Source organism: Labrenzia sp. VG12, assembly GCF_002237595.1.
Taxonomy (GTDB): domain Bacteria; phylum Pseudomonadota; class Alphaproteobacteria; order Rhizobiales; family Stappiaceae; genus Roseibium.
The window spans coordinates 4,714,528-4,771,730 of record NZ_CP022529.1 but is presented as its reverse complement, the minus strand read 5'-3'; the positions used below and the strand labels follow the sequence as shown (position 1 = coordinate 4,771,730).

The window sequence follows — 57,203 nt, the reverse complement described above, 5'->3', positions numbered from 1 at the left end:
TAACGGTCTTCAGTCCGGGACGGCGCAGCAGGCGCGTCAAAGCCGTTCTGGAAAAGGCCAGGCGCAGGCCGTCGGCAGGCGCCTGCGCCGGGATCAGGGTGCCATCCCAGAGTTCAAACGCGAAATCGAGTTCTATCGCTTCGTGAATATGGGTCAGAGCCGCGTGGGCAGCAGATCTCAGTCGGTCCTCGGATTGGCTCGTCATGGTGTTCCCCTGAAATCGCTAATGGAAAGGGCCGGCACTTCAACTGGAAACAGACCTGTTGCCGATGCGGACGCCCGATTGCAGAGGCGCCCTTAAAAACATCAGTCCTCTTCGCCGAAGCCGCTCTCAACCAGCTCGGTAATTGCGGCAAGAGCCGCGTCGGCGTCAGTCCCGGTAACGCTCACCTTGATGCAACAGCCAGGGCTGGCGGCCAGCATCATCAGGCCCATGATTGAGGTGCCGCCAACGGTCTGGCCATCCTTCGAGACGATGACGTCGGCCTCGAAGGTTTCCACCAGCTTGACCAGCTTGGCAGAAGCACGCGCATGAAGCCCGCGGCGGTTGATGATCGTGAGGTCTTTTTCCAGGTCGCTCTGTGTTGTCATAAGTTCTTTTAGTTCTGTCCCGACAACACCTGGCTGGCGACGGAAATGTATTTCTGGCCGGCCTGACGGGCCTCGTCGACCGCGTCGGCCAGTTCCCGGTCCGTGCGAACGCTGGCCAGCTTGATCAGCATGGGCAGGTTGACACCTGCAACCACTTCCACGGATTTGCTGTCCATGACCGAAATCGCAAGATTGGAAGGTGTGCCACCGAACATGTCGGTCAGCAGGACAACACCCTTGCCGGAATTGGCCGCTTCGACGGCGGCAAGTATGTCCTGGCGCCGCTGTTCCATATCGTCATCGGGGCCGATGGAGATGGTCTCGACTTGCTCCTGGGGACCGACAACATGTTCGAGCGCCGCCTTGAATTCTTCGGCGAGGCGTCCGTGCGTCACAAGTACAAGTCCAATCATGCGTCGTATTGCCTGACTATCGGGTTTCTATGGCTCAGGACCCGAAATGGGATCCGAATGGAGCCGGGCGTTTACCAGTCTGTTGCACTCTCTTCAACCGCTTCACCAGTTGCAAGCAAAAAACACCCGCTGTGCTCTAAATATAGTCGGTGCTGTGCGGTGTCAGGCGGCGCAGGGCCCAGCGGATCAGCCGCACCGCAAGCACGGGGTCATTTTCCGGGCAATCGAGCTGTGGCAATTGCACAGTTTCCAGGCGCACGGTACCGAGCGGAACTTCCGGTAGCCGCTCCATGTCCTCGACCGGCACCAGGTCGACGACCAGATCAATGTGCGCTTCAGGGGCAAAGGCAGCCTCTGCCAACCCAAATCCGCGCACTTCCATCTTTCCCGAAATCGTTTCAGGTGCACACGCAATCAATGACCCGTCTCGACGTGTCAGATGCACATAGTCATCTGAAACCAGCAGACCCAGATTGCCTCTGGCCCTTGCCGCCTCGACCAGAAAGTCGGTCAGCACCGTTTTGCCGCTGCCGCTTTCTCCACGCAGGAGCAGACCGGCAGTTCCAACGATCAGGCAATTGGCGTGCGTGGCGGGCTGGCTCACTTGCCCTGTCCAAGCGGCAGGTGGATGAGGAACCGCGCTCCGGCAATTTTCTGGCCGCCGTCAGCCTGCAGCTCAAGACGATTGGTTGCGGAGATTGTGCCGCCATGGGCTTCAATGATCTGACGCGAGATCGACAATCCGAGACCGGAATTGTTGCCGAAGCCTTCGCCATCCGGGCGGTCCGTGTAGAACCGTTCAAAGATGCGTTCGGTGTTCTCGGCTCGAATACCCGGTCCGTCATCATCCACGGTGATCTTGATCCACCGGCCTTCCCGGCTGAGATCCACATGAACAATTCCATCGGCTGGCGAGAAGGAGCGGGCATTGTCCAAAAGGTTGCTGATCACCTGGCCGAGACGAATGTCGTGCCCCTGTATCAGGTAGGGCCTGGTCCCTTGCGCGTCTGCCACTGTCAGCTTGACGCCGGCCTCCTCCGTTCCGGAGCGCTGGTTGGCAGCATCGGCCATGTTACGCAGAAGTTCGGCAATATCGATCGTCTCGGACTGAATGCGCGCCAGCTCCGCGTCGAGCCGCGAGGCATCGGAGATGTCACTGATCAGGCGGTCCAGACGTCGCACATCATGCTGGATCACCTCCATCAGCCGGTCCTGGGACTCCTTGTTGCGGGCCAGGGGCAGTGTCTCAACGGCACTGCGCAGCGACGTCAGCGGGTTTTTGAGTTCATGCGCCACATCGGCCGCGAACTGCTCGATCGCGTCGATCTTGTTGTAGAGCGCGTTGGTCATTTCGCGGAACGCACGGGCGAGGTGGCCGATTTCATCCTGGCGATCCGAAAAGTCCGGGATTTCCTCACGCGAGTTCGAGCCCCTGCGCACCCTGTCGGCCGCAGCCGCCAGCCGCCTGACAGGGCCGGCAATGGTCCCGGCCAGCAGGATCGACAACAAGATGGTCACCGTTGCGGCAAACAGGAACACACGAATGATCGCGATGCGTTCCGCGCGCACGATGGCGTCGATGTCACCGCCCTGTGTTGACAGCAACAGGGACCCCAGCACGGCCCGGAAGCGCTGGATCGGCACGGCAACAGAAACAATCAGCTCTCCCCGCTGGGAGATCCGTGTCACGCTCGCAGGTGATCCGGCCAGTGCCGCCTCGACTTCCGGATAGGCGCGTCCGTCGCCGCCGCCAACTTCCTGGTAGATCGGCAGGTCACCCTGACGCAGCCAGCGTTTGGTCCATTGCCAGAGCGCGTCCCAGAAGCCTTCCTCCTCCGCATTCGGCGGTGGCAGATCGAACCGCAGGATCTGGGCACTGGTGTAAAGATGTCGGCTGTCCAGGATCAGGATGCCTTCCGGGTCATAGATCCGGGCGCGGGTCTTGGTCGGCGAGATCAGGCGACGCAGCACCGGCCCGACACGCTCCGGATTGATCGGAAAGTCGAGGCTTTCCAGGTCTTCCTGGGTCGGCGTGATGCTTTCGCCCGCCTGCAGTTCCAGAAGCCGTTCGGGATCGACGGTGATCGTGCCGGTGTCGACGGTCGCGGACGCCGCGATTGCGCCGGCAATGATCTCGCCCTGGGTCAGCAGACTTTGGACACGTGCGTCGATCAGACCGGCGCGAAACTGGTTCAGGTAGAGAATGCCGATGACCAGCGCGAGCAGGCCAACAAGGTTGATCGCAATGATCCGCCGGGTCAGGGACGACAGCACATAGGTGCCGAAGATGCGGCCGAGCTGGCTCAGAAGACGGCGTCGGATCCGCTTGTTGCCAAGCCGGCGCAGCCGGGAGCGCTCCGAACCGTTCTGCGGTTCGGAGGCGGCAACCTCGTCTGCGTGCTCACTGTCGACCGCCATCTATCGTCCGTGCGCGTCTTCCGGTCAGACCTCTCGGAACCGGTACCCGACCCCGTAAAGGGTTTCGATCATGTCGAAGTCGTCGTCAACCACCTTGAACTTCTTGCGCAGGCGCTTGATGTGGCTGTCGATGGTGCGGTCGTCAACATAGACCTGATCGTCATAGGCCGCATCCATGAGCGCGTTCCGGCTCTTGACCACGCCCGGGCGATGCGCCAGGGCGGACAGGATCAGGAACTCTGTCACGGTCAGCGTCACCGGCTTGTTGTTCCAGGTGCAGGTGTGCCGCTCCTGGTCCATGACCAGTTGCCCGCGTTCCAGCAGTTTGTCCGCGTCGTCGCGCGGTGCCGACGCATCCCGCGGCTGTGCACGGCGCAGAACCGCACGCACGCGCTCCACAAGAAGGCGCTGCGAGAACGGTTTCCGGATAAAGTCGTCCGCCCCCATCTTGAGGCCGAACAACTCATCGATCTCGTCGTCTTTCGACGTCAGGAAAATCACCGGCAGATCCGAATTCTGACGCAAGCGGCGCAGCAGCTCCATCCCGTCCATGCGTGGCATCTTGATGTCGAAGATCGCCAGTTCCGGTGGATCGCTTTGAAGACCGTCCAGTGCAGACGTTCCGTCGGTATAGGTCTGGACGCGATAGCCTTCTGCTTCCAGCGCAATCGAAACGGACGTCAGGATGTTGCGGTCATCATCGACCAGAGCAATTGTTGGCATGCTTTGTTTTTCCATTTCCGGCAGCGCCATGAGGCGCGCGTCGGTTATTCAGCATAAATGTAACACACAGCCTTTGGCCTGCTAAATGCGCATAAATTAAGGCAAACCCTCATGAGAAACGCGCGAGGACCGCAAAGACCTTCCGGGCGGCAGAATTGGTGGGGATTGGACGACTTGATTTCAAGAGAACATCTTTCTGTCACCTTTGGGCAAGGAATGTCCAGCCTGGTTTTGCACACCTGCCCCGCAAGCGCGATATTAACGCGTTTTCTTTCGCTTCATTCAGCAAAATGAACATATCGAAGGTTTCGTTTATTAGTTTGCCCTCCAAATTAATCATCCAAAATTTAATGTAGATTTTTAATCGATTAAACAATGACATAGCTCCTTTGGTAGTCTTGCTGCCCCATGGGCATTCCACTACGTTCGCAGCCCTTAACGCCGGATTCAGCTTTTCTTAACTTTTCCGGCGACGACAAAAGCCCACATCACGAGGACTGCGGGAAGATGCAAGAAGTAGGTGTCAGGAATCCCTCCATTGGCTGCGAAACCTTTGGCTTCAAGGGGCTGAAGGCGCTCTATTGGAACCAGAACGAGCCTGCGCTTTACGAGTATTCCCTGTCCCGCGGCGAAACGAAGCTGGCTGCCGGCGGCGCGATTGTCGCGGAAACCGGCATTCACACCGGCCGCTCCCCCAAGGACAAGTTCGTTGTCTTCGACGAGGAAACCCGGGACACGGTCTGGTGGGACAACAATGCGCAGATGCCGAAGGACAAGTTCGATCTGCTGCTTGCCGATTTCCTGGCTCATGCGGAAGGCATGGAACTGTTCGCACAGGATCTTTACGGCGGTGCGGACGCCACGCACCGGCTGCCGGTCCGGGTCTATACCGAATTCGCCTGGCATTCGCTTTTCATCCGCAATCTTCTGCTGCGGCCTGAGGTGAGCGAACTTGAAGCGTTTGCCCCGGACATGACGATCATCGATCTGCCGAGCTTCAAGGCCGATCCGGCGCGGCACGGTTGCCGCACCGAAACGGTGATCGCCGTCGACCTGACCCGCAAGATCGTGTTGATCGGCGGCACGTCCTATGCCGGCGAGATGAAGAAGTCCGTCTTCACCATGCTCAATCACCTGTTGCCGGCCAAAGGCGTGATGTCGATGCACTGCTCGGCCAATGTGGGCGATGAAGGCGACACGGCTGTCTTCTTCGGTCTCTCCGGCACCGGCAAGACCACACTGTCGGCAGACCCGGCCCGCACGCTGATCGGCGACGACGAGCATGGCTGGTCGGAAAGCGGCGTCTTCAATTTCGAGGGCGGCTGTTACGCCAAGACCATCAAGCTCAGCGCCGAGGCCGAACCGGAAATCCATTCCACGACCCAGCGTTTCGGCACGGTCCTGGAAAATGTTGTTCTCGACGACCAGCGTGTTCCGGATTTCAACGACGGTTCGAAGACCGAAAATACGCGCGCCGCTTATCCGATCCACTTCATTTCCAATGCCAGCGACACCGGCTGTGCGCCGATGCCGAAGACGATCATCATGCTGACCGCCGATGCCTTTGGCGTGATGCCGCCGATTGCGCGGCTGACGCCGGCCCAGGCCATGTACCACTTCCTGTCCGGTTACACGGCAAAGGTGGCCGGCACCGAAAAGGGTGTCACCGAGCCGCAGGCGACCTTTTCCACCTGCTTCGGCGCACCGTTCCTGCCGCGGCACCCGTCGGAATACGGGAACCTGCTGAAGGACCTGATCGCCAGGCACAATGTCGATTGCTGGCTGGTAAATACCGGCTGGACCGGCGGCGCCTATGGCACCGGCAACCGCATGCCGATCAAGGCAACCCGCACACTCCTGACCGCCGCTCTCAACGGCAGCCTGAAGGATGCGGACTTCCGCACCGACGCCAATTTCGGCTTTGAGGTCCCGGTCTCCGTGGACGGGGTCGACGACACGATCCTGACACCGCGCGACACCTGGGACGACAAGGCAGCCTATGACGTTCAGGCCGCCAAGCTGGTCGACATGTTCGTCAGCAATTTCGAGGCATTCGAGGATCATGTCGACGGCGCTGTCAAAAGCGCGGCTCCGGCCTGCCGGATGGCTGCGGAATAACAGATAGCACAAGCCATCTGATCCGGAACGGCACCTGGCCTCTGCGCCAGGTGCCGTTTCTGCGTTCTGCCGTCTTTCTTCGCCTGCGGAAAGTCCTATATTGAAGGCTTGTTCCAAGGGGATGCCCATGCCTGCCACCGACACCTCACCCGTCGCCGATGTGTTAAAAACCGCCGAAGACTGGCGCGGCGCCGGCCGTTCCGTCGCACTTGCCACCGTGGTTGAAACCTGGGGCTCCGCACCGCGTCCGGTCGGCTCCCACCTGGTGATCGATTCCGACGGCAATTTCGAAGGCTCGGTTTCCGGCGGCTGTGTCGAGGGCGCGGTGGTTGCCGAAGCGGTCGATGTGATTGATAGTGGGGTTCCAACCACCCTTGAATTCGGTGTGGCCGACGAGACCGCCTGGCGGGTTGGTCTGTCCTGCGGCGGCCGGATCAGGGTCTACGTCGAACCCGTTGCCTGATCCGGACGTCCCTTCATGAGCACTGAAACCCTCCTCGCCTTTCTGGCCGCCACCGCCCTCTTTGCCTATATGCCGGGCCCTGCGCTTCTCTACACCGCAGCCCAAACCATCTCGCGCGGCCGGCGCGCCGGTCTTCTGGCAACAGCCGGAATTCACGTGGGCTGCTATGCCCACGTTTTTGCGGCGGCGTTTGGCCTGTCGGCCATTTTCAGTGCCGTGCCGACCCTTTACATGGTGTTGAAACTGGTCGGTGGCGCTTATCTGGTGTTTCTCGGTGTACAGATGATCCGCACGCGCGTTGCCGCCGGCCCGATGCCGGACCTGCCGCAAAAATCCACGCGGCGCGCCTTTGTCGACAGTGTTCTTGTGGAAGTGCTCAACCCGAAGGTGGCTGTCTTCTTCATCGCCTTCCTGCCGCAATTCGTCAGCCCGGACGCCGGATTGCCGATCTGGATGCAGTTCCTGATCCTCGGTACCATCGTCAACTGCGCCTTTACATCCGCTGATCTTGTGACCGTTTTCTTCGCCTCCGAAGTGAAGAAGCGGCTGACCAGGTCGTCCAGGGCCCAGGATCTGACCCGCTGGCTGGGCGGCTCCCTGCTGGTCGGGCTCGGTTTCAAACTTGCCACGGACCGTGCCTGATCCATGGATCTGTCCCTTTTAAAGGCTCTGAATGCCGATCGCTCCGCGCGCCGGGCCGCCATTCTGGTCACCGATATGACCAATGGCAGCCAGCGGCTGATCCGTGGACAGGAGGATTATTCCGCTGATCCGTTGGCGGAAGAACTCGGCAAGCGGTTTCGCTCGGGAAAATCCGGGATGGTGACGCTTGAGGCCGGCGAGCATTTCCTGAATGTGTCGCTGCCGTCGCCGCGCTTGGTGATAATCGGTGCGGTTCACATAAGCCAGGCGCTTGTGCCGATGGCCCGGATTGCCGGTCTCGATGTAACGGTCATCGACCCGCGTACCGCCTTTGCAACGGAAGACCGTTTCCCAGGTGGAAGCCTCAAGGCGGAGTGGCCAGAAGATGTTCTGAAAGATGCGCCCCTCGATGCCTTCACGGCGGTTGCAGCTGTCACGCATGACCCGAAAATCGACGATCTTCCGCTGATCGAAGCCCTGAAGAGCGGTTGTTTCTATGTCGGTGCACTGGGCAGCCGCAAGACGCATGGGAAACGGCTTGAGCGGTTTGCCGAGGCCGGCCTGGACCCCGCCTTGTTCGACCGTATCGACGCACCGATCGGGCTCGATATCGGTGCAGCCTCACCGGAGGAAATTGCCGTTGCAGTCCTTGGCTCGGTCATCCAGGCCATGCGCAAGGCGCCGGGAGCCGGGTTGTGAAGTTCGGCCCCTTTCCGGTCGCGCAAGCAGCGGGCTGCATTCTGGCGCACAAGACCAAACTGCCCGGCCGCGTCCTGAAAAAGGGGCACCACCTCACGCAGGAAGATTGTGACGAGCTGGCCGCGCAGGGCATCGACAGCCTGGTGGTTGCCAGGCTGGATACACGGGACATCGGTGAAGATACGGCGGCAGAAAGACTCGCGCGGTCCGCAATGGGGCCGGGTGTCAGCCCGGATGAGGCCTTTACCGGTCGCATGAACCTTTACGCAGACCGTGATGGCGTGCTGGTGGTGGACGCCGCCGCGATCACCGCCGCCAACCGCATCGATCCCGCCATCACGTTTGCCACCTTGCCCAATCACAGCAAGGTCGGCGCCGGGCGCATGGTCGCCACGGCAAAGGTCATCTCTTTTGCCCTTCCGGAGGACAAGGTATCCGCGGCCGAAGCAGCACTGGCGAACACGGTCAGGATTGCCTCCTTTGCACCGCGGAAAGTCGGACTTGTCGCGACACGTCTGCCTCATCTGAAAGAGGCGACGATGGACAAGACCCGCAGGGTTCTGGAGGACCGCCTGCGCCCCTCGGGCAGCTCGGTTGCCGGTGAACTTCGTGTTGCTCACGAGGAACATGCCGTTGCCGCAGCCATGCGGGAGTTGCTCGAGCAGAGTGCGGAGTTCCTGATCCTGTTTGGCGCCTCTGCCGTTGTGGATCGGCAGGACGTCCTGCCCGCCGCACTGGACCTCGCTGGCGGTACCGTGCACCATCTCGGCATGCCGGTCGACCCCGGCAATCTGCTCATGCTCGGAGACCTGGCCGGGCGTCCGGTACTTGGCGCACCGGGCTGTGCCCGCAGTCCAAAGGAAAACGGCTTTGACTGGGTACTCGACCGCCTGCTCGCCGGACTGGACGTTCGTCCGGATGACATCACCGCGATGGGTGTTGGAGGCCTGTTGATGGAAATCGGAACCCGGCCTCAGCCGAGAGAACAGAAGCGCCAGGGCAAGGATCCGAAGGTCGCGGCGATCATCCTTGCGGCCGGAAAATCCTCACGCATGGGGGGCCGAACAAGCTTCTCGCGCGTCTGGAGGGCAAGGCATTGATCCGCCACGCCGCGGAGGCAGCCAGCGGAGCGCCGCTCGCGCAAACCATCGTGGTCACCGGCCACCTCAATGAGGCCGTTGCAGCGGAAGTCGAGGGACTGGACATCACGCTGGTACATAACCCGGACTTTGCAGACGGTATGGCCGGGTCCATTCGCACCGGAATGAATGCACTCTCCCAGGACACCGATGCGGTTATTATCATGCTTGGAGATATGCCGCGCATCGATGTCGCAGCGATCGGCAAGCTGCTGGCTTCCTATCGTCAGGACGAAACCAGCCTGATCGTTACGGCGACGGCCGACGGCAAGCGCGGCAACCCGGTGCTCTGGGACCGGCGCTATTTTGGTGCCCTGAAGGCCTTGAGCGGTGATGTCGGCGCACGGCATATCATTGCCGAAAACTCCGGTTTTGTGGCGGAGGTCGAATTGGGAGCGGCTGCGCGGCTGGATCTCGATACGCCGGAGGCCCTGCATGCGGCCGGTGGCACGTTACCTGAAGACTCTTCTTAACCAATGGCTTGAATACAATTGTCTGGTAAGAGCCCGTAAAGTGTAAAGCTACATTAACCCGGTATGCGCCCAGTGCAGCCCGGAAATGCCAGCTATTCTATTGCATTTTTGTGACATGCCGCTTATGTAATGCCTGCGCTTGCTGCAGGGCACCCTTCGGGTTGGACAACGCATGATGTCCCGAGCGCCGATAAAATCCGATTACTGACAAAAGCTGTTCGGATCCTCTCCTCCCGAGGATGCTCGAGCGCTTTTGCCGCTTGGTTAGAAGAATAAAGGAAATCAACATGGCTGACTTGTCTCTTCCGCGTCCGGGCTGCTGCAAATGGGCAGAAGGCGATGCCGGCAACTACGTCTTCCCGTGCAACAACCGCGTTGAGCCGGGCGTTTCTTATTGCACCGAGCACAGCGCCATCGTCTACATTCCGCCGGAAGAGCGTCGTCGCAACCGGTCCGGTGGCGGCATGAGCCTGTCCTTCCGCCGCGCGGCCTAACTGTTTCAAGCTGCTTAGAACAAGAGCAGTTCTCCGCGGGGCATCCCGCGTACCTTCGAACCCGGTCTCAGGACCGGGTTTTTTGTTGTCCGCATTTCCGACTGCGCCCGCCCCGTCCCCCGGACGTCCATTGGCCAAGTAATTTGCCCTACAAATAAAATAAAGGGTTATCCCTGCGCGCGTAGACTCGCGCTTTGTTTCCAGGCCGGCGCCGAAATTGGCCATCCATTTTCAATTGCCTTGTGTTTTCACTACTGAGTACACCAGCCGCTACGGCAACAACCCTGTATTTATGGACAATTTATCACAAATTACGGAGATTAATCCTTTATTGCGGTTCTCTAACTAAGCTTGAAGACTATTATGGCAAAAATGCCAAGGTTTTTTCCTTCGGGAGACGCGGCACACGATGGAAATTGTGCGGAGGCATACTGAAGAAGAACGCCTGAGCGCGCTGCATGACCTTCGGATTCTCGAGGCCGAGAGCCTGCCTGAAATCGAAGCGCTTGTTGCTGCGCTCGCAGCGATTTTCGAAGCCCCGATGGCGTTTCTGTCATTTGTCGGCAAGGAAGACCTTCTGTTCAGGGCAGGTTTCGGTGTCACAACCAGGAGCACGCCGCGGGAGGGGTCATTTTGCGAACAGGCCATTCAGTTAGACGACCTGACCATCGTCCGGGATGCGCTGGAAGATGAACGCTTTCGAAACAGCAGGCTCGTCACCACGGGTTCGAAAACCCGCTTCTATGCCGGATATCCCCTGTCTCTGGACGGCGTGAACACGGTCGGAACCCTGTGTGTCGTCGACACAAGACCCAGAGAGCCAAGCACGGAACAGCTTGAGCAGCTGCGAAGACTGGGCACGGTCGTTCTTGGGCTGTTGAAGTCCCATGTCGCTCAAAACCAGGCCGAACTAGCCCGCAGCGACGCGGAAAAGGAGCACCTCCTGGTGGAGCGCAAGAGCGATCTGCTGGAAGAAATCACGCAAGCCTCAGGTGTTGGTGGATGGGAATATGATGTCGACAGCGACACCGTAACCTGGACCGACAAGACGCGTGAAATTCATGAGGTTGAGGCAGACTTCAAGCCAACCGTTCAGATGGCCCTGTCCTTTTATGCGTCAGACTGCCGGCGGCAGATCTCCGAAGCCATTGCCAAGGCGATCAAGAAAGGCGAAGCCTGGGACCTTGAGCTGCCTTTCATAACGGCCAAGGGTCGCGACATCTGGGTGCGCAGCGCAGGTCGCGCTATCATGGAAGATGGCCGCACGACCCGGCTGGTCGGCGCTTTTCAGGACATCACCGAACGCAAACGGTCGGAACAACTGGTCCGTCAGGCCGAAGCTGTCCAGCGCACAACACTGGAGACATTACGCGAGGGCATCCTTGTTCTCAGCCGTTCCGGCCGGATCCAGTCGTTTAACTCCGCCGCTGCTTCGCTGCTTGGCTATGCCGGAGAAAAGCTGAAGGGACGCAAGGTTCAGGACCTGGACGTCCGGTGTTACACCGAAGATGGTGATCTGGACCCGGACCTGCTGCACCGGGCCGCGAGAGCCCCGGAGACAGTCAACAATCACACTGCCAGATTTCTCCTGAGTGATCAGGAACACCCGGTCTGGCTGCGCATTGATGCAAATGCCACAGACGGCGCCAGCGCGATGGGGCTGGATGCATCCATTATCTCCCTGGCGGATATTTCCGAAACCAAGCGCCAGGCCGAGACGTTGCAAGCTGTTCTGGATAATCTGCCGGGCGGTCTGGTCTATTACGATGAAGAACGCCATCTCTCCGTCTGCAACGACGAATATATCGACCTGATGCAGCTGCCTCGGGAGCTGGTCGAGAAACGCCCCCATATTCGTGACATGTTCACCTATCTCGCCAATCGTGGCGACTACGGACCTGGCGATGCCGAAGAACAGGTTTCACAACGTCTCAGCAACTTCGAGAACCCCGAACCTCATAGCTATGAACGCACAGCACCGGACGGACGCATCATTGAGGTGCGCGGTGTGCCACTACCCAACGGCGCTCTCGTCGCAAGTTTTCTCGATATTTCGGAGCGAAAGCAGTCCGAGTTGATCATCCAGCACTCGGAAGCCGTGCACCGGACCACGCTGGCCTCGCTCAGCGAAGGCATCCTGCTGCTGACGCGATCGGGCGAAATCAAGTCGGCCAACCCGGCGGCCGTCGGCCTGCTGGGCATGTCAGACCGCGAGCTGGTTGGTAACAACGTCGCGGATATCGAGTTTGGAATCGCCTGTGAAATCGAGGGCATCGGCGCCTGCAATGAGCCTCTGGTTCGCGCAACGCGAGATCCTGCGAGCCTGGAAAACATCATAGCCAGGATGGTCCCGACCGACGGACGCCCTGCACGCTGGCTCCGCCTCAGGGCCCGCCAGATCGACGAAGATCAGGAACTCGGCATAGACGGCGTCGTGGTCTCGCTGACCGATGTCACCGAGACCAAGCAGCAGGCAGACAAGCTGCAGTCCATCTTTGACAATTTCCCGGGCGGCATCGTGCACTACGACGAGACCTTGCGGCTAGCCTCCTGCAACGAGGAATTCAAGCGGTTGCTGGATTTCCCGGATGAGCTCATCGACACCAAGCCCTATCTCTTTGACTTCTTTCGCTACAATGCCCAACGTGGCGACTATGGCCCTGGTGATCCTGATACGCTTGCCCTTGAGCGCTACCGGAAATACGACCTGAACAAACCCCAGGTCTTCGAGCGGCAGGATGCAAACGGCAAGTATATCGAAACGCGGAGCACGCCACTTCCCGACGGCGGATTGATCCATAATTTCTACGATATCTCCGAACGCAAACAGACCGAACAGGCGATCCATGTCGCCGAGCTGGTTCAAAGGACGACGCTCGAGGCATTGAACGAAGGCGTGCTCCTTCTGGATCGCGATGGCAAGATCCTGTCATGCAATCCGGCCGCTGCAAATATGCTTGGGTATGCGCCTGATGCGCTGGTTGGAACCAGCGCTACCGAACTTCAGGTCCAGACGAACCATGAAATTGACCACAGGCAGGTCGACCCGTTCCTGTTGACAGTCCAGGACCCGGAACTGGTGACGGATCTGTCGGTCAAGCTGACACCAAACGGCCAGACAACCGAGCGCTGGCTCCGATTCAATGCCCGTCTGGTCGATCAGGACGGGGACCAGCAGCTGAACACTGTCGTCCTGTCTCTCGTCGATGTCACCGAAACCAAGAACCAGTCCGACCGGCTTCGTATCATTTTTGAGAATGTGCCCGGCGGCTTCGTCTATTTCGATTCCAGCCTTCAACTGTCCTTCTACAATGACGAAACCGTCGACATCATCAAGGTTCCGAGGGATGTCCTGGATCAGAAACTTCATCTGCTGGACTACCTGAAATACAATGCCGAGCGAGGCGACTACGGGCCTGGAGACCCCGAGAAACTCGCTCTCGAACGAATAAGACAATTCCCTCCCGATCAACCGCATGCCTTCGTGCGCGCCACGGCCGATGGACGGTATCTGGATTTCAGGAGCACACCACTGCCCGGTGGTGGTTTCATCTACAATTTCTTTGATGTCACTGAGAGCAAGCAGATGGAAGAACAGCTTGCCGAAAACGAACGGCAGGCCCGCTACCGTACGGCGGAACTTGAGACCATTCTGGCCAACATGCGCCAGGGCGTCAGCGTGTTCGACAAACGCGGTCGCCTGACGCTGTGGAACAAGCAATATATCGAAATCTTCGGCAAACCGGATGGGGATGTCCGGGAAGGTGTCACCCTGATCGATTTGATCGAAGCCGAGAAGCAGCGGGGCGAATTCGAGGGCGACGTCCAGGAACACGTCATGGATCTGATGATCCGCCTGTCCTCCGGTGAGGTCGTCCGCTCCAAGTTCAGGCATCCGAACGGCAGGATCATCAGCGCGGTTCACGCGCCAATGCCAGATGGGGGCTGGATCGGCACCCATGAAGACGTCACGCAGCGCGAGGAAGCCGCCGAGAAAATTCAGTATGCCGCCCACCACGATACGCTCACCGGTCTCGGCAACAGAACATTGTTCAACACCAAGCTTGAAGAGGCGGTAGCCAAGGCCGATACCGATGGCACCTTTGCGGATCTGTTGCTGCTTGACCTGGACAAGTTCAAGCCCGTCAACGACACCTATGGTCACGACGCGGGCGATGAACTCTTGAAGATGGTTGCCGACAGACTGCGCGACTGCGTCAGGTCCTCCGACCTGATTGCCCGTCTGGGCGGGGATGAATTCGGCATCATTCTCGGCGGTACCGGCCCTTCAAACGAACGGACCGCGGAAATCGCTGACCGCATTGTGCGAAAGCTCCAGGCGCCGTTTCCGGTCTTCGATCACCTGGTCTCGATCGGGGTCAGCGTCGGCATTTCACCGATCACAGGCGACATCCAGGATCCGAGCGCGATTATCAAGCGGGCCGATCTGGCTCTTTATGCGGTCAAGCACAGCGGCCGCAACGCCTTCCGGTTTTATGAAGAGGACACCATGCCTCCGGCTGCTGCCAGAGGCTAAAGGTCCGATACTTCGCACAATTTGCTCCTGGCCCGAAAACAAAAACGCGGCCCGTTTCCGGACCGCGCTAATCTCTTGCGAAGCTGACTTGAACGATCAGGCCTTGTTCAGCGCCTCGACAACGTCTTTCAGCTGAGCCAGCGTCATTTCCGCTTTCTGCTTGGCATCGTCGTCCTTGGCGTCAGCGACGTCTTCCTCGGCGTTCTTGATCGCCTGATCAAGCTGCTCACGGCTGATCTCACCAACCGGCACCGCCTGCTCGGCCAGAACGGTCAGACCGCCCGCCGCAACATCGGCAAAACCGCCACGGACGAAATACTCGTCAAAGCCGTTCGCATCATTGCGGACCTTCAGGATGCCCGACATGATCGTGCTGATGAACGGAGAATGGTCTTTCAGAACGCCAAACTCGCCTTCAGAACCGGGTACAACAACCTCGGAAACCTGTTTGGAGAGCAGCTGGCGCTCCGGCGAGACCAACTCAAACTGGAAAAGTTCAGCCATTTGGCGTCTTCCTTGTCAGTCTAAAACTCTGATGGCAGAGCCATCATACCTGGAGGAACCGGGCGCCCCTGCGGGCGCCCGATCTGATCCAACCTTAAGCGGCTTCTGCAGCCAGCTTCTGGGCTTTCTCGATGGCTTCCTCGATGGAACCGACCATGTAGAAAGCAGCTTCCGGCAGGTGGTCGTACTCGCCGTCGACCAGGCCTTTGAAGCCCTTGATGGTGTCTTCGAGAGCAACCAGCTTGCCCGGGGAACCGGTGAAGACCTCAGCCACGAAGAACGGCTGGGACAGGAAGCGCTCGATCTTACGGGCACGTGCCACGGTGAGCTTGTCTTCTTCAGACAGTTCGTCCATGCCCAGGATGGCGATGATGTCCTGCAGAGCCTTGTAGCGCTGCAGCGTCACTTGAACGGCATAGGCCGTGTTGTAGTGCTCATCACCGATGATGCGGGCATCAAGCATACGAGACGAGGAATCCAGCGGATCCACAGCCGGGTAGATGCCTTTTTCAGCGATGGAGCGGTTCAGAACCGTGGTCGCGTCCAAGTGAGCAAAGGTCGAAGCCGGCGCCGGGTCGGTCAAGTCATCGGCCGGAACGTAAACGGCCTGCACCGAGGTGATCGAACCCTTGGTCGTCGTGGTGATGCGCTCCTGCATGGAGCCCATGTCGGTTGCAAGCGTCGGCTGGTAACCCACAGCAGACGGGATACGGCCGAGAAGCGCGGACACTTCGGAACCGGCCTGGGTGAAGCGGAAGATGTTGTCGACGAAGAACAGAACGTCCTGGCCTTCATCACGGAAATGTTCCGCAACCGTCAGACCGGTCAGAGCAACACGTGCGCGGGCTCCGGGAGGTTCGTTCATCTGACCGTAAACGAGGGCCGCTTTGGAGCCTTCTCCGCCGCCTTCCTTGTTCACGCCGGATTCGATCATTTCCCAGTAAAGGTCGTTGCCTTCACGGGTCCGCTCGCCAACACCGGCGAACACGGAGTAACCGCCGTGCGCCTTAGCGATGTTGTTGATCAGTTCCATGATGAGAACGGTTTTACCAACGCCGGCGCCGCCGAACAGGCCGATCTTACCACCCTTTGCGTACGGTGCGAGAAGGTCAACAACCTTGATGCCCGTCACAAGGATTTCAGCTTCGGTGGACTGTTCGATGAATTCCGGAGCGTCCTGGTGAATGGCGCGCTTTGCTTCGTGCGCGATGTCACCGGCTTCGTCCACCGGTTCACCGATCACGTTCATGATGCGGCCGAGTGTGCCGTCGCCAACCGGAACAGCAATCGCGCTTCCGGTATCGACCACTTCCTGGCCACGCACCAGCCCCTCGGTGGAGTCCATCGCGATGGTGCGTACAGTGTTCTCGCCAAGGTGCTGAGCAACCTCAAGCACCAGACGCGTGCCCTGGTTGTCAACTTCAAGAGCGTTCAGGATCAACGGCAGGTGGTCATCGAACTTGACGTCGACAACGGCGCCGATGACCTGGGTAATCCGTCCGACCTGTTTGTCAGCCATATCCCTAATCCTCGTCTTAATCCCGTTAGAGCGCTTCCGCGCCCGAGATAATTTCAATCAGTTCCGTCGTAATCTGTGCCTGGCGCTGGCGGTTGTAGCTGATCGTCAGTTTGTCGATCATCTCGCCGGCGTTGCGGGTCGCGTTGTCCATGGCGGACATACGTGCACCCTGCTCAGATGCAGCGTTCTCCAGGAGTGCCCGGAAAATCTGAACGGAGATGTTTCTTGGCAGCAGATCCGCAAGGATCTCTGTTTCTTCCGGCTCGTATTCGTAGACCGCGTTGGCGCCGGCACCGGCGTCTTCTTCCGAGGTCTCGAACTTGGCCGGGATCAGCTGCTGTTCGGTCGGCTCCTGCGCGATTACCGACTTGAAGGTCGAGTAAAACAGGGTGCAAACATCGAACTCGCCATCATCGAACATCGACATGATCTTGCGTCCGATTTCGTCCGCATTCCCAAAGCCGACACTCTTGACGCTCCGCAGGTCAACCGTCTCGATCACGTGTTGGCCGAGCTCGCGCTTGAGCGCGTCATAACCCTTTTTGCCGACACAGATGATCTTGACCGTCTTGCCCTGCTTGATCAGGCTGCGAGCCTTATCACGCGCCAGTTTGGCAATATTGGTGTTGAAGCCCCCGCAAAGCCCGCGTTCGGCGGTCGCAACGAGCAGGAGATGAACCTGATCGTTGCCCGTACCGGACATGAGCTTCGGCGCGTCGTCGCGCCCTTCGAAGGCGACCGCGAGATTGGCCAGCACCGCGCCCATGCGTTCCGCATAGGGACGTGCAGCCTCCGCAGCTTCCTGAGCACGACGCAGTTTCGCCGCGGCCACCATCTGCATGGCCTTGGTGATTTTCTGCGTCGCCTTCACGGAAGCGATGCGGTTTCGTAAGTCCTTCAGGCTCGGCATGGCCGCCCCTGCTCCTTATCCCAGCGTGACGTCTTAAGCGAAGTTCTTGGCGAACGCGTCGACAGCAGCTTTCAGCTTGCCGGTCAGCTCGTCGTCCAGAGCCTTCTTCTCCCAGATCGCATTCAGCAGATCCTGGTGCTCACCACGCAGGAACAGCAGCAGGCCTTCTTCGAAGTCCTTCACGCGGTCGACCGGGTGCGTATCGAGATAGCCGTTCACGCCGGCATAGATGACGGCAACCTGCTCTTCGGTTTTCAGCGGCGAGAACTGCGGCTGCTTCAGCAGCTCGGTCAGACGCGCGCCGCGGTTCAGAAGACGCTGGGTGGTGGCATCGAGGTCGGAGCCGAACTGGGCAAAGGCCGCCATTTCGCGGTACTGAGCCAGTTCACCCTTAATCGGGCCGGCAACCTGTTTCATCGCCTTGATCTGAGCCGAAGAGCCCACGCGAGACACCGACAGACCGACGTTCACGGCCGGGCGGATACCCTGGTAGAAAAGGTCCGTTTCCAGGAAGATCTGACCGTCGGTGATCGAAATCACGTTGGTCGGAATAAACGCGGACACGTCGTTGCCCTGGGTTTCGATGACCGGAAGAGCAGTCAGGGAACCGCTGCCGTGGTCTTCGTTCAGCTTCGCCGAACGCTCGAGCAGACGGGAGTGCAGGTAGAAGACGTCGCCCGGGAATGCTTCACGTCCCGGCGGGCGGCGCAGAAGCAGGGACATCTGACGATAGGCAACAGCCTGTTTGGTCAGATCGTCGTAACCGATCACGGCGTGCATGGAGTTGTCGCGGAAGAACTCGCCCATGGCGCAGCCGGCGAAAGGCGCCAGGAACTGCAGCGGCGCAGCGTCGGAAGCCGTTGCGGCGATCACGATGGAATATTCCATCGCGCCGGAGTCTTCCAGGGTCTTCACGAACTGGGCAACGGTGGAGCGCTTCTGACCGACCGCAACGTAGATGCAGTACAGCTTGGCGTCTTCATCATCGCCAGAATGAAGCGGCTTCTGGTTCAGGAAGGTGTCGAGAATGATCGCGGTCTTACCGGTCTGACGGTCACCAATGACGAGCTCGCGCTGACCACGGCCAACCGGGATCAGGGCGTCAATGGCCTTGAGGCCGGTCGACATCGGCTCGTGAACCGACTTACGCGGCAGAATGCCAGGCGCCTTGACGTCCACACGGCGCTTTTCGGTCGCCTCGATCGGGCCCTTGCCGTCGAGCGGGTTGCCGAGCGGATCGACAACGCGGCCCAGCAGGCCCTTGCCAACCGGCACTTCCACGATGGCGCCGGTCCGCTTGACGGTGTCGCCTTCTTTAATGTCGCGGTCGGAACCGAACAGAACGACACCGACGTTGTCGCTTTCCAGGTTCAGGGCCATGCCCTTAATTCCACCCGGGAATTCAACCATTTCACCAGCCTGAACCTTGTCCAGACCATACACACGGGCGATACCGTCACCGACGGAGAGCACCTGACCGACTTCAGAAACTTCGGCTTCCTCGCCGAAGCTCTTAATCTGGTCCTTGAGGATTGCGGAGATTTCCGCGGCCCGAATATCCATCAGCCGACCTCTTTCATCGCGAACTTGAGTGAATTGAGCTTGGTACGCAGCGACGTGTCGATCATGCGGGAGCCGACCTTGACCACAAGGCCACCGATCAGTGCAGGATCAACATTTGCCACGATGTTTACGGATTTGCCCGTGGAAGCGGCCAGCGCCTCTTTCAGGGCAGCGACATGTTCGTCGGACAGAGCGGCTGCGGATGTCACCTCAGCCGTTTCCTCGCCCCGCTTGTCAGCAAGCAGGGCCCGGAATGCCTTGATCATGTCGGGAAGGACGAAGAGGCGCCGGTTGCGGGCGGCCAGCTTCACGAAGTTTGCGGCAAGGCCTTTGATGCCAGCCTTGTCGAGAAGTGCGGTAAGCGCTGCAAGCTGCTCCTCCACACTGAATACCGGGCTTTTCACCAGGCGGACGAGATCGTCGCTTTCGGCAATCATGCCTTCGAAAGCGGTCAGATCCCGTTCCACGTCCGCAGTTGCACCTTCGGCCTCTGCGAGGTCGAGAAGGGCGGCCGCATAACGCTGTGCCACGCCGGATACGAGAGATACGTTGTCAGTCACCAGGTCCGTGCTCTCTGACGTTTTTCATGCCCGCAAGACGGCTAGCGTCCGCAAGGCATTGAAAAAATGAATGATTTCAAGGTCAGAAGGTATGACGGTTAAACCGCTGCCCCCAAAGCCGCGCCTCAATTAGCACAGGGTTTCCCGCTGTGCAACTTCACCTAAAGACTGTTCGTGCGGATTCCTTGGTGTTTTTTGCGGGGCGGCCGCAAAAAGCCTTTCCAATCAAGGCTTCGGTGGCTCTCTAAACCTTTAGACGGTTTTGTGCGGCACTGCCGAATTCGGGCCTTGGGGCTGTTTTCTGCCCACTTCCACGGCCCTTTGCCTGGCAAAGGCGCCCTCAGCGCTCGATCAAAGGCTCAAAGCCGCCAAAAATCATGCGCTTCAAACTGAAGACCTCCGAGGCATTCGGCATGGCCTCCTCCCAGCGTGGATCGCTTTCCATCGTTGCGACGCAGGCATCGGCCGTGGCCTTGTCCGGCCACAGGATCCAGGAAAAGACCACCGTCTCGTCCGCTTCCTTCCTGACCGCCAGCGGGAAGGACGTCACTTCCCCGTCCGGCACATCCGTGCCCCATCCCTCGCAACAGCCGATCGCACCGTATTCCTGGAACAGCGCCCAGGATTTTTCGGCTATTTCTGCATATTCCGCCTTCCTTGCCGTTTTCACCGGCGCCAGAAACCCTTGAACGTATGTCATCGGCAATCCCTCCCGGGTAAGTAACAGTGAAGGGTGCCACGACGTGGGAGAACGGGCAATCGCGGGCCGCAATCGAACACGCTGGATGCGGACAACAACAGGCGACCTTGAAGCGGCAGAACGATCGCGTCTTTTCGTCATTCGTCATCCGATGGCTCGACCATGGGATCCATGCCGTTTCCCATCCCGAATTGGAGGACGCGCACCGGCATGGATTGCAGGGGCAGACCCACTGCTGTCCGGTTTAAGTCGACCCAGTTTCAACAGATCATTGATTCATCGTCGATATTTACGCTTGTTCCAATCCTGGATACGCAGCGCCTTGCCGCTTGTTCCAGTCTCCCCCCTGGAGGGGGAGACTGGAACAAGCAGCGAAGCCTATATACGGTCAGATGCATCTGCTTAACCGGACAGCAGTGGGTCAGGCCCTGCAATGACGAAGGTGGTTGGTATAAAGCTCAGGCGACTTGCCCCACCCCTCACAGAAAATGCTGCGGGTCGATGTCCACCTGCAGGCGCAGCCCCTTCGTGGGTCTGGGGCCAGCATCAAGCCATTGACGCAGATAGGATTGCAGGTCGAATTGGCGCGGGGCCATCGCCAGGAGACGGAATCTGTAGCGCCCGCGAACCATCGCCAGTGCCGCCTCCGCCGGACCGAGCAGGGTCACGGCCGTGTCTTCGGGCGCCGCACGGGCGAGCGCGCGGGCATACCCTTCGGCAAAGGTGCGGTCCGGCCCGGAAATGATGACAGCGGCCAATCGGCCAAAAGGCGGCAGGCCGGCAGCCCGGCGGGAGTCGATCTCGGCCTGGTAGAAGGCCGTCTTGTCGCTGGCCAGCAACGCCCGGATCACTGGATGATCGGCGTTGTAGGTCTGCAGGATGCCCTTGCCGCCACCGGTCACGCGCCCCGCGCGGCCCGTCACCTGGGCGAGCAGCTGAAAGGTTTTCTCTGCCGCGCGCGGGTCGCCATGGGCCAGGCCCAGATCCGCATCGACCACGCCGACCAGCTTCATCTTCGGAAAATTATGGCCCTTGGCGACCAGCTGCGTGCCAATGACAATGTCGGCGCCGCCTTCCTCGACGATTTTCATTTCCCGCTTGAGGCGTTCCGGCCCGCCCGCCATGTCGGATGACAGAACCAGCGTGCGGGCGTCCGGGAAAAGATCGGAGACTTCCTCGGCGATTCGCTCCACGCCGGGCCCACAGGCAACCAGGCTGTCGGTGCTCTGGCAGGACGGGCAGGCTTGCGGCACCGGCTCGGTGTGACCGCAATGGTGACAGACCAGCTTTTTCTGGAACCGGTGTTCCACCAGCCAGGTGCTGCAATGGGCGCACTGAAACCGGTGGCCGCAGGTCCGGCACAGGGTGAGCGGTGCATAGCCGCGGCGGTTCAGGAACAGAAGCGACTGACCGCCGTCGTTGAAGGTGTCCTTGATGGCATGAACCAGTTCGGGCGCCAGCCAGCGTCCCCGTTCCGGGCCGTCCTGGCGCATGTCGACCGCGCTGAGATCCGGCAGGGCCGCACCGGATGCCCGTTCCGGCAACTCGAACAGGCGGTAGCGGCCAAGATCCGCATTGACCATGCTTTCGACCGAAGGCGTCGCCGAGGCGAGCACAACCGGAAAGCCGGAGAGATGCCCGCGGACGACGGCCATGTCGCGGGCACTGTAGGGCACCCGGTCATCCTGCTTGAAGGCCGCGTCGTGTTCCTCGTCGACAATGATCAGGCCGAGTTCCCTGAAGGGCAGGAAGAGCGACGAGCGGGCGCCGATGACAACGCGAACATCGCCACTGGAAACCCCACGCCAGACCCGGGACCTGTTCTTCACCGTGATCTGCGAATGCCACTCGGCCGGATAGACGCCAAATCTTTGCTCGAAGCGGCGCAGGAACTGCTCGGTGAGCGCGATTTCCGGCAGCAGCACCAGGGCCTGCTTGCCGCGCCGAAGTGCCTCGGCAATTGCCTCGAAATAGACTTCGGTCTTGCCGGACCCGGTGACACCGTCGATCAGAGCAACACTGCCCCCCTTGTCGAAACAGGACACCAGCCCTTCCGCCGCGGCCTGCTGTGCCTTGGTCAGGTCCTTTTGCGCATAGTCGAGCTGAGGTTTCGGTGATGGGGGTGCGGCCGGCATCATCACCGTTTCCAGCACTTCCTGTTTCAGCAGTCCGTCAATGACTGAAGAAGACACACCCGCCGCATGGGCCAGACCGCTCCTGGTCCAGGCAAAACCATCCTCCAGCGTTGCCAGCACCCGGCCGCGTGCCGGCGTCATGCGATCGGGTTCCGCGCCCTCGATCCGGCGCACGCCCGGAACCGGGGCTTCCGGTTCCAATGCCTCTTCGGAACGCAGAACCATGCGCAGCACCATGCCCGGCGCGCCCAGGGTCCAGCCGGCGACCCAGTCGACAAACCGGCGCAGGTCGGCATCGAGCGGCGGCGTCTCCTCATAGACATGCGTGATGGATTTCAGTTTCTTCGGATTGATCGCGGCGTCCGGCTCTCCGTCCCAGACGGCGCCGACAACCTCACGCGGGCCGAGCGGCACCCGCACAATGGTGCCCGGCACCACCGTCTTGCCTGGCGGAACCTTGTAGGTATAGGCCCTGGGCACGGCGACCGGCACCAGCACGCTGGCAATCGTCTCCTGGAAGTCCGGATCGTCAAACAGCACGGAGAATCAGGTCCTCGCCCTCGTTGCACAATGCCGAAGCGGATGGGGTCCCGCGCCACTCGGCCAGCGCAGGACTTTGCCGGATATCAGCCACGGTTCAAGGCCTGCAATTTCTGAGGTACGTACCACAAAAATTTCCTCCACCGGAGAATCAGGGGTTCTTCTTGTCATCATCCTAGGGTAAAGAGAGCGCGGCTGACCATTCAATCGTTTAGCCCCGATCGCCGACGACAAGGTCCGGCGACCGGCTGAAGCCGGGAAACGGGGCCCCCACAGGGAGACAATCGCATGAAATTCTTCGTCGACACGGCCGACACCGCCGAAATCAAGGAACTGGAATCCACCGGTCTTCTGGACGGTGTCACCACCAACCCGTCCCTGATCGCCAAGTCCGGCCGCGACTTCAAGGAAGTCATCGCCGAGATCTGCGCCATCACCGAAGGCGATGTGTCCGCCGAGGTCGCTGCGACCGACTTCGACACCATGATCAAGGAAGCCCATGTCCTGCGCGCCATTGCAGACAATGTGGTCATCAAGCTGCCGCTGACCTTTGACGGCCTGAAAGCCTGCAAACAGCTGACCGAAGAAGGCACGAAGACCAACGTCACGCTGTGCTTTTCCGCCAACCAGGCGCTGCTCGCCGCCAAGGCCGGCGCGACCTATATCTCGCCGTTCATCGGTCGTCTCGACGACATCCATGCCGATGGTCTGGAGCTGATCCGCGAGATCCGCGTGATCTACGACAATTACGGCTTCGAGACGGAAATCCTGGCTGCTTCGATCCGCACCGCAAACCACGTTAAGGACTGCGCCATCATCGGTGCCGACGTCGCCACCGTGCCGCCGGCAACGCTTAAGGCACTGGTCAAGCATCCGCTGACGGACAAGGGTCTGGATGCCTTCCTGGCCGATTGGCAGAAGACCGGTCAGAGCATCCTCTGACAATTGAAATCTGCTAACTGATATGAAGCGGCCCGGTTTTTCCGGGCCGTTTTTGGTTTTGCACTGGACTTGGCGGATTTTCAGCCAGAAAGTTCGGTTCGTTCCTAGCCACAGAACCCAGGCAGCTATAGTCTCATGTCTCTTTAAACCCGATCCGAATTCGATTTTTCAAAGCAAATGTACTCCAAAAAAGAACTCGCTGACGCCCTTGAAAGATTGCTCTGTTCGAAGCTGACTGAAGAAGAGTCCGACGAGTTGTTTTGCCAAATATCCAAAAACACCTTGGATCCGGATTGGTCTGACTACATCTTTCACTCAACCGAGTTCGTGCGGGCAGACGAGACTACAGACGTTGAAGCCGTCGCGAACAAAATCCTGGCTTATCGCCCGATACGCCTGTGAACGTCGGAATCAAGACAAAGATCAAAATTTCCAACACGCACAATGCTCTTTATTGCGCGCCGTTTCACAAGCCCGGATTTCCGATTTTTCTCCTATTGCAATCGATCTGAACTGAGACTAGCGTGCCGCAAGGCCCTGGGCGGGGCCTCCGGTCCGCGGAAAGGTTTCCACGCCCTGATACCTGAGCGCCGAGGCGCTCCCTTTATCCGACACCCGCTCGATCCGGAGATGCGGACGCTGGACAGAACCGAGTCCGGGAGTCCTCATGACTGACCAAATGCGCGACGCGCAAACCCTTCCCCTGTTGAGTTCCAACGATCTGGCACTGGATCTTGAGCGCCAGAAGCGCCTGGCAAAAAGCTTGCGCGATACGGCACGCGCCGGCGACACGGACGCCGTTTCCAGATTGAAGGCGCATCATCCGAGATTCGCATCCCTGGACCTGGCCGCACTCAAGCTGACCGACGCCCAACTGACCATTGCCCGGGAAGCCGGATTGTCCAGCTGGCCCGCGCTGAAGCGGCACGTTGATCAGATGACCGCCGCCAGAAGCGCCATTGAATCCGGCGGAGCTGCCCCTGATGCCGACCTGCCGACCCTGCATATCCGATGCGGCAACGATATCGAAGCTCCCCTCAAGCGGGCAGGCTTTGATGGCGATTTCCTGATGTTCGCCGATCCTGTCTGTCAGGGCCCCATTACCAGCAGCGCACAAGCGCTGGAAACACGGGCGCAGTTCATCGCCACTGAGTATCCCGGTGAAACCTATGCCGATACGATTGACGTCTTGCGACAAGCCGAAGAGCGACTTGCAAAAGCAGGCGACTATGGCCGGATCGTGCTTTGGTTCGAACATGACCCCTACGACCAGTGCCTTCTGGTGAAGCTGCTTTGCGCCCTCTACGCTTCCGGTGCCTACAAGCGGAAAGTCGAGCTGATCAGTCTCGACAGGTTTCCGGGCATCTCGAAGTTTATCGGGATCGGACAGCTGTCCCCCACGGCGCTCCGGCACATGTTTGACCAGCGCCGGCCCGTGCCGACAGCTGCCTATCCCCTTGCGGTCGATGCCTGGCAGGCTTTTGGCGAAACCTCGCCTCAACCACTGTTCGAGCTTGCGGGGCGAAGTGGCGCGCTGCCTTATCTGAGAGGCTCCATCCTGCGCTATCTGGCTGAACTGCCCTCCGCCAGCAACGGACTTGCCTGCACCGAGCAGATCATTCTGGAAATACTTGAAGGCGGGCCCAGGCCATGGGGAAAGATCTTCCGGGAATTCCTGATGGAACGCGATCGCCTCCCCTATCACGGCGATCTGATGTTCCTCGGCACGATGCTGCGCTTGCGGGACGCCGGCGAACCGGCTGTTGAAAGCGACACGACCGGCTTTGACGAGAGCAACTGGGGCAAGTCCGTTTTCAGTCTGACGGCTGTGGGCCGATCGCTTCTTGAGGGCCGGAGGGACTGGAAGACCTGCGCGCCCCGGCACCGTGTTCATGGTGGTGTGACCTGTTTTGCGGATCCGGACTGGCGGTGGGATACCGCGGCCGAGCGACCGGTCATGCTGTAAACGCGGGTCGACCTTCTGTCCGGTCACGAAAAAAAGAACCGCCCGGCGTGTGGTCCGGGCGGTTCCAGCCGGCGGGAGGGGCATCCTTCCGGCTGTCATGAGCCACGTTGCAGGTCGTGGCTCATTGGCGGCTTTTCGTCTTAGGTGACCTGTTAGGTGACTGGGGCGCGGTAGTCGTCGGACGCGCTGGTGCCGGCCTTTTCGTGGGTCCAGTCGCACTTGCGGTAGGTGAAGGACCACTTGTCGGTGTCGCCGCGGGACGCGTTGGCTTCGTCATTGACGTCCGGCAGGATCGTCTTGCCTTCCACCAGAACCGCGTCTTCGAACTTGATCGTGTAGTAGTGTTCCTGAACACCTGAGGTCGAGGTGCGCCAGAACTGGACTTCGATTTCCAGGCTCTCGCCGGTGGCCAGGGCCTGCCACAGCAACGGCGTTGCCTTGTCGACCGGCTTCATGAAGGTGGTCGGCATGTGGCGGCGGGTGGCGATGATCGAACCGGATTGCGGATCGCGGGGCACGATGGCGTTCTGTTCGAAGGCATAGACGAGGGATTCGCCTTCATGGCCTTCCTGCCACAGGTTGCCGATGCTGTCGGCGGTGGTTGCGTCGGACGTCATGTCGCCCTGGGTTGCGCCCTTGATGGTGATGTAAGCGATGTTGGACATTTTGAAATCTCCTGGCTGGCTGTGCGTTCAGTGCGTGTCTGTTCTTGTTGTTGACTTCCGGGGCTCGTTGTCTGGAGCCGATGGGGAGAGAATTGCAACGGGTGTGCCAACTTGCGTAACTTTCGTGATGTGATTGTTTTCGCTGCGGAAATTCTCTCACCAGCGAAAGTGTTAAAATATGGAACTGTGCAGTTTTCTGCACAGTCGCCTCCGGACTGCGAAGAAACACGCGCAGGCAAAGTGTGACGCACATCACAAAATGCCATTCCGAAGAGGGAACGGAGGAGATTGGCAGTAAAATTTTGGAGGATTGTGCCCGTCGTTTGACGGTCTCCGGCTCCTGTGTTGTGACGATGTGTGCAGGAAATTTCTGTCCAGGCGCCTCAAAAGCGAACTTTGTGAGGGCTCAGGAATAACCCCAGTGTCACCCCGGCCGCAGCGCAGCGAAGAGCCGGGGCCTACTCGCAGACCCGCTTGCTGAAGCGCAAGGCATTCAAATTTTTGCGGATTCGCTGTGCGAGAGGATCAGGCTCTCAGGATTTGAGTAGGCCCCGGGTCTCGCGAAGCTCGCCCGGGGTGACACCAGGATATGCGGAGGATCAAGGAAAGCAGTCGGCACGGCCTGATTTCTTACCTTGCAGGTTCTGGAGCCCGCCGGCATAGCGAAATGTGCGGTGTGTTGCACAATCTGCCCAGCGTTAACGGAACCGTTGCAGCCTGACAGGCAAAGTGGCGCAATGAGTGCCGCATCGCCCCAGACCGACCACCTTCTCGTAACCGCCCAGCCGGATCTCAACCGGCGTGTGGATCAGTGGCTCGATCATCTGGCCGACGAACGCCGTCTCGCCGACAAGACACTGGTCGCCTATGAGCGGGACCTGCGCCAGTTCCTGCGCTTCCTTACAGATCATCTTGGCGGTGCCCCCTGTATCAGGGATGTTGCAGGTTTGAAGCCCGCCGACTTCCGCGGCTTCCTGGCCAATCGCCGCCGCCAGGGCGTGCAAAGCCGTTCGCTGGCCCGCGGCCTTGCCGGCATCAGGTCCTTCCTCAAGTTCCTGGAACGCCGCGGCGAGGTCAATGCGGCCGCTTCCTCTGCCATCAGGCCGCCGCGCCAGGCCCGATCCCTGCCGAAACCCGTGTCGTCCCGGGATGCCATGGACATCACCAGCGGTGACCTTGCCATGGAAACCGACGCCTGGATCGAGGCCCGCAACGCCGCGGTGCTGACCCTGCTTTATGGTTGCGGCCTCCGGATCTCGGAAGCCTTATCCTTGACGGGGACCATGGCGCCCAAAACGGGCACCCGGACCCTTCGCATCGTGGGCAAGGGCGGCAAGGAGCGGATCGTACCGATCCTGCCGGCCGTCTGCGAGGCAACGGAACTCTATCTGAAACTTTGCCCCTATGCGGTTGCCCCGGACGGGCCGCTGTTTCTGGGCGCCAGAGGCGGGCCGCTCAACCCGCGCATGATCCAGCTGGCCATGGCGAAACTGCGCGGCGCCCTGGGCCTGCCGGACAGCGCCACACCGCATGCTTTGCGCCATTCCTTCGCCACGCATTTGCTGGCCGGCGGCGGGGACCTTCGAACCATCCAGGAACTGCTCGGCCATGCCAGCCTGGCCTCGACGCAGATCTATACGGAAATCGACAGCGCCCATTTGCTGGCCGCCTACGACAAGGCACATCCCCGGCGCTAGGTGCAGGGCAAGCTGTAGACCGTCCGCTCCAGACCGTCGGGAAACATTTCACGGGCAATCGGTTCACCGCCCAGTTTGCGCACCAGGCCCTTTGCTGGCCTGTTGTCGTCATTCATGTGGGTCTCCACCAGCGGCCATCCATTGGTTTCATAGGCTTGCCGGATCGCAGCTTTCGAGACCTCCATCGCCGCGCCCGTGCCGCGCGCGGCGGGCATCAGCCACCAGGTCAGTTCCCGACGTGGCCAGCCTTCCGGCCAGACAAAGCCGCAGCCGCCGATGATCGCACCGCCCTCAAGCGGCTCGATAGCCCAGACCCCGTATTCCCGCAATTGCCAATGACCGAGATGACCGGCCAGGACACGCCAGGCCTGGTCCTGCCGCAAAGGACCACCATAGAAGCGGGAGGCCTCGCCATCCTCAAAGAATGCCCGATAGACCGGGAAATCCCGTTCTTCAGGCAGGCGCAGCAGAAACCGGTCGGTCTTCAGAGAAGTCATGAGATCATTCTTTTGAGTGAGGGACCTTGCGCGAATCGCGCAGGAGCAGCAACCCGTTGTGGCAGCTCGCGCATCAATCGGCTAGGCTGACGAAGCATGATCGGTCGTGACCGGCCGTCATCCGGACCAAGTCCCTTCTGGAGAACACGAATGCGCCTGCTCCTCATTGCAGCCGGTTTCCTTCTTGCCTCCGCCGCGCCTTCGCTGGCACAGCGCATTTATTGCCCGATCCCCGAAGACGGGGTCTGGGTCAATCCGGACGCAAAGCCCAAGGAGATCTCGCGGATTGAGGTGGAAAGCCGCTGCGAGAACGACCAGGTTCATGTCCGTGTCCGGGCCTTTACCTCCTGCATTCCGCGGGACTGCAAGTGGGGCTGGACCAAGGCCGAGATGCGATCCGACGGTGTGATCCAGGTTCTGCTGATCGGGTTCCTGAGCAGCAAGCAGATTTCGCTGAAGGCCTTCGGCGACCTGCTGGACACACGGGTGATCAACATCGTCAACGACTTGTCGGAACCGCGCACGGACAGAACCTATAACCTGCAAAGAAAGTAGGTCGCCGTCCGATCTTAACGCTGACAACAATCGGCACCCGGTTTTTCCTTGCCTGCGAGAGCAATTGCCTTACCCTACGAGATACGCGGCGTTTCGCCGCATCTAACGGATGGAGGGATAGCATGCGTTACCTGAGCACCGGCGTTGCCGCCCTTGCCCTCACCGCTTTCGCCATTGTACCGGCACAGGCCTGTTCCTGGAACAAAACCGCGAAGGCTGAAGACAAGATGACCGTCGCAGAAACCCTGACGGCGCCGCAGATCGATGCGGATGTCGCGGTTGCTACCAACGACATGAGCGACCAGGTCCTGAGCGAACAGCTCATTCTGCCCCAACTGGAGGAGAAACCGACGGACTAGAGGGATTGGCAGAATTGCTCCAGGTTTTGCCCGTTGCCTCGCAACGGGCTTTTTTTGTCTGCACAAAATCTCCTGAAACCTGCCTTGTTCGGGCCGTAGCCATGGTTCATGAAGCGGTTTTGACGCCACGACCAGACCGATCAGGACACCAGGCTTGATGATTTCCAGACGCAGATTTTTGCAGGGATTGGGGCTTGCCACCCTTGGGGCAATTTCAGCTCCGGCCTATGCGGTGGGCATCGAACCGTTCCGGTTACGCGTTCAGCGTTACCATTTGACACCTCCGCGCTGGCCGAAAGACCTGAAATTGCGCGCGGCTTTGATTGCCGATCCGCATATCTGCGACCCCTGGATGGGGCTTGATCGTGTCCGTTCGATCGTGGCCCAGACAAATGCGCTCAAGCCCGATATCATTTTGATGCTCGGAGATTATGTGGCCAGCCACAAATGGCAATATGCCCCGATTGCGCCGCAGGCCTGGGCGGATCTCTTCGCGGAATTCTCAGCCCCGCTCGGCACCCACGCAATCCTCGGCAATCACGACTGGTGGGACGACCACGAGGCCCAGAAGGCAGGTGGCGGTGAAACCAGATATGGCCGCGCCCTGATCCGGGCCGGCATTCCGCTTTACCAGAACCGCGCGGTCCGTCTGGAAAAAGACGGCAAGGCCTTCTGGCTGGCCGGGCTTGAGGACCAGATTGCACTCGCGCCGTTCCGCAAATACAAGCGGCAGCGCTGGCAGGGGCTTGATGATCTTCCTGCAACCCTTGCCCAGGTGACGGATGATGCCCCGATCCTCTTGATGGCACATGAACCTGACATTATCGGCGAGGTACCGCCGCGGGTCAGTCTGACGGTGAGCGGCCACACGCATGGCGGTCAGATCAACGTTTTCGGCTACAAACCTGCCTATTCGAAGAAGCACCACAGAACCCCGGTTTATGGGCATGTCATCGAAACGGAGGGGACGACGCTGATGCGTCACGTGGGTTTGAGCACGGACCCCAGGCACATGATCGTGTCCGGCGGTCTCGGCTGTTCGATCCTGCCAGTGCGGTTTGGCGTGCCGCCGGAAATCACGATGGTGCATCTGGGCGAAACAGGCGGTTCGACCACCGCCTGATTCTGGAGAGACCGTCCCTGGACGGAAGGGTTATTCGCCTGCGACGGCATGTTCCGTCTTGTGCCGGTATTCGCGAATGGCCTGGCTGAGGATCTGGACCGCGGAACTGACAAAGAGGCTCGCCATCAGGCCCGCCACAATCAGGTCCGGCCAGGCGGTTGCCGTGCCCCAGACACCCAGGGCTGCCAGCATCACGGCGACATTGCCGATGGCATCATTGCGCGAGCACAGCCAGACGGAACGCACATTGGCGTCCCCATCCTTGTAGCGCACAAGCAGCATCACGCTGGCCAGGTTGACCGCCAGCGCCAGAAACCCGACCGACCCCATGACGGCCGCCTGCGGCACGCCGAGCACAAACACCTGATAGAGCGTCGAGCCAGCGACCCAGATCCCCATCAACAAGAGGCTGGTGCCCTTGGCCAGCGCCGCCAGCGCCCGGGTTTTCAGGGAGGCACCGATCACCGCCAGCGAAATGCCATAGGTGACGGCATCGCCGAAAAAGTCCAGCGCATCCGCCTGCAGCGCCTTGGAACCGGCGGCCTGACCGGCCGCCATCTCGACCACGAACATGCCGGCATTCAGCGCAATCACCAGCCACAGCCGGCGCCGGTAGTCTTGTGACATGCCATCAAAGGCGGAATTGGACTGGCCACAACAGGCACCCATGGAAAACTCCGTATCTCGGATCTTGATTTTCGTGTTGATGCCCTTTGTAATTGCTATAGCGACTAGAGCTTCAAGAGGGGTTTGATGGATTTTTCAATCGGCGAGTTGTCCAGGCGCACGGGCGTCAAGGTGCCGACCATCCGCTACTATGAAAAAGAGGGGCTGCTGAACGCGCCGATCCGCACGGAAGGCAATCAGCGGCGCTTTCTGCAAGCAGACCTGGAACGGCTCGGTTTCATCAAGCACTGCCGGGACCTCGGCCTGCCCATGCCCGCCATCCGCGACCTGATTGACCTCAGTCAGCATCCCGACAGACCGTGCCAGCAGGCCGACAGGATCGCGGCGGACCAGCTGAAAGCCGTGCGTCAGCGCATTGCCCACCTGAAGAAGCTGGAAACCGAATTGAAACGCATTGCGTCCTGCTGCGGAGACGATCACACGGTCGCGGACTGCAACGTGCTCAAGGCCTTTGGCGATCATAGCCTTTGCCGCGATGAACACTGAACACGGTCGCCCGGCCTTGCCGGTTTGCCCGGATCGACTGCGGAGGAACCGATGCTGACATTCAACGCGCGTACCGCGAAAATCCTGGAAGATGCCTATCTCGGGGCTGATTTCACCCGGCGCCGCCGCGCCTCCTTTGATGCGCTGGCGCCAGGGCCCGGTGACCATATTGCCGATTTTGGCTGTGGCAACGGACTGCTGACACTGGAACTGGCACGTACGCTTGGCGAGACCGGGCACGTGACAGGCATCGACCCAAGCGAGGACATGCGTTCTGCCGCGGTCAAACGATGCGCGGGCCATTCGAATGTCGACTTTCTGGATGCAACGGCAACAGACACGACACTCGAAAGCGGCTCGATCGACAAGGCCGTGTCGCTGCAGGTCTTTGAATATCTCGACGACCTACCCGCTGCCTGCGCCGAAATCTACCGCGTCCTGAAGCCGGACGGCCGCCTTGTGGTCGGCGACATGCATTGGGACACGCTCACCTGGTTCAGCGATGATCCGATGCGCATGTTGAAAATGCAGGAGGCATGGGATCAGCATCTGGTCGAGCGATGCATTCCGGCCATCCTGCCCCCGATCCTGCGCGCAGGTGGATTTGCAATCGAAGCGGTGACAGCCGTTCCCTTCAGTTCAACGGTGCTGCATCCGGACGGGCTCGCCAACATGATGATCCATCTGATGGAGCCCTATGTCGTGAAGAAGGGGCTGGTTCCTGCGCAGGACGCGCGGGACTGGGCCAAAGAGCAGCGGGACCTGTCGGATGCGGGCAGGTTTTTCTTTTCCATAACCCACTTTGTGATCGTGGCCCGCAAGATCTGACCCCAAACAGCCTGATCGAAGATCAGGCCCCCTCCAACAATCGCGGTGGCGCTCCCGAGCCAAGTTCTTCCACGAAGACCTCGCCATCCTTGCGCTCCAGGCGCATCATGGACCAGCGGGCCGCGGGCAGATTGCAGGCGTGACGTCCGAAAAGGCACTGTATTTGCGGAACGCGCCGGTAATCCGGCTCCGACCAGATCGGCCTGGCAACGGCATGATACCCTCTCAGATATCCACGCAGCGTGTATTCGCTGACATACCAGACGTCGCCATCGGTCAGGTCAATGAGACCGGTCGGGCGGCCTTTTGGAAATGTCCCGCCCCAGGTCCAGGACAAGGCACCGTCCGTTTTCTGATCCAGGTAGTGATGCGCCATGACCTCATCAACGAACACCCTGTGACCGTCTTGAAGATCCTTACGATAGGCGGACAGAACCGCTTTCTGGTTGCCGGCATCCCTGGAAAACACGTAGAAGCTCGCAAAATTGACGGTCAGAACCAGAAACACCGTTGCAAACAGACCGGCCTTGAACACCTGCCAGCGTGCGTTCAAAACGGCATCGGCCGCTATCAGGAACACCATCGAGGCGGCCAGATTGCGGATCAAGGCCTTGTCATGGAGAAAGGCACCAAGGCCTTGCCCAACCGCCAGAGCCAGACAATAGGCCGCTGGCAGCGGCGCCCTGCACCGAAACAGACCCCCGGCCACGGCAGCAAATATCAACGCGCGGAAGATCGCTTCATCATTGACACCGCCACCGGTCGATCGGCTGGCGTGGTAGGTGAACTGTTCCAGAAATGCAGCGAATTCGAATTCGACGGAGACCGCGAACACCGCCAGCGCGAGCAGCAATGCGCAGCTTCCTTCCATGAAGATGCGCAGGAAAGAGGCCTGACGGTACCAGAGGCGCAGCCCTTCAATCACGGCAATGGCGCCGAGGCTCCAGGCAAAAACAGCAGGAGCCGCCAGCGGGGCGCAGCCGAGAAGAGCCATGCCAAGGATGTTGCAGCCAGTTTCAAATCGGCTCTGCGCCCTTTCCCCCTGGACAGTTTTTCGCAGCAACGGCAACAGCAGCACAAGTCCGAGAAGGAACAAGACGGCCCCGGTCAGTTCCAGCCGGAACCCGGCGACCGCAAAAGACGGCGCAAACATCAACGGGGCAAACAAGGCCGCCAGACGCAGGTTGAGACGATAGCTCAGCAACGCGAACAGGAAGCTAGCCAGCGCATAACAGAGAAATTCGAAAACAACCAATGTGATGGTGTTCGCCCCGGCCAGCGCGAAAAACCAGCCCGCGAAGATCAGGTGCAGGCGCGGCTGCAGGTGATAGGTCTCCAGGTCCGGAAATTGAACCGCGAGAAGCGGGTTCCAGTGGCGGCCAGTTTCAGCAAATTCCATGGCCCAGGGAACGAAGAACAGGTCATCCACGTTCGGCAAGGTCCGTGCCGGCCAGAAAAACAGCAGGCCACAGGCAAGCGTCATCACCGCTGCTGCGGCAAAGAGAACATGGCCCGACAGGCGTGGACCAGCGCCTTCCTCTGATGTCGCGTCTTGTGCCAAGCTGAACCTTTTCCTCGTCAGGACCGTCTTCCAAAAAGAAACCGGAAGCTCTTATTGCTCAAGAGCTCCCGGCTTCCAACTGTTTTCAATCCGTGCGGCCAAATGTGCCGCTGGAATTTCCTAGGAATGGATCGGCTTGGCAAAGGCGCCGAGCGCGGCTTCCTTGACGGCTTCCGACATGGTCGGGTGCGCGTGGCAGGTCCTGGCCAGGTCTTCCGAAGACCCGCCGAATTCCATCAGGACCGCCGCTTCGTGGATCATCTCGCCGCCGCCGAAGCCGACGATGTGGACCCCGAGAACCCGGTCGGTCTTGGCATCCGCCAGAACCTTGGCGAAACCATCGGTCTTGTTCATGGCACGGGCACGGCCATTGGCGGTGAAGGCGAACTTACCGACCTTGTAGTCGATACCGGCGGCCTTGAGTTCCTCTTCGGTCTTGCCCACGGAAGCCACTTCCGGCTGGGTGTAAACAACGCCCGGAATGACATCATAGTTCACATGACCAGCCTGACCGGCCAGGATTTCGGCAACGGCAACGCCCTCATCCTCGGCCTTGTGCGCCAGCATCGGGCCGACCACCACATCACCGATGGCATAGATGCCGTCGACATTGGTCTTGTAATGGGCATCGATCTGAACACGGCCGCGCTCGTCCAGCGCTACGCCGGCCGTGTCGAGGCCAAGTCCCTCGGTGTAGGGACGACGGCCGATGGCAACGAGCACGATGTCGGCTTCGATAACTTCAGCGTCACCGCCCTTGGCCGGCTCGACCGTTACCGCAAGGCCCTTGCCCTTCTTTTCAACGCCCGTGACCTTGGATGACAGCTTGAAGGCCATGCCCTGCTTTTTCAGCATGCGCTGGAAGTTCTTGGAAACGTCGCCGTCCATCGGGCCGAGGATCTTGTCCATGAACTCGACCACGGTGACCTCCGAGCCGAGACGGTTCCAGACCGACCCGAGCTCCAGACCGATCACGCCACCGCCGACAACAATCATCTTGCCCGGAACCTTTTCCAGTTCCAGCGCGCCGGTGGAGGAGACGATCTGCTTTTCGTCGATCTCGACACCCGGAAGCGGCATGACATCGGAGCCGGTGGCAATGACGACATTCTTGGTTTCCAGAACGGTGGCCTTGCCGTCCTCGGCCGTGACCTCGACCTTGCCCTGGCCAAGCAGCTTGCCGGTGCCGGTATGAACGTCGATCTTGTTCTTCTTCATCAGGAAAGCGATGCCGTTGACATTGGCATCCACGACGTCGGACTTGTGTTTCATCATGCCCGGCAGGTCGAGCTTCGGCTTGTTGACCTTGATGCCGATTTTCTCAAACCCGTGGCCGGCTTCCTCGAACATTTCCGAGGCGTGCAGCAGGGCCTTGGACGGGATACAGCCGATGTTGAGGCAGGTGCCGCCAAGCGTTGCGCGTTTCTCGACGACGGCGGTCTTCAGACCGAGCTGAGCCGCCTTGATCGCACAAACATAGCCGCCTGGGCCGGTACCGATGACGACAAGATCATATTGGGACATTGTGGTCGCCTTTGTCTCTTTCACTTCTGGTTAGATTTCAAATTCATGGCAGGATCGCGCGTCCCCCGGAAACATCCAGGATGGCGCCAGTGGTGTAGCTGGACTGGTCGGACAGGAGCCAGAGAATGGCGTCCGCCACCTCGTCGGCGGAGCCCGCGCGTTTCATCGGCAGCCGAGACTGCAATTGGGCAACGCGATCCGGAATGCCGCCGGAGGCGTGAATGTCCGTGTCGATGATGCCGGGGCGGACGCCGTTCACACGAATGCCTTCATCGGCAACTTCCAGGGCGAGCCCGACGGTCATCGTGTCGATCGCGCCCTTGGAGGCGGCATAGTCGACATACTGACCCGGCGATCCGATCTTGGACGCCGCAGACCCGAGATTGACGATGACACCACCGGAGCCGCCGTGTTTGGTGGACATGCGCTTGACTGCTTCGCGGGCACAGAGAAACGCACCGATCACGTTGATGGAAAACATCCGGGTCAGGCGTTCCAGTGACATCTCATCAACCCGCTGGGACAGGTCGACGACACCCGCGTTGTTTACAAGACCCGCCAGGCGTCCAAGCTTGTCAGCTTCGGCAAAGAGATGCAGGACATCGGCTTCGTTCTGCACATCGCCCTGGACTGCAACCGCCGTGCCGCCGGCAGCCTCGATCTCCGCAACCGTTTGCGCCGCAGCGGCTTCATTGCCGGCATAGTTGACCACGATCACTCTGCCGGGTGCGGCGAGCTTGCGGCAGATACTGGCACCGATGCCCCGGCTCCCGCCAGTGATGATGTAAACGTCTTTGGACATGTTGTCTCCGGATGAGACTGAAGGGTCGGGTTAGCGGATGGGTCGAAGCGTCTCGGAAGCTCGCCCGGCAGCCCAGGTGCCGTAGAGCGTGCCGTCTGCATTGATCTGGTAAATCACCGGGTCGGCTTCGCCCCAGTCGATCACCAGCGTATTCCCGGTCAGCGGCCCCTGGCCGTGAAAGGTCTGGCCCGCGATGTCCCAGCGGAAGAAGGCCGTGTTGTCCTTGACCGTAATCGTGACGCGTCCCTCATAGCGGCTGCCGTTGGGATTGAGACCTTGTACCTGATAGGCGCCTTCGATCTGCGGCGCATAGACGGCTTTGGGAGCGGCCGGCGCCTGTGTCGTCAGCGTTGTGACCAACGGCATGGCCAGCACCATGAGACACATTGCGGCGCCAAGCCGTTTGATGAGCGGTAACAGAGGCGCTTTTGGTGTCCGGATCGCCATCTTGTGCCTCCTTTTCAGATCACTGTTCGGCCAGCGCCAGGCGCAGGCCGAACCCGGCAAAGGTCGCGGCAACCGTGCGGCGCATCCACACCATGACCGTATCACTGCGCAGGACCTTCTCACCGATGAGGGCGGCGAACAGGCCGTAGACCACGAAGACGGCGAAGGTCATTGCCATGAAGACACCACCGAGCAGCAGCATGTCCCAGGTCGGGTTGGCGGCGGCCGGATCAACGAATTGCGGCAGGAAAGCCAGGAAGAAGACCGTCAGTTTCGGATTGAGGATGTTGATCAGAAAGCCGGTGCGCGCGGTCGCAAGGAAGCTCTTGCGCGCACTCTTGTCGGCTTTCAGATCCAGCGGTCCGCTGTCCTTCAGCGTCTGCCAGGCCAGATAGAGCAGATAGGCGACGCCTGCATATTTGACGGCGGTGAACACAAGGGCACTTGTGTGCATCAGGGCGGCGATGCCGACCACAGAGGCCAGGATCGCCGGTATGATGCCGAGCGTGCAGCCGAAGGCGGCGGCAATCGACGCCTGCCGCCCCTTGCCGAGGCCGACGGCCACCGTGTAGACGACCCCGGTTCCGGGGACCAGCACCACGATCAGGGCGGTAATCAGAAATTCCAGGCTCATGATGCGGTCCTTCAGGGTCGTTTCAGGTAGAGGTTCCGGATCAGAGATCCAGAACCAGGCGCTGCGGGTCTTCCAGGCTTTCCTTGACGCGCACCAGGAAGGTCACGGCTTCCTTGCCGTCGACGATCCGGTGGTCATAGGAAAGCGCCAGATACATCATCGGGCGGATCACCACCTGGCCGTTCACGGCCATCGGGCGTTCCTGGATCTTGTGCATGCCCAGGATGCCCGACTGCGGCGCGTTCAGGATCGGCGACGACATCAGCGAGCCGTAGACACCACCATTGGAGATGGTGAAGGTGCCGCCGGACATGTCCGCCATGCCGAGTTTGCCGTCGCGCGCCTTGCGGCCCAGATTGCCGATTTCCTTTTCGATTTCGGCAATGGACATCTCGTCGGCATCACGCACCACCGGAACCACCAACCCCTTGTCGGTGCCAACGGCAACGCCGATGTGACAGAAGTTCTTGTAGATGATGTCGGTGCCGTCGATCTCGGCGTTGACGGCCGGGATTTCCTTCAGCGCGTGGGTCACGGCCTTGGTGAAGAAGCCCATGAAGCCGAGCTTGACGCCGTGCTTCTTCTCAAAGAGGTCCTTGTACTGCTTGCGCAGTTCCATGACCGGACCCATGTCGACCTCGTTATAGGTCGTCAGCATGGCTGCGGTGTTCTGGGCATCCTTCAGGCGGCGCGCGATGGTCTGGCGCAGCTTGGTCATGCGCACGCGCTCTTCGCGCACCTCATCCTGGGCGTTGACCGGACCACGCGGGATGGCTGCCGGAGCCGGCGCGGCAGAGGAGGTTGCACCGGAGGCGATGGCGTTGATGACGTCTTCCTTCAGCACCTGGCCACGCTTGCCGGAACCGGCCACCTGGTCGGCGCTGAGGTTGTTTTCAGCCATCATCTTCTGGGCGGACGGCGCCGCCGGCATCGAGGTGCCTGCAGCAGCGGCCGGTGCCGACGGGGCCGGTGCAGCAGCGGCCGGAGCGGCAGCTGCGGCGCCAGCACCGGACGGATCGATCTGGCAGAGCAGGACACCCGGCTCGACTGTCGTGCCGGTTTCAGCGGCGATCTTGACCACCGTACCGCCAACCGGTGCCGGAACTTCCTGGGCAGCCTTGTCGGTTTCCAGTTCGACCAGCGTGTCGTCGGCCTTGACGGTGTCGCCGACCTTGACGCTCCATTCGCCGACTTCGGCTTCGGTGACGGATTCGCCAGCGCTCGGCGTGACCACGTCGACCAGCTCGGCTTTTGTTGCCGCTTTCGCCTGCGGTTCGTTGTCCTGCCTGGCGGGAGCGGCGGCGGCTGCTCCGGTGCCTTCGGCGATCTGGCCCAGAAGCGCGCCGACCTCGACGGTGTCGCCTTCCTTGACCACGATGCTTTCCAGGACCCCTGCGGCTGGGGCCGGAACTTCAACCGTCACCTTGTCGGTTTCCAGTTCGACAAGCGGCTCGTCCTGGGCAATAGCGTCGCCCGGTTTTTTGAACCATTGTGCGATGGTTGCTTCAGAAACGGATTCACCCAGCGTGGGCACGCGAATTTCGGTTGCCATGGTCGCCTTCTCTTAAAATTACCTGGCCAAATTTTGAGAAGAGGGCCCGAAGGCCCTCTCAAGGATTAGTCTCCGAGCGCTTCTTCGAGGAACGCCTGCAGCTGCGCCAGATGCGCGGACATCAGACCGGTCGCGGTCGAGGCCATTGCATTGCGGCCGGCATAGCGCGGGCGCTGGTGCTTGGCGTCGATCTGACCCAGGACCCACTCGATATACGGCTCGACGAAGAACCAGCTGCCCATGTTTTTCGGCTCTTCCTGACACCAGACCATCTCGGCCTGCGGGAAGCGCGCCAGTTCAAGCATGAGCGCCTTTTTCGGGAACGGGTAGAGCTGCTCGACACGCATCAGGTAGACGTCGTTGATGCCGCGCTTCTCGCGCTCTTCGAAGAGGTCGTAATAGACCTTGCCCGAACACATCACGACCCGCCGGATCTTGTCGTCCGCAACCAGCTTGCCGTCGGCATTGAGGTTGTGGCCCCAGTCGTCCCAGAGCAGCCGGTGGAAGGTCGAATCCGGACCGAGTTCCTCGATCTTCGATACCGCCTTCTTGTGACGCAGAAGCGATTTCGGCGTCATCAGGATCAGCGGCTTGCGGATGTCGCGGCGCAGCTGACGGCGCAGGATGTGGAAGTAGTTGGCCGGTGTCGAACAGTTCGCCACCTGCATGTTGTCTTCCGCGCAGAGTTGAAGGAAACGCTCCAGGCGGGCGGAGGAGTGTTCCGGACCCTGGCCCTCGTAGCCATGCGGCAGAAGGCAGACGAGACCGGACATGCGCAACCACTTGCGTTCGCCCGACGAGATGAACTGGTCGAACAGAACCTGCGCGCCATTGGCAAAGTCGCCGAACTGGGCTTCCCACATGGTCAGCGCCCGCGGCTCGGCCAGCGAATAGCCGTATTCAAAGCCAAGCACAGCCTCTTCCGACAGCATCGAGTTGATGACCTCGTAGCGCTGCTGGTCGGGCGAAATGTGGTTCAGCGGAATGTAGCGGCTTTCGTCTTCCTGGTCGTAGAGCACGGAGTGGCGCTGCGAGAAGGTGCCGCGTTCGCAGTCCTGACCGGACAGGCGGATCGGATGGCCTTCCTTCAGAAGCGACGCGAATGCGAGCGCTTCGGCGGTGGCCCAATCGATGCCCTCTCCGGTCTCGACCATGCGCTCCCGGTGGTTCATGAAGCGCGCAATCGTGCGGTGAATGTTGAAGCCATCCGGCACATGGGTCAGCGCCCGGCCGATTTCCTTCAATTCGTCAACCGGAAGACCGGTTTCGCCGCGGCGCGGATCTTCTTCGTCATCGGCCCGTTTCAGGCCGGACCACTTGCCGTCCAGCCAGTCGGCCTTGTTCGGCTTGAAGGCCTGGCCGCTGTCGAACTCGATGTCCAGATGCTTGCGCCAGTCGGCCTTCATCCGGTCGACTTCTTCCTGGCTCAGAACGCCTTCATTGACCAGGCGCTCGGAATAGAGCTGAAGCGTCGTCGCGTGCTTGCGGATCTTGCGGTACATGATCGGCTGCGTGAACGCCGGCTCGTCGCCCTCGTTGTGGCCGAAGCGGCGGTAGCAGATCATGTCGATGACGACGGGGCGGTGGAACGTCTGGCGGAACTCGATCGCGATCTTCGCCGCGAAGACAACCGCTTCCGGATCATCCGCATTGACGTGGAAGATCGGCGATTCGATCACCTTCGCCATGTCCGACGGATAGGGCGAGGAACGCGAGAATCGCGGGTTGGTGGTGAAGCCGATCTGGTTGTTGATGATCACATGGATCGAGCCGCCGGTGCGGTGCCCGCGCAGGGCGGACAGACCGAAACACTCGGCCACGACACCCTGGCCGGCAAAGGCCGCATCGCCGTGCAGCAGCAGCGGCAGAACCGTGCCGCGATCGACTTCGGTCGTCTCGATGAAGTTGCCGTTTTCGTCCGCTGCGAGCTGGTCCTGCTTGGCGCGGGACTTGCCGAGGACGACCGGGTTCACGATTTCCAGGTGCGACGGGTTCGCCGTCAGCGACAGGTGAACGTTGTTGTCGTCGAAGGTCCGGTCGGAGGACGCACCGAGGTGGTACTTCACGTCGCCGGAGCCTTCCACTTCGTCCGGGGCGTAGGACCCGCCCTTGAACTCGTGGAAAATGGCGCGATGCGGTTTGCCCATCACCTGGGACAGCACGTTCAGACGGCCACGGTGGGCCATGCCGAGCACGATGTCCTTCAGACCCATCTGGCCGCCACGCTTGATGATCTGCTCAAGCGCCGGGATCAGGGCCTCGCCGCCATCCAGGCCGAAACGCTTGGTGCCGGTGTATTTGACGTCCAGGAACTTTTCGAAGCCCTCAGCCTCGACCAGCTTGTTCAGGATCGCCTTCTTGCCTTCCGAGGTGAAGGCCACCTGCTTGTCCGGGCCTTCGATGCGCTCCTGGATCCAGGCCTTGGCGGCCGGATCGGAAATGTGCATGAACTCGACGCCAAGGGTCGAGCAATAGGTCCGCTTCAGGATCTCCAGCATCTCGCGGATGGTGGCGTATTCGAGGCCGAGCACGTGATCGATGAAGATCTTGCGGTCCCAGTCGGCTTCGACAAAGCCATAGGAAGACGGGTGCAGTTCTTCATGGTCGCCCTTGCCGGCCAGCCCGAGCGGATCGAGATCGGCGTGCAGGTGACCGCGCATCCGGTAGGCACGGATCATCATCAGGGCACGCACGGAATCGCGCGTCGCCTGATGGACCTCTGTGTCGGAAATCGGCGCGCCCTTGGCTTCCGCCTTCTTCTTCAGCTTGTCGCCGATCTTCTGTTCGATCGGACCCCAGTTGCCGTCAAAGGCGTTGACCAGGTCGCCATTGGCCTCGATCGGCCAGTCCTTGCGTTTCCAGGTTGCCCCGCGTGCTTCCTTCAGGACGGCGTCTTTCTCGTCCTGGAAGGCAGCAAAGAAGTCCCGCCACTCGGCATCAACCGAGTTCGGATCTGTCTTGTACTGTGCGTAGAGGTCTTCGATATAGGCTGCGTTGGCGCCGTAAAGCAACGACGTCAGTGCGAATACGTTGTTCGCTTCCTGCCGTGCCATGTCCTTTAGCGGAGGGCTGCTCCGCCCTTTTTGTTTAGGCGGGCCGATAATATGACCCGCGGCCGGTTCCCTAACATGACCGGTGTCAGGTTGCCCTGTCTCACCAGCCCCTCGAATATTGGGCGCGGCACAATCGGCGCCGCAACCCACCTTTCACCATGCAGCAGAAAACGTAAACAGTTTCCGCTTTCTGCCACAGATAATCCTGGTTTTTAGCCCTTCAAGACTTCGAGAAGAGTCTCGCCGAGCTTTGCCGGAGACGGCGACACCTTGATGCCGGCCTCTTCCATGGCGGCGATCTTGTCTTCCGCACCGCCCTTGCCGCCGGAAATCACAGCACCGGCATGGCCCATGGTGCGGCCCGGAGGCGCCGTGCGGCCCGCGATGAAGCCGGCCATCGGCTTCTTGCGGCCCTTCCTGGCTTCGTCCTTCAGGAACTGCGCTGCTTCCTCTTCGGCCGAACCGCCGATCTCGCCGATCATGATGATCGACTGGGTCTCGTCATCAGCCAGGAACATTTCCAGGACGTCGATGAACTCGGTGCCCTTGACCGGGTCGCCGCCGATGCCGACAGCCGTGGTCTGGCCAAGGCCGGCATTGGTGGTCTGGAAGACCGCCTCATAAGTCAGTGTGCCGGAGCGGGAGACGACGCCAACGGAGCCCTTCTTGAAGATGGAGCCCGGCATGATGCCGATCTTGCATTCTTCCGGTGTCAGGATGCCCGGGCAGTTCGGACCGAGCAGGCGCGAGTTGGACTTGTCCAGCTTGGCCTTGACCTTGACCATGTCGGCCACCGGGATGCCTTCGGTGATGCAGACGATGAACGGAATTTCCGCTTCGATCGCCTCGATGATCGCAGCGCCCGCGCCTGCCGGCGGGACGTAGATCACGGAGGCATCCGCACCGGTGGCTTCCCTGGCTTCGCCAACGGAAGCAAAGATTGGCAGCTGAGCAGCGCTTTCCACGCTGCCCCAGGTCTCGCCACCCTTTTTTGGATGAACGCCGGCGACCATCTTGGTGCCGTAATATTCCAGTGCCTGTTCCGTGTGGAACGTGCCGGTCTTGCCGGTCAGGCCCTGAACGATGATTTTCGTGTCTTTATTGACGAGGATCGACATCTGTCAAATTTCCTTCGTGTTCATGGCACGCTTTCGAAACCAAATGCCTGCGCTGTAAACCGCTAGTGAAATCAGGCAGGACAAGGTGAGATGTGCTGCGAAAAACTGGACGAATGACCGGCCTAGTAACTGAGCTTGGGATGACAGCAGATACCAATGGTACCCGCTAGCGGTTATCCCTAACCCGATTACGAGGGCTGAAAGCCAATCCTCAGTCCTGCCCATTGTACGGACCCGCGCGAGAGCAAATATCAAGATGGACAATATTGCTGAGCTATACAGGGCCATAAAGAGAAGCAGAATCTCACCAAGCAATTTCGAACGTACCTCCGGGCTTAACCCTTGACCGCTTTCACGATTTTCTGGGCGGCGTCGTCGAGATCATCGGCGGCGATCACGTTGAGACCGCTTTCGTTGATGATCTTCTTGCCGAGTTCCACATTGGTGCCTTCCAGGCGGACAACGAGCGGAACCTGAAGGCCGACTTCCTTGACGGCTGCCACCACGCCTTCCGCGATCACGTCGCAGCGCATGATGCCGCCAAAGATGTTGACCAGGATGCCCTTCACGTTCGGATCGGAGGTGATGATCTTGAACGCGGCCGTCACCTTCTCTTTCGAGGCGCCACCGCCAACATCAAGGAAGTTCGCCGGCTCGGCACCGTAGAGCTTGATGATGTCCATGGTCGCCATGGCAAGGCCGGCACCATTGACCATGCAGCCGATGTCGCCGTCGAGAGCGACATAGGCAAGGTCATGCTTGGAGGCTTCGATTTCCTTGGCGTCTTCCTCGGTGACATCGCGCAGCGCCATGATGTCGTCGTGGCGGAAGAGCGCGTTGCCGTCGAAGGAGACCTTGGCATCGAGAACGCGCAGGCGGCCGTCCTTCATGACGATCAGCGGGTTCACTTCCAGAAGGCTCATGTCCTTTTCGACAAAGGCCTTGTGCAGGATCGGGAACAGGGTCATGCCGTCTTCGCGAGCCGCACCGGAGAGTTCCAGGGCATCGCAGAGCTTGCCGGCATCTGCCTCGGTGACGCCGGTTTCCGGGTCGATCGGCAGGGTGATGATCTTTTCAGGGGTCTCTTCGGCAACCGCCTCGATGTCCATGCCGCCCTCGGTGGAGACGACGAAGGCCGGACGGCCAACGGTGCGGTCGACCAGGATGGAGAGGTAAAGCTCGCGCTCGATGTCAGCGCCATCTTCGATGTAAAGACGGTTGACCACCTTGCCGGCCGGTCCGGTCTGCTTGGTGACCAGCGTGTTGCCCAGCATTTCCCTGGCGTGCGCGGTGACTTCGTCCAGCGAGAAGGCCAGGCGAACGCCGCCCTTGGCGTCTTCCGGCAATTCCTTGAACTTGCCCTTGCCGCGGCCGCCGGCATGGATCTGGGTCTTGACCACCCAGAGCGGGCCTGGCAGCTGCTTCGCAGCCGCTTCAGCTTCGTCGGCCGAGAAAATGGCGACGCCCTCGGCCACCGGAGCGCCAAATTCCTTCAGCACGGCCTTGGCCTGATATTCATGAATATTCATGGTGTTCCCCCGTGATCGGCAGGCCGCCCCGGATCAAGACCGGGTGCGGCCCTAACGGTTTCAGGTCGGTGCCGCTGTTTAAGCGAGCGCCGGCTGAATTTTCTTACAGGCTTCGACCAGGCCGTCGACGGATGCGACCGACTTGTCGAAATTGGCTTTCTCGTCGCCCTGCAGGTCGATCTCGATGACGCGCTCGACGCCTTCGGAACCGATCACGACCGGAACACCCACATAGGTGTCCTTCAGGCCGTACTGGCCGTCGAGGGCTGCGGCACAAGGCAGAACGCGCTTCTTGTCCTTCAGGTAGCTCTCGGCCATGGAGATGGCAGAGGAAGCCGGCGCGTAGAAGGCGGAACCGGTTTTCAGGAGACCGACGATTTCCGCGCCGCCGTCCCGGGTGCGCTGGACGATCTCTTCCAGACGCTCGGCCGTGCACCAGCCCATCTTGACCAGGTCGGTCAGCGGGATGCCGGCAACGGTGGAGTAGCGGGTCAGCGGAACCATGGTGTCGCCGTGGCCGCCCAGAACGAAGGCGGTGACGTCTTCAACGGAAACATTGAATTCGTCGGCCAGGAAGTAACGGAAGCGGGCGCTGTCGAGCACGCCGGCCATGCCGACAACCTTGTTCTTCGGCAGGCCGGAGAATTTCTGCAGGGCCCAGACCATGGCGTCGAGCGGGTTGGTGATGCAGATGACGAATGCGTTCGGGGCGTATTTCGCGATACCGGCGCCGACCTGCTCCATGACCTTCAGGTTGATTTCCAGAAGATCGTCGCGGCTCATGCCGGGCTTGCGCGGAACGCCTGCGGTAACGATGACAACGTCGGAGCCTTCGATGGCTTCGTAGGTGTTGGCACCTGCCAGCTTGGCATCAAAGCCGTCGACCGGGGAGGATTCTGCGAGATCGAGCGCCTTGCCCTGAGGCATGCCTTCCGCGATGTCGAAGAGTACGATGTCTCCCAGTTCCTTCAAACCTGCCAGATGAGCGAGCGTGCCGCCGATCTGACCCGAGCCGATCAAGGCAATCTTGTTCCGCGCCATATCGAAAGTTTCCCTTTACGTAAGATGGAACTCTATGCCATCCTGTGATGACTGAGGATGGCCTACTCCCTTTGCTTCGGGCGCGCAACCTCGCCAAAAGAATATTGCGCAAACCAAGGCAAAATTTCTCAAATCTTCCCGCCTGCATAATTCCCCTATACGGAATGCAGACTTATGCGTGTGCCGACCTGTTTTCTCCCGCAAGATACGCCTCGGACCGCATTTCGATCAATCGGGAGGCCGTACGGTCGAACTCGAATGCCTCCGTACCGTCTTCCCCGACATAAAGATCCTGCGGTTCAGCCTCTGCCGAGACGACCAGCTTGATGCCGTTATCGTAAAGTGTGTCGATCAGGTTGATGAACCGCTTGGCCTCGTTGCGGCGCGCCCTGGACAACACCGGCACATTGTCCAGAAACACCGTGCTGTAGGCATTTGCAATTCGCAGATAGTCGCTGGCGCCGAGCGGCTGCATGCACAGATCGTCAAAGGTAAAGCGCGCCGCGCCGGAGGCGACAACGGGCACCGGGATCTTGCGGCCCTTGTTCTCAAGCTCCTCGGCATGCGGCTTCATGCCGTGCGTCAGCTTGGTGAACAGCGCGTCCATCTGTGCCGTCGATGCTTCCCCGAGCGGGGTGATGTAGATCGGCGCGCCGGCCAGCTTTTCCAGGCGGTAGTCCGTCGGCGAATCCAGATGCAGGATTTCCACTTTCGAGGACAGCATCTGGATGAAGGGCACGAACAGCTGCCGGTTGAGGCCATCCTTGTAAAGCTTTGACGGCTCCACATTCGACGTTGCCACCACAATCACGCCGCGCTCGAACAGCTGCGTGAACAGTCTTCCAAGGATCATCGCATCGGCGATGTCGGTGACGGAGAATTCGTCGAAGAGCAGAAGCCGTGTCTCGTCGGCGATCTGGGCTGCCACCGGCGGGATCGGGTCGTCGCCCTTGACCTCGCCGCGCTTGTGCGCCTGGCGGTGCTCGTGGATCCGCTCGTGCACATCGGTCATGAACTCGTGGAAATGCACCCGGCGTTTGCGGCGGATCACCGTGACCTCGTAAAAGAGGTCCATCAGCATGGTCTTGCCGCGCCCGACCCCGCCCCACATGTAAAGCCCCTGAACAGAGGCCCAGAGCTGGTTCTTCTTGTTGGCAAAGAGCCAGCCGAGTGAACTCTTCTTGGAGGCAAGCCTGGTTTCGGCGAGGCGTGTGTTGAGGAGATCGAGCTGGCGCACCGCCTCCCGTTGAACGGGGTCTTCCGAAATCTCGCCGGACGCGACAAGGGCGTCATAACGAGCGCTCAGCGCGCGGTTGACCGGCAGTTCCATCTTCAAGGGTGCTGCTCCCTCCATGAGACTTCATGGGGTTAGGTTGTCACCACAACCCGGGACGTGATCTTGGCGCGGGATTAAGGTCAAAACGTCGCAGATGCAAGTCACGAAATGCGTTGAAAATGATACATGAATTCACACGCCTGTCATTTAACCGATTGAAACAGGCCACCTTTCGGCAAGCTGGCGCAGGCTGCACGCGCACAACTCCACCGGCCCAAAAGCCACGTGGTCATGAGATGCAACAGCCCGCCGGCAACGGAAAGTGTCCGGCACACAAAGCGTGCGCGAGTGATGCTCTACGTTTCTAAAGGATCTGAAAATCCGGAAGGCATGTAAAACCAAAACACCCGCAGCCTTGGTGGGAGTGCTGCGGGTGCAGGGCACGGGAGGGCTTGCCCCGTGCGGGAGGAACCGGCCTGTCAAACGTCGACCGTGGTCAGCGGCCAGCAAATTGGCTTAGATCTACTGCGCCCGTTGAACGCAGATGACCGGATCTCTCCATTTGAAGCGACCAACCGCTGGCCATCCAACTGAAACCAACCGACTGGCCACTGGTCTAGCGCAAGAGCAAGGTCGCCTTGCGACCACTCTGGATCTCCTGAAGATAAAGCAACTGGGCGACCAGATAACATTCCGACTGGTCATCCATGTTGGCCTTGCGGCCACGGCCGTCGGTCAGAAGCCAGGCATTCCCGGATTTGACGACGTCGCATTCAATCGGTGATTTCGGGTCTATCCCGCCCTTTTCGCAAAGATCGTGGCCAACCTGGCTGCCCGTATCGTTGTCGAGACCCTTCATTTCCATGCGCAGGCTGCGATAGGCCTTGTGTACGGACAATGTTGCAACGACAACTGTCGTGACGTCGTCGCCTTGCATCGCCGCAAAGCGCAGAACGCCGCCCTCCTGGGGGATGCTGTTGCTTGAACAGGGGGTTCGTTGAACGTCGCCGAGCGTCGTCCATTCGGACCGCAACGTGACCGTTGCCGGCTGGCGCAGTGCCAGCATTTCCTTTGCCAGGCGTTTTTCCGCAGCTTTCTGAGGGGCCCTGGTCGGTCGCTCCGCCCGGCTGGAAGCAGCCGCAGCAACCGTTCCGCCGATCCTCAGACGCCGGAACACGATGACGTCGCGCATCAGATCCGTGCGTTCGACACGCCAGCCGGCATCAAGCCAGGCATTTTGGTGCACGAGGCTGCCGCCGGAATTTGCCCACCAGGTCCGGTGTTCCCGTGCGCTTCTTGGAAGCGTTGACCCGATGATATCCTCAACTTCGTTCAGCTTGGCAGCCCAGACCACATCTTCCAGACGCGCCAGGTGTTCCCGCAATGGTTCGTATTTTGACATTCGCACAGCCTTTCCGGTAGCCATGCAAATATACACCTATAACGCGCATTGTCCAGCATTAATGCGGAGGTCGTTTAACGGAACAGCGAGATGGGCTGCCCGGTGGAGGTTTGACCGTTAAACTGCCCGGAAGCGCTGGAGTAAAGCTGTGCGACGATCACGCCTGAACCGTCCTTCAACACCACCTGATTGCCGTTCAGATCCCAGGCGGAGATGCCGGACAGCATAGGGGTATTACAACCTCTGGTATTTGCCCGGTAGCCGCCCGACCAGGTGGTCAGGGTCATGAAGGCCATGCAGCTATCACCGGCAGATGTCAGCTTCCAGCCACCCAGAAGGTCGGTGCGCCCGACTTCCTTGGCCCCCGCGGGAGCGGCGACCGGGTTGCTGGCCAGATCGGACGGTTGTGCCGACGGGTCATTCAGGCCCGCGCCCGGCGCGTTCGGATCAAGCGGGGTCAGCGTGCCGGAATCCACCGGCGTGGTGGGCGTCGCCGGCAGCGGCGCCGCGTAGTTAGGGCTTCTGGAAAAGCGCTGGCAGCCAGCAGCCAAAATGACCAAGCCAACAACCAACCCAATTTTTGCCGCGCGCATCATGACGAATCATTCCCTCACCATCGTCCCAATATGGGAGCATCTCTTAGCCTAGAATTTGGCGAAAATCCAAAAACCTGACGACATTGCCCGTCTCCAGCGGCAGAAGCCCGCCTAGGCAGCGGGCGTGGCAACCGGAATCGGCGGACTGATCAGCTCATCGACGGCTGCCGCGATCCTGTCAAAGTAGCTTGAACAGGCACTGAAACTCTGCGGAAAAGGCGGCTTTCCGGCAACGCCCCACCAATGACTGGATGTCGTTGCCTTCCAATGGGCCGGGTAAGCGAGCTGCGTCTGATCGGACAGGTAGATCACCCTGTCGGGCACCTCCGCATGCGGCATCAAAAATATGTCAACCGGCTTGGGCGAAAGGCCTTGCGCGCTGATACCGACGGCAGAAAGCAGCCGTTTCACGTGTCGATTCAATCCCGCTGCCGGGTCGATACCCGCCGAAAAGGCCCGTATGAGACCATGCCCCCTGACATTCAGATAGGCTTCGGCCATGGGCGACAAAAGGCTGTTATCCGGACACAGGAACAAGACAGTGGGTTTCGGCACGGCAGGATCCCTCAAGACGTATCATGGACCGAACAGCTGCCGGTCGGCGATGTCCCACTAGCGCCCCGCCGGGAAAACTTTATGACAAAAAGGCGCCGCCGCGGAAATTCATGAGGATATCTTTTCCCAGCCTGCTACAACGGCGCTTCCACCGCCGCTATTCGTCGCGACTTGCCTTCAAGATGCCGGCAGCCCAGCCGGACAACCACGTGGAGTGCCCGAATGCCCATCGCCCTTTGGTGTGTCCTCGTTGCCGCCATCCTGCCGATCCTGTCGGCCTTTCCCGCCAAGCTCGACAAACGGTTCAACAATGCCAGGCCGCGCGATCCGAACTACTGGAGCGAAGGGTTCCGTGCACGGGCGCAGGGTGCGCAGGCCAACGGTTTCGAGGCCTTTCCCCTGTTTGCCGTTGCCGTTTTTGTCGGCCTGAGTCAGGGCGGCGACCCGGAGTGGATCGACCGGCTCGCAGTTCTTTTTGTTTTGCTCCGGCTGATTTACGTGTTCTGCTACTGGATGGACAGGGCGACGCCGCGCTCCATTTCCTGGTTTGCGGGGTTCCTGACCTGCATGGGACTTTTCACCAGCTCCCTGTGGAGCTGAGCGGCGTCACCAGCTGGCCTTATAAGCGAATTGTTCAACGAGCATTTGCACCAAGAGGCTGATTTCGCTAACGATGCAGAAAAGTATCGCAGGGTTCCGAAGGGCAGAGGTGCATTGTGCGGACAACCGACCAGACGACTGACACCTTGCCGGCGCGCCATCAGGCGGCGGCCCAGAAGCCGATTGCCGAAAAGCATATAGTCGACGTCCTGATCGCCGAACGCGGCAAGCTGGTGATGGCCAGCCCCTGGTGGCCGATCATAAAACCCTTTGCGCACAAGATATTACGCTATTCTTCCGCTGTAGACATGGCCGACACGATCGCGGCCATGGAGGCCCAGGACGTGTTTGCGCATCTGAGCCGGCTTTTGACCCTCGACGTGACCACGCTCGGTCTGGACCGGGTTCCGGCAGAGGGACCGGTCGTGCTCGTCTCAAATCACCCGACCGGCATTGCCGATGGCGTCGTTCTGTATGATGCCATCAAGTCTCGTCGTGCCGATCTGTCGATTTTTGCCAATCGCGACGCGATCCGTATCAATCCGCGCCTGGCGGACATGATCGTTCCGGTCGAATGGCGCGCAGATTTCAAGAGCCAGGAAAAGTCCAAGGAAACCCTGAAAATCGCCAGGGCGGCGTTTTCAAAGGAACGAGTGGTTGTTCTGTTTCCCTCCGGCCGCCTGGCCTATTGGAATGACGGCAAGCTGACCGAACGCCCCTGGATGACCTCCGCGCTTGCCCTGGCGCGCAAGAACAAGGCGCCGATCATCCCGATGCACATGGGCGGGCGAAACTCGGGCCTTTTCTATTTCCTGGCGCGTGTTTCCACCGAGCTGCGCGACATGACGGTCTTCAATGAGCTGCTCAACAAGAAGAACGCCAAATTCAACGTGCATTTCGGCAAACCGATCCGTCCGGAACGGCTGAAAGGCGATCTCGGCCAGCTGACCGAACAGATGCGGATCCACTGCGCCGAAACCCTGGCCGAAGACCCCAACGCGGAATTCTGACAATCCGCTCAGACTTCCACACAATGGTCATCCACAGGGTGCGCGTGAGCCTGATTGCCCTGGGACAGCGAATAAGACATGGTGCGGGAAAGCAAAGGAACCTGCCGGCCCATGTCCGCTTCGCCTGCAACCACTGCGGATGAACTCCCATCCCCCGTCTCGCCCCCTGCTCCGCCCGTCCATGCGGATCCGAAACCGCTCGCGGTTCTGCAGCAGGTCTTCGGCTATGGCAGTTTCCGGGGCAAGCAACAGGCCGTCATCGAAACGCTGGTCGCCGGCAACGACGCGGTGGTGCTGTTCCCCACCGGGGCAGGCAAGTCGCTCTGCTACCAGATCCCGGCGCTTTGCCGCCGCGGTGTCGGCATCGTGGTCTCCCCCCTGATTGCCCTGATGAAAGACCAGGTCGGCGCGCTCACGGCCGCCGGTGTCAGGGCCGCCGCCTTCAATTCCACCCTGTCGCAGGACGAACAGTTTTCGCTGCGCGACGCCTTGCGCCGCGGCGAAATCGATCTTCTCTATGTCACGCCGGAACGGCTCGGCCTCGAGAGTTTCCGGAGCTTTCTGGACACGCTGGACATCGCGCTGTTTGCCATCGACGAGGCCCATTGCGTCAGCCAGTGGGGACATGATTTCCGCCCTGAATACCTGTCTCTCTCCTGCCTGAAGGAACGGTATCCGGGCGTGCCAAGGGTCGCGCTGACGGCCACGGCCGATCCGCATACACAACAGGACATTCTGGCCCGACTGCAGCTGGAAGACGCGGAAGTGTTCTCCACCAGTTTCGACCGGCCGAACATCCGCTACGAAATCGTCGAGCGCACCAATCAGCGCCAGCAGCTTCTGGATTTCCTGAAGAAGCACGAGGGAGAAAGCGGCATCGTCTATTGCCTCAGCCGGGCGAAGGTCGAAGACATTGCCGACTGGCTGACGTCAAAGGGTGTCAAGGCCCTGCCCTATCATGCCGGCCTGCCGGCGGAGCGGCGAGCGGCCAACCAGGATGCCTTCTTGCTGGAAGAGGGTCTGTGCCTGGTGGCAACGGTTGCCTTCGGCATGGGCATCGACAAGCCGGATGTGCGCTATGTCGCCCATCTGGATCTGCCGTCTTCGGTGGAAGCCTATTACCAGGAAACGGGCCGGGCGGGACGCGATGGCGCCCCCTCTGAAGCCTTCATGGCCTACGGCATGGCCGATCTTGTTCAGCGTCGCCGCATGATTGCGGAAGGTGATGCACCGGACGAGGTCAAACGCGCAGAAAACGCCAAGCTGAATGCGCTGCTGGGCATCTGCGAGACGGCAGGCTGCCGGCGCCAGGCGCTTCTGGCACATTTCGGCGAAACCTATCCCGAGCCCTGCGGCAATTGCGATACCTGTCTGTCACCGGTGGAGACCTGGGACGGCACCGAAGCCGCGCAAAAACTGATGTCAGCCATCTACCGGACCGGCCAAAGGTTCGGCGCCGGTCACGTCATCGATGTCTTGCTCGGAAAAAGCAACGAAAAGACAACCCGTTTCGGACATGAGAACCTCTCCGTCTTCGGCATCGGGGAGGATGTTGCGCAAAAGACCTGGCAGTCCATCGCCAGGCAATTGGTGGCCGCCGGCTTTGTCGATGTCGACCACGCCCATTTCGGCGCCCTGATCCTGACCGAGAAGGCCCGATCGGTGTTGCGCGGCGATGAAAGACTGGCCCTGCGCAAGGACCGCAGCGCGGCCGGACTGAAAAAGACCCGCACCTCGCGAACCGCCTCGATTGCAGACGAACTTGATCATGACGACAAGCTTCTGTTCGAGCGGCTGCGCCGGCTTAGAACCCAGATTGCCAGAGATCAGAGCGTGCCGCCTTACGTGGTGTTTCCGGATGCGACACTTGCCGGTATCGCGGCGGCCAGGCCGGTCACGCCGGAAGCCATGCTTGCGGTTTCCGGCGTCGGCCAATCCAAACTCGAGAAGTATGGTGAAACATTTCTCGATGTGGTCGAAGCCTTCGAGGCCGGCGTGTAAGTTCAGGCTTCGGGCTGAAGGCACATCCGGTAGAGCGTTGCGAGGTTCTGGAGTTCTTCCGCATCCGGATGGGACAGAAACTCTTCGACGATCTCGCCGAGTGCAAGATGCATCTGCCGGTGCTGGCGCAGGCGACGATAGGAAGACCCCAGCTTGTAGACCTGGTCGATTTCCTCACGCGAGAACAGATCAAGCCCGGCTATGCCGAGCACAATTCCGAGGTCCGCGTTGGTCCGGCGGCTCAGATTATGGGCCACGATAAATCCGAACAGTCCCGTCACGAACCGGTTTTCGAAACTCAGGCTCTCGAACCGCCGGCCGGCCGTGTTCAGCACCAGTTTCATGATCGCTACCGTGGCAGCCGCGGCAAATTCGGTCGGCGTGTTCGTGTCACAGATTTCCAGACCGGCATCTTCCAGCATGCCGGTCAGGTTCTTTCTGAGGCGGTCTTCCGTTTCAACGGCCCGCAGTTCTGAAATGAATTCTGGCTCTTCCTGTAAACGGCTTCCAAACAAACTAAGCATGACACCGGCCTCATGTGACGCAAGAACAAGGCGTATTGATCAAGCCTGCCCGAAAAATGTAGAGCAGAAGTTACGCTACGGCAAACACTGTCATTCTATTTCGTTTCCCAGGTCCTAATCGTGATCTGGAACACTTTTGGGCCGGTTCTCAGGAACCGGCCTTCGGCAATCCCTTGTAGGCCTCCTTGCCCCAGACTGCATTGACCCGCGCATCGCGGCCGCAGCCCTTGCGATATCCCTTGTAGGCGTCTGCACGCGTGACATAGCCAAACCGGGTCAACGTCCGCACAGGGCTCTTGTAGTAGCTCTGGTGGTAGTCTTCCGCCGGCCAGAAAACCGCGGGCGCCTCGACCGGTGTGACCACCTTGCCACCAAGCGCCTGTTCTGCCTTTGCAATTTCGGCTTCTGCCTGTCTGGCCTGAGCCTCATCCAGCGGATAGATCGCGGAAGAGTAGCCAAAGCCGCGATCACAGAACTGGCCCCCGGCATCCGTCACATCGATGGTGCGAAGAAACACGCCGACAAGGTCGGCGTAGCTGATCCTGGTTTCGTCGAAATCCACCTTGACCACTTCGCGATGACCACCGCGCTCGTAGTTCTTGTAAGTCGGGTTCTGGGTGTTGCCACCGGCATAGCCGGACACCACGTCACGAACCCCGGGCAGCTTCTCCAGATCCGACTCCACGCACCAGAAACAGCCTCCCGCCAGAATGGCGGTTTCAGCCTTGGCAGTTGTAATCGCGCCCACTCCGGCAAGAAGGGCGGCAAGAGATAGCGGCAGCATGCGCTTCATGATAGATCCTCCAATCGCTGCTGACAGAGGTAACGCATCTCGGACTGGCGGCAACTCAACTCAGCCGTCCAGATCCGCACATGACCGTGAGGCCGCCGTGATAACTCCCCTCCCAACACACACGCCGCGTCACATCGTGATGTGCGGCTCCTTGTCGGCGTTGGAAAAAATGGACCTTCTCGCCGGTCAACTGCGCCAGGAAGGATTTGCCGTCACCACTCCGGTTCCTGACGAAGCCGGCCTTGACTGGGCGCGGCTGTCTACCCGCGAGGCCGTGGCTCTCAAGAAAACCTATCTCAGCGACTATTTCGACGTGATCCGACGCGGTGACCTTGTTCTCATTGCCAATTTCGAAAAGAACGGCATTGCCGGATATGTCGGTGCAAATACGCTGATGGAGGCAGCCTGTGGCTATGCCCTCGGCAAGCCGGTCTATTTTCTGCATGAGATCGGCGACCAGCCCGCCAGCCTGGAACTTGCCGCAATCTCAAGTGGTGTCCTTCAAGGCGCCCCACAGCGCCTGTCCGCGTTTTTGCGCTGTTCGGATTGACTACGGCAGCCGGCTTTCAGCTCTCCCAGGTTCTGGCGATCTCTGCAAACCCGGGCAATTGCGGTTTGACGACACAGAAGCGGTGGCCACTGGTGGCTTCCATGACCGTCCAGCCGTCCAGCTGCGACACGACGGTTGCACCGAGCTTTTCCAGCCGCGCAACTTCCTTCTCCGGGTCATCGGTCTCGATATCAAGATGCACCCGGGAAGGATGCTCAACCGCCTGCAGCAGGATGCCGATCTCGCCGTCCTTGCCAATCAGGCGCCGGTAGCGCGGGTTCTTCGGCGCGGCCTCGACGTCCCGGCCGAGAGCGCCTGCCCAGAACACGGCGTGGTCATCGATGTCGCCGCTTTCACAATCAATGACCAGATCCCCCAAACGGCTTTTATGCATGTCCATCTCCCTCAAAAAGAACGAGAACAAATATCGAACAAATCAAGGCGATCTGCAAGCCCGCCCTGACTTTCCTTGGGAGCAGATCGGTACCTTACGCCGCAGCTGCACTCTTTGCAGTCTCCGTGTCGTCTTGCCCGGTCCAGTCGATCTTCTGGGTGACAAACATGGTCACTGCCAACGCCAGGAAGGCGATTACCGACCCGATCAGGAGCGCATAATCCTGCTCGCGCATCAGGGCGAACAACAAGGCAAAGATGGTTGCCAGCACTGCAAACATCACCGCCCCGGCCGATCGGCTTTTCAGCGAAGTCCCGACATAGGCAGCATTCAGAACAGTTGCTGCAGACGCCGCCCCGAGATAGGCAAGGCCGTAACCGACATGCTCCGCCAGCGCGAGCAGCATCACGTAGAATATGATCAGGGCCAGTCCGACCAGGGCATACTGGATCCAGTGGAAGCGCCAACCGGAGCGCATTTCAAGAACAAACACGGCCAGAAAGGTCAGACTGATGAAGCCGATGGCATATTTGAGAGACCGGGAAATGGTCTGGTAGAAATTGACGGGTTCAACGAACTTCACCCCCAGCAGCTTGGACTGCAGCGGCAGCTGGTTCGTAATCAGCGTCTTCGGGATGCCGCGGGCAAGATAGGGGATGGACCAATTGGCCTCAAACCCCGTATCCGCGATTGTGCGCTCGTCCGGCAGGAACGCGCCTGTGAAACCGGGATGAGGCCAGTTGGACGACAGGTTGACGGACGTGCTCTGACCGGCCGGTGCCACATAGACCGCAGTCGATCCGTTCAGGTCCAGCGGGACCTGAAAGGCAAACCCCTTGCGCCATTTGAGCGGCGGGACGGCGGCGTTAATTCCGGACGAAGCGGAGGCGGGAGCGGCCTTGAACTGGCCGCTGGAGACAACCATCGGACCGGGACCGGGCTCGAACGGGATCGGGGCGTTGCCATCCAGCGTCAGAGAGACCTCGTTCTTGAGCGCCCGGACATCACCTATACCAACCACCAGCAGGGCCTTGTCGGCGGCAATGTCGACGGTTCCGCCCTTTTGCGGTTCGAACATGTTCGAAGGAGGGGCACCAAACCGGCCGCTCAACTGCACAGCCCCGGAATAAACGGGCAGAGAATAGATCGACTTCCAGCGTTCCTCGACCTGCAGGTCCCCCGATACATCCAGCTTCTCGGGAAAGAGAACCGCCGTGTGCCAATGCACCTCGGTTCTGCCCCGGTCTCCGGTGCCGATCGTCACGGTTTCGCTGAAGGGCACAACCAGATACGGC

Annotated in this window: 51 protein-coding genes and 2 pseudogenes (2 of these 53 only partly in view); 19 read left to right on the top strand and 34 right to left on the bottom strand. The window is 60.2% G+C overall.

Features of this window, described 5'->3' with window-relative positions; all coding sequences use genetic code 11:
• The 6 genes and pseudogenes from CHH27_RS22120 to CHH27_RS22095 all read right to left on the bottom strand — a co-directional run.
• A pseudogene (locus CHH27_RS22120) lies at positions 1 to 205 on the bottom strand (class I SAM-dependent methyltransferase); it reaches 1,102 nt to the left of the window's first position.
• Positions 206 to 306: 101 nt separating this feature from the next.
• Positions 307 to 591: an HPr family phosphocarrier protein gene (locus CHH27_RS22115; protein ID WP_094073510.1), complete on the bottom strand. Its 285-nt coding sequence runs from the start codon at positions 589 to 591 to the stop codon at positions 307 to 309.
• An 8-nt stretch (positions 592 to 599) separates the two neighbouring features.
• Complete coding sequence (locus CHH27_RS22110) at positions 600 to 1,004, bottom strand: PTS sugar transporter subunit IIA (protein ID WP_094073509.1); 405 nt, start codon at positions 1,002 to 1,004, stop codon at positions 600 to 602.
• Between the two features lie 136 nt (positions 1,005 to 1,140).
• Positions 1,141 to 1,608 carry an HPr kinase/phosphorylase gene (locus CHH27_RS22105; RefSeq protein ID WP_094073508.1) on the bottom strand — a complete coding sequence of 156 codons (468 nt, stop codon included), beginning with the start codon at positions 1,606 to 1,608 and terminating at the stop codon, positions 1,141 to 1,143.
• Positions 1,605 to 3,422, bottom strand: coding sequence for a sensor histidine kinase (locus tag CHH27_RS22100; protein WP_094073507.1), 1,818 nt, complete (start codon positions 3,420 to 3,422; stop codon positions 1,605 to 1,607). Before CHH27_RS22100 ends, CHH27_RS22105 begins: the two co-directional genes overlap by 4 nt.
• Positions 3,423 to 3,446: 24 nt before the next feature.
• Positions 3,447 to 4,145: a response regulator transcription factor gene (locus CHH27_RS22095; protein ID WP_094074937.1), complete on the bottom strand. Its 699-nt coding sequence runs from the start codon at positions 4,143 to 4,145 to the stop codon at positions 3,447 to 3,449.
• A 507-nt stretch (positions 4,146 to 4,652) separates the two neighbouring features.
• Between CHH27_RS22095 and CHH27_RS22090 the strand changes: the two genes are divergently transcribed.
• The 7 genes and pseudogenes from CHH27_RS22090 to CHH27_RS22060 all read left to right on the top strand — a co-directional run bounded on the left by CHH27_RS22090 (position 4,653) and on the right by CHH27_RS22060 (position 14,710).
• Complete coding sequence (locus CHH27_RS22090) at positions 4,653 to 6,263, top strand: phosphoenolpyruvate carboxykinase (protein ID WP_094073506.1); 1,611 nt, start codon at positions 4,653 to 4,655, stop codon at positions 6,261 to 6,263.
• 127 nt (positions 6,264 to 6,390) lie between these two features.
• The gene (locus CHH27_RS22085) at positions 6,391 to 6,726 is read left to right on the top strand and encodes an XdhC family protein (protein ID WP_094074936.1); all 336 of its coding nucleotides are present in this window, start codon (positions 6,391 to 6,393) and stop codon (positions 6,724 to 6,726) included.
• Between the two features lie 15 nt (positions 6,727 to 6,741).
• Positions 6,742 to 7,368, top strand: coding sequence for a LysE family translocator (locus tag CHH27_RS22080; RefSeq protein ID WP_094073505.1), 627 nt, complete (start codon positions 6,742 to 6,744; stop codon positions 7,366 to 7,368).
• Positions 7,369 to 7,371: 3 nt separating this feature from the next.
• A complete protein-coding gene (locus CHH27_RS22075; protein ID WP_094073504.1) occupies positions 7,372 to 8,067 on the top strand; it encodes an XdhC family protein in 696 nt (231 codons plus the stop codon).
• Positions 8,064 to 9,679: pseudogene (locus tag CHH27_RS22070) on the top strand (NTP transferase domain-containing protein). Before CHH27_RS22075 ends, CHH27_RS22070 begins: the two are co-directional and overlap by 4 nt.
• 287 nt (positions 9,680 to 9,966) lie before the next feature.
• Complete coding sequence (locus CHH27_RS22065) at positions 9,967 to 10,173, top strand: hypothetical protein (protein ID WP_094073503.1); 207 nt, start codon at positions 9,967 to 9,969, stop codon at positions 10,171 to 10,173.
• Positions 10,174 to 10,582: 409 nt separating this feature from the next.
• On the top strand, positions 10,583 to 14,710 hold the full coding sequence (locus CHH27_RS22060) for a PAS-domain containing protein (RefSeq protein WP_094073502.1): 4,128 nt from the start codon (positions 10,583 to 10,585) through the stop codon (positions 14,708 to 14,710).
• Positions 14,711 to 14,806: 96 nt separating this feature from the next.
• On the opposite strand, the gene CHH27_RS22055 is transcribed toward CHH27_RS22060, so the two are convergent.
• The 7 genes from CHH27_RS22055 to CHH27_RS22025 form a co-directional block, all read right to left on the bottom strand.
• Positions 14,807 to 15,214 (bottom strand): F0F1 ATP synthase subunit epsilon, encoded by a 408-nt coding sequence (locus CHH27_RS22055; protein ID WP_094073501.1) that lies wholly within the window; start codon positions 15,212 to 15,214, stop codon positions 14,807 to 14,809.
• 94 nt (positions 15,215 to 15,308) lie between these two features.
• Entirely contained in the window at positions 15,309 to 16,733 is a 1,425-nt protein-coding gene (atpD, locus tag CHH27_RS22050; protein WP_094073500.1) for a F0F1 ATP synthase subunit beta, read from the bottom strand.
• A gap of 25 nt (positions 16,734 to 16,758) precedes the next feature.
• On the bottom strand, positions 16,759 to 17,643 hold the full coding sequence (locus tag CHH27_RS22045; RefSeq protein WP_094073499.1) for a F0F1 ATP synthase subunit gamma: 885 nt from the start codon (positions 17,641 to 17,643) through the stop codon (positions 16,759 to 16,761).
• 33 nt (positions 17,644 to 17,676) lie between these two features.
• Complete coding sequence (gene atpA / locus CHH27_RS22040) at positions 17,677 to 19,206, bottom strand: F0F1 ATP synthase subunit alpha (protein ID WP_094073498.1); 1,530 nt, start codon at positions 19,204 to 19,206, stop codon at positions 17,677 to 17,679.
• Positions 19,206 to 19,766, bottom strand: a complete 561-nt coding sequence (locus tag CHH27_RS22035) for a F0F1 ATP synthase subunit delta (RefSeq protein WP_094073497.1) — start codon at positions 19,764 to 19,766, stop codon at positions 19,206 to 19,208. The genes atpA and CHH27_RS22035 overlap by 1 nt, the downstream gene beginning before the upstream one ends.
• A gap of 340 nt (positions 19,767 to 20,106) precedes the next feature.
• Positions 20,107 to 20,466 carry a DUF1428 domain-containing protein gene (locus tag CHH27_RS22030; RefSeq protein ID WP_094073496.1) on the bottom strand — a complete coding sequence of 120 codons (360 nt, stop codon included), beginning with the start codon at positions 20,464 to 20,466 and terminating at the stop codon, positions 20,107 to 20,109.
• A 479-nt stretch (positions 20,467 to 20,945) separates the two neighbouring features.
• Complete coding sequence (locus CHH27_RS22025; RefSeq protein ID WP_094073495.1) at positions 20,946 to 23,141, bottom strand: primosomal protein N'; 2,196 nt, start codon at positions 23,139 to 23,141, stop codon at positions 20,946 to 20,948.
• 288 nt (positions 23,142 to 23,429) lie between these two features.
• On the opposite strand from CHH27_RS22025, the gene fsa reads away from it, so the two are divergent.
• A complete protein-coding gene (gene fsa / locus CHH27_RS22020; protein ID WP_094073494.1) occupies positions 23,430 to 24,083 on the top strand; it encodes a fructose-6-phosphate aldolase in 654 nt (217 codons plus the stop codon).
• A gap of 667 nt (positions 24,084 to 24,750) precedes the next feature.
• Positions 24,751 to 26,049, top strand: a complete 1,299-nt coding sequence (locus CHH27_RS22010) for a DUF1835 domain-containing protein (RefSeq protein WP_094073492.1) — start codon at positions 24,751 to 24,753, stop codon at positions 26,047 to 26,049.
• 152 nt (positions 26,050 to 26,201) lie between these two features.
• On the opposite strand, the gene CHH27_RS22005 is transcribed toward CHH27_RS22010, so the two are convergent.
• Positions 26,202 to 26,714: an Hcp family type VI secretion system effector gene (locus tag CHH27_RS22005; RefSeq protein ID WP_094071493.1), complete on the bottom strand. Its 513-nt coding sequence runs from the start codon at positions 26,712 to 26,714 to the stop codon at positions 26,202 to 26,204.
• Between the two features lie 737 nt (positions 26,715 to 27,451).
• On the opposite strand from CHH27_RS22005, the gene CHH27_RS22000 reads away from it, so the two are divergent.
• Entirely contained in the window at positions 27,452 to 28,411 is a 960-nt protein-coding gene (locus CHH27_RS22000; RefSeq protein WP_094073491.1) for a tyrosine recombinase XerC, read from the top strand.
• Here CHH27_RS22000 and CHH27_RS21995 read toward each other — a convergent pair.
• Positions 28,408 to 28,908: a GNAT family N-acetyltransferase gene (locus tag CHH27_RS21995; protein WP_094073490.1), complete on the bottom strand. Its 501-nt coding sequence runs from the start codon at positions 28,906 to 28,908 to the stop codon at positions 28,408 to 28,410. The two genes, CHH27_RS22000 and CHH27_RS21995, sit on opposite strands and share 4 nt — an antisense overlap.
• Positions 28,909 to 29,058: 150 nt before the next feature.
• Between CHH27_RS21995 and CHH27_RS21990 the strand changes: the two genes are divergently transcribed.
• From CHH27_RS21990 to CHH27_RS21980, 3 genes are all read left to right on the top strand, one after another.
• The gene (locus CHH27_RS21990; protein WP_094073489.1) at positions 29,059 to 29,463 is read left to right on the top strand and encodes a serine/threonine protein kinase; all 405 of its coding nucleotides are present in this window, start codon (positions 29,059 to 29,061) and stop codon (positions 29,461 to 29,463) included.
• Positions 29,464 to 29,585: 122 nt separating this feature from the next.
• Complete coding sequence (locus tag CHH27_RS21985; protein WP_094073488.1) at positions 29,586 to 29,822, top strand: hypothetical protein; 237 nt, start codon at positions 29,586 to 29,588, stop codon at positions 29,820 to 29,822.
• Positions 29,823 to 29,979: 157 nt separating this feature from the next.
• The gene (locus CHH27_RS21980; protein WP_094073487.1) at positions 29,980 to 30,945 is read left to right on the top strand and encodes a metallophosphoesterase; all 966 of its coding nucleotides are present in this window, start codon (positions 29,980 to 29,982) and stop codon (positions 30,943 to 30,945) included.
• Between the two features lie 30 nt (positions 30,946 to 30,975).
• Here CHH27_RS21980 and CHH27_RS21975 read toward each other — a convergent pair whose 3' ends face one another.
• On the bottom strand, positions 30,976 to 31,614 hold the full coding sequence (locus CHH27_RS21975; protein WP_094073486.1) for a cation transporter: 639 nt from the start codon (positions 31,612 to 31,614) through the stop codon (positions 30,976 to 30,978).
• 84 nt (positions 31,615 to 31,698) lie between these two features.
• Between CHH27_RS21975 and CHH27_RS21970 the strand changes: the two genes are divergently transcribed.
• Together CHH27_RS21970 and CHH27_RS21965 are read left to right on the top strand one after the other, a co-directional pair.
• Complete coding sequence (locus CHH27_RS21970) at positions 31,699 to 32,118, top strand: helix-turn-helix domain-containing protein (RefSeq protein WP_094073485.1); 420 nt, start codon at positions 31,699 to 31,701, stop codon at positions 32,116 to 32,118.
• Positions 32,119 to 32,169: 51 nt separating this feature from the next.
• Positions 32,170 to 32,946, top strand: coding sequence for a methyltransferase domain-containing protein (locus CHH27_RS21965; protein ID WP_094073484.1), 777 nt, complete (start codon positions 32,170 to 32,172; stop codon positions 32,944 to 32,946).
• A 22-nt stretch (positions 32,947 to 32,968) separates the two neighbouring features.
• Here the strand turns inward: CHH27_RS21965 and CHH27_RS21960 are convergent, their stop codons facing one another.
• The 14 genes from CHH27_RS21960 to CHH27_RS21890 form a co-directional block, all read right to left on the bottom strand.
• Positions 32,969 to 34,507, bottom strand: a complete 1,539-nt coding sequence (locus tag CHH27_RS21960) for a hypothetical protein (RefSeq protein ID WP_157739040.1) — start codon at positions 34,505 to 34,507, stop codon at positions 32,969 to 32,971.
• Between the two features lie 120 nt (positions 34,508 to 34,627).
• On the bottom strand, positions 34,628 to 36,031 hold the full coding sequence (lpdA, locus tag CHH27_RS21955) for a dihydrolipoyl dehydrogenase (protein ID WP_094074935.1): 1,404 nt from the start codon (positions 36,029 to 36,031) through the stop codon (positions 34,628 to 34,630).
• A 43-nt stretch (positions 36,032 to 36,074) separates the two neighbouring features.
• Positions 36,075 to 36,833, bottom strand: a complete 759-nt coding sequence (locus CHH27_RS21950) for an SDR family oxidoreductase (protein ID WP_094073482.1) — start codon at positions 36,831 to 36,833, stop codon at positions 36,075 to 36,077.
• Between the two features lie 30 nt (positions 36,834 to 36,863).
• Positions 36,864 to 37,280, bottom strand: coding sequence for a fibronectin-binding protein (locus CHH27_RS21945; RefSeq protein ID WP_157739039.1), 417 nt, complete (start codon positions 37,278 to 37,280; stop codon positions 36,864 to 36,866).
• A gap of 19 nt (positions 37,281 to 37,299) precedes the next feature.
• On the bottom strand, positions 37,300 to 37,914 hold the full coding sequence (locus CHH27_RS21940) for a LysE family translocator (protein WP_094073480.1): 615 nt from the start codon (positions 37,912 to 37,914) through the stop codon (positions 37,300 to 37,302).
• 40 nt (positions 37,915 to 37,954) lie between these two features.
• Positions 37,955 to 39,466, bottom strand: coding sequence for a 2-oxoglutarate dehydrogenase complex dihydrolipoyllysine-residue succinyltransferase (odhB, locus tag CHH27_RS21935; RefSeq protein ID WP_094073479.1), 1,512 nt, complete (start codon positions 39,464 to 39,466; stop codon positions 37,955 to 37,957).
• 65 nt (positions 39,467 to 39,531) lie between these two features.
• Positions 39,532 to 42,519, bottom strand: coding sequence for a 2-oxoglutarate dehydrogenase E1 component (locus CHH27_RS21930; protein ID WP_094073478.1), 2,988 nt, complete (start codon positions 42,517 to 42,519; stop codon positions 39,532 to 39,534).
• A gap of 212 nt (positions 42,520 to 42,731) precedes the next feature.
• Positions 42,732 to 43,637: a succinate--CoA ligase subunit alpha gene (sucD, locus tag CHH27_RS21925; RefSeq protein ID WP_094073477.1), complete on the bottom strand. Its 906-nt coding sequence runs from the start codon at positions 43,635 to 43,637 to the stop codon at positions 42,732 to 42,734.
• Positions 43,638 to 43,972: 335 nt separating this feature from the next.
• On the bottom strand, positions 43,973 to 45,166 hold the full coding sequence (gene sucC, locus CHH27_RS21915; protein ID WP_094073475.1) for an ADP-forming succinate--CoA ligase subunit beta: 1,194 nt from the start codon (positions 45,164 to 45,166) through the stop codon (positions 43,973 to 43,975).
• Between the two features lie 78 nt (positions 45,167 to 45,244).
• On the bottom strand, positions 45,245 to 46,207 hold the full coding sequence (mdh, locus tag CHH27_RS21910; protein ID WP_094073474.1) for a malate dehydrogenase: 963 nt from the start codon (positions 46,205 to 46,207) through the stop codon (positions 45,245 to 45,247).
• A gap of 172 nt (positions 46,208 to 46,379) precedes the next feature.
• A complete protein-coding gene (gene zapE, locus CHH27_RS21905; RefSeq protein WP_094073473.1) occupies positions 46,380 to 47,537 on the bottom strand; it encodes a cell division protein ZapE in 1,158 nt (385 codons plus the stop codon).
• A gap of 562 nt (positions 47,538 to 48,099) precedes the next feature.
• Positions 48,100 to 48,885 (bottom strand): hypothetical protein, encoded by a 786-nt coding sequence (locus tag CHH27_RS21900; protein ID WP_094073472.1) that lies wholly within the window; start codon positions 48,883 to 48,885, stop codon positions 48,100 to 48,102.
• A gap of 74 nt (positions 48,886 to 48,959) precedes the next feature.
• On the bottom strand, positions 48,960 to 49,481 hold the full coding sequence (locus tag CHH27_RS21895) for a protease inhibitor Inh/omp19 family protein (RefSeq protein WP_094073471.1): 522 nt from the start codon (positions 49,479 to 49,481) through the stop codon (positions 48,960 to 48,962).
• A gap of 111 nt (positions 49,482 to 49,592) precedes the next feature.
• On the bottom strand, positions 49,593 to 50,036 hold the full coding sequence (locus CHH27_RS21890) for a low molecular weight phosphatase family protein (RefSeq protein ID WP_208988329.1): 444 nt from the start codon (positions 50,034 to 50,036) through the stop codon (positions 49,593 to 49,595).
• Between the two features lie 222 nt (positions 50,037 to 50,258).
• Here CHH27_RS21890 and CHH27_RS21885 point away from each other — a divergent pair, with 222 nt between their 5' ends.
• The 3 genes from CHH27_RS21885 to recQ all read left to right on the top strand — a co-directional run bounded on the left by CHH27_RS21885 (position 50,259) and on the right by recQ (position 53,647).
• Positions 50,259 to 50,636 (top strand): MAPEG family protein, encoded by a 378-nt coding sequence (locus tag CHH27_RS21885; protein WP_094073469.1) that lies wholly within the window; start codon positions 50,259 to 50,261, stop codon positions 50,634 to 50,636.
• A 116-nt stretch (positions 50,637 to 50,752) separates the two neighbouring features.
• On the top strand, positions 50,753 to 51,646 hold the full coding sequence (locus tag CHH27_RS21880; RefSeq protein ID WP_094073468.1) for a GNAT family N-acetyltransferase: 894 nt from the start codon (positions 50,753 to 50,755) through the stop codon (positions 51,644 to 51,646).
• A gap of 111 nt (positions 51,647 to 51,757) precedes the next feature.
• Positions 51,758 to 53,647 carry a DNA helicase RecQ gene (gene recQ / locus CHH27_RS21875; protein WP_094074934.1) on the top strand — a complete coding sequence of 630 codons (1,890 nt, stop codon included), beginning with the start codon at positions 51,758 to 51,760 and terminating at the stop codon, positions 53,645 to 53,647.
• 2 nt (positions 53,648 to 53,649) lie between these two features.
• Here the strand turns inward: recQ and CHH27_RS21870 are convergent, their stop codons facing one another.
• Both CHH27_RS21870 and msrA read right to left on the bottom strand, forming a co-directional pair.
• The gene (locus CHH27_RS21870) at positions 53,650 to 54,171 is read right to left on the bottom strand and encodes a hypothetical protein (protein ID WP_157739038.1); all 522 of its coding nucleotides are present in this window, start codon (positions 54,169 to 54,171) and stop codon (positions 53,650 to 53,652) included.
• A 148-nt stretch (positions 54,172 to 54,319) separates the two neighbouring features.
• Positions 54,320 to 54,955, bottom strand: coding sequence for a peptide-methionine (S)-S-oxide reductase MsrA (msrA, locus tag CHH27_RS21865; RefSeq protein ID WP_371681860.1), 636 nt, complete (start codon positions 54,953 to 54,955; stop codon positions 54,320 to 54,322).
• 106 nt (positions 54,956 to 55,061) lie between these two features.
• Here msrA and CHH27_RS21860 point away from each other — a divergent pair, with 106 nt between their 5' ends.
• Complete coding sequence (locus tag CHH27_RS21860; RefSeq protein WP_208988328.1) at positions 55,062 to 55,514, top strand: hypothetical protein; 453 nt, start codon at positions 55,062 to 55,064, stop codon at positions 55,512 to 55,514.
• Between the two features lie 16 nt (positions 55,515 to 55,530).
• Here CHH27_RS21860 and CHH27_RS21855 read toward each other — a convergent pair whose 3' ends face one another.
• Positions 55,531 to 55,908 (bottom strand): VOC family protein, encoded by a 378-nt coding sequence (locus CHH27_RS21855; protein ID WP_094074933.1) that lies wholly within the window; start codon positions 55,906 to 55,908, stop codon positions 55,531 to 55,533.
• A 94-nt stretch (positions 55,909 to 56,002) separates the two neighbouring features.
• Positions 56,003 to 57,203 carry the 3' portion of a cell envelope integrity protein CreD gene (gene creD, locus CHH27_RS21850; protein WP_094073464.1) on the bottom strand. Its footprint extends 242 nt past the window's final position, so the window shows 1,201 of its 1,443 coding nt (coding positions 243-1,443); its start codon lies off the right edge, out of view — the gene reads right to left on this strand; it ends in the stop codon at positions 56,003 to 56,005.

Bases quoted from the DNA above. Each gene is read 5' to 3' on its own strand.
- CHH27_RS22115 (WP_094073510.1), bottom strand. From the start codon at position 591: ATGACAACACAGAGCGACCTGGAAAAAGACCTCACGATCATCAACCGC.
- CHH27_RS22110 (WP_094073509.1), bottom strand. From the start codon at position 1,004: ATGATTGGACTTGTACTTGTGACGCACGGACGCCTCGCCGAAGAATTC.
- CHH27_RS22100 (WP_094073507.1), bottom strand. From the start codon at position 3,422: ATGGCGGTCGACAGTGAGCACGCAGACGAGGTTGCCGCCTCCGAACCG.
- CHH27_RS22095 (WP_094074937.1), bottom strand. From the start codon at position 4,145: ATGCCAACAATTGCTCTGGTCGATGATGACCGCAACATCCTGACGTCC.
- CHH27_RS22090 (WP_094073506.1), top strand. From the start codon at position 4,653: ATGCAAGAAGTAGGTGTCAGGAATCCCTCCATTGGCTGCGAAACCTTT.
- CHH27_RS22085 (WP_094074936.1), top strand. From the start codon at position 6,391: ATGCCTGCCACCGACACCTCACCCGTCGCCGATGTGTTAAAAACCGCC.
- CHH27_RS22080 (WP_094073505.1), top strand. From the start codon at position 6,742: ATGAGCACTGAAACCCTCCTCGCCTTTCTGGCCGCCACCGCCCTCTTT.
- CHH27_RS22075 (WP_094073504.1), top strand. From the start codon at position 7,372: ATGGATCTGTCCCTTTTAAAGGCTCTGAATGCCGATCGCTCCGCGCGC.
- CHH27_RS22065 (WP_094073503.1), top strand. From the start codon at position 9,967: ATGGCTGACTTGTCTCTTCCGCGTCCGGGCTGCTGCAAATGGGCAGAA.
- CHH27_RS22060 (WP_094073502.1), top strand. From the start codon at position 10,583: ATGGAAATTGTGCGGAGGCATACTGAAGAAGAACGCCTGAGCGCGCTG.
- CHH27_RS22055 (WP_094073501.1), bottom strand. From the start codon at position 15,214: ATGGCTGAACTTTTCCAGTTTGAGTTGGTCTCGCCGGAGCGCCAGCTG.
- atpD (WP_094073500.1), bottom strand. From the start codon at position 16,733: ATGGCTGACAAACAGGTCGGACGGATTACCCAGGTCATCGGCGCCGTT.
- CHH27_RS22045 (WP_094073499.1), bottom strand. From the start codon at position 17,643: ATGCCGAGCCTGAAGGACTTACGAAACCGCATCGCTTCCGTGAAGGCG.
- atpA (WP_094073498.1), bottom strand. From the start codon at position 19,206: ATGGATATTCGGGCCGCGGAAATCTCCGCAATCCTCAAGGACCAGATT.
- CHH27_RS22030 (WP_094073496.1), bottom strand. From the start codon at position 20,466: ATGACATACGTTCAAGGGTTTCTGGCGCCGGTGAAAACGGCAAGGAAG.
- fsa (WP_094073494.1), top strand. From the start codon at position 23,430: ATGAAATTCTTCGTCGACACGGCCGACACCGCCGAAATCAAGGAACTG.
- CHH27_RS22010 (WP_094073492.1), top strand. From the start codon at position 24,751: ATGACTGACCAAATGCGCGACGCGCAAACCCTTCCCCTGTTGAGTTCC.
- CHH27_RS22005 (WP_094071493.1), bottom strand. From the start codon at position 26,714: ATGTCCAACATCGCTTACATCACCATCAAGGGCGCAACCCAGGGCGAC.
- CHH27_RS22000 (WP_094073491.1), top strand. From the start codon at position 27,452: ATGAGTGCCGCATCGCCCCAGACCGACCACCTTCTCGTAACCGCCCAG.
- CHH27_RS21995 (WP_094073490.1), bottom strand. From the start codon at position 28,908: ATGACTTCTCTGAAGACCGACCGGTTTCTGCTGCGCCTGCCTGAAGAA.
- CHH27_RS21990 (WP_094073489.1), top strand. From the start codon at position 29,059: ATGCGCCTGCTCCTCATTGCAGCCGGTTTCCTTCTTGCCTCCGCCGCG.
- CHH27_RS21985 (WP_094073488.1), top strand. From the start codon at position 29,586: ATGCGTTACCTGAGCACCGGCGTTGCCGCCCTTGCCCTCACCGCTTTC.
- CHH27_RS21980 (WP_094073487.1), top strand. From the start codon at position 29,980: ATGATTTCCAGACGCAGATTTTTGCAGGGATTGGGGCTTGCCACCCTT.
- CHH27_RS21975 (WP_094073486.1), bottom strand. From the start codon at position 31,614: ATGGGTGCCTGTTGTGGCCAGTCCAATTCCGCCTTTGATGGCATGTCA.
- CHH27_RS21970 (WP_094073485.1), top strand. From the start codon at position 31,699: ATGGATTTTTCAATCGGCGAGTTGTCCAGGCGCACGGGCGTCAAGGTG.
- CHH27_RS21965 (WP_094073484.1), top strand. From the start codon at position 32,170: ATGCTGACATTCAACGCGCGTACCGCGAAAATCCTGGAAGATGCCTAT.
- lpdA (WP_094074935.1), bottom strand. From the start codon at position 36,031: ATGTCCCAATATGATCTTGTCGTCATCGGTACCGGCCCAGGCGGCTAT.
- CHH27_RS21950 (WP_094073482.1), bottom strand. From the start codon at position 36,833: ATGTCCAAAGACGTTTACATCATCACTGGCGGGAGCCGGGGCATCGGT.
- CHH27_RS21945 (WP_157739039.1), bottom strand. From the start codon at position 37,280: ATGGCGATCCGGACACCAAAAGCGCCTCTGTTACCGCTCATCAAACGG.
- CHH27_RS21940 (WP_094073480.1), bottom strand. From the start codon at position 37,914: ATGAGCCTGGAATTTCTGATTACCGCCCTGATCGTGGTGCTGGTCCCC.
- odhB (WP_094073479.1), bottom strand. From the start codon at position 39,466: ATGGCAACCGAAATTCGCGTGCCCACGCTGGGTGAATCCGTTTCTGAA.
- CHH27_RS21930 (WP_094073478.1), bottom strand. From the start codon at position 42,519: ATGGCACGGCAGGAAGCGAACAACGTATTCGCACTGACGTCGTTGCTT.
- sucD (WP_094073477.1), bottom strand. From the start codon at position 43,637: ATGTCGATCCTCGTCAATAAAGACACGAAAATCATCGTTCAGGGCCTG.
- sucC (WP_094073475.1), bottom strand. From the start codon at position 45,166: ATGAATATTCATGAATATCAGGCCAAGGCCGTGCTGAAGGAATTTGGC.
- mdh (WP_094073474.1), bottom strand. From the start codon at position 46,207: ATGGCGCGGAACAAGATTGCCTTGATCGGCTCGGGTCAGATCGGCGGC.
- zapE (WP_094073473.1), bottom strand. From the start codon at position 47,537: ATGGAACTGCCGGTCAACCGCGCGCTGAGCGCTCGTTATGACGCCCTT.
- CHH27_RS21900 (WP_094073472.1), bottom strand. From the start codon at position 48,885: ATGTCAAAATACGAACCATTGCGGGAACACCTGGCGCGTCTGGAAGAT.
- CHH27_RS21895 (WP_094073471.1), bottom strand. From the start codon at position 49,481: ATGATGCGCGCGGCAAAAATTGGGTTGGTTGTTGGCTTGGTCATTTTG.
- CHH27_RS21885 (WP_094073469.1), top strand. From the start codon at position 50,259: ATGCCCATCGCCCTTTGGTGTGTCCTCGTTGCCGCCATCCTGCCGATC.
- recQ (WP_094074934.1), top strand. From the start codon at position 51,758: ATGTCCGCTTCGCCTGCAACCACTGCGGATGAACTCCCATCCCCCGTC.
- CHH27_RS21870 (WP_157739038.1), bottom strand. From the start codon at position 54,171: ATGCTTAGTTTGTTTGGAAGCCGTTTACAGGAAGAGCCAGAATTCATT.
- msrA (WP_371681860.1), bottom strand. From the start codon at position 54,955: ATGCTGCCGCTATCTCTTGCCGCCCTTCTTGCCGGAGTGGGCGCGATT.
- CHH27_RS21855 (WP_094074933.1), bottom strand. From the start codon at position 55,908: ATGCATAAAAGCCGTTTGGGGGATCTGGTCATTGATTGTGAAAGCGGC.